The sequence below is a fragment of the Streptomyces flavidovirens DSM 40150 genome (assembly GCF_000429085.1).
GTDB lineage: Bacteria > Actinomycetota > Actinomycetes > Streptomycetales > Streptomycetaceae > Streptomyces > Streptomyces flavidovirens.
Window position 1 is genome coordinate 1 of the sequence record NZ_AUBE01000015.1, and the last position, 57671, is coordinate 57671.

Genomic DNA, 57671 nt, shown 5'->3' on the forward strand with positions numbered 1-57671 from the left:
CGGCCGAAGTCCAGGGCCCGACCGCGGCGTTCGAAGCGCCATGCGGACAGCACCGGCTCGATCAACTCCCAGCGCGCATCGGACAGGTCACTTGGATACGCACGTCGTTCCGTCATGAACTGGGCGTACCGCCAGCTGGGGGCGTGCGCCCAGGCGCGCAACCCGCCGTGTCGAAGCACGGGACAGATCTGGCGTCCTGGAATGAGACAGGCGCAAGCAGGATCTCGCCCCATCTGACACACCACTGGCCTCACCACGCATAACCACAACTACAGCCCCACCAGCAACACCTCATCGAGAAGCGCAAACCGCCCTAAGAGATGACGCTCAAGATGAAAACGACCTCTAAGGGGCGGTCTCGATGTCCCCGAAGTGGTCCCAGCCGCCCTTGCTCGTCCAGGGCGCCCCGTCGACCGTCACCTGCGGCAGCGCGGACGGGTTGAGGACCTCGCCGATGATCTTCCAGCGAGCGGGCAGCTTCGTGTCCGGCGGGAACGTGGCCACGATCGCGTGGTCCTCTCCCCCGGTCAGCACCCACTGCAGCGGGTCCACGCCCACGGCCTGCCCGATGTCGGACATCTGCGTCGGGATGTCGATGAGCCCGGACCGCAGGTCGATACGGACCTTGCTGGCCTCCGCGATGTGGCCGAGGTCCGCCACGAGCCCGTCGCTGACGTCCGTCATGGCGGTGGCGCCGAGCTCGGCGGCCGCGGGGCCCGCGTGGTACGGCGGCTCGGGGCGCCGGTGCGCCTCGACGAAGGCGCGCGGCGAGCGGAACCCCCGCGAGAGGACGGCCAGGCCCGCCGCCGACCAGCCCAGCCAGCCGGTGACGGCGACGACGTCGCCGGGCCTCGCGCCCGACCGGGTCACCGGTTCGTGGTTGCGCAGGTCGCCGAGCGCGGTGATCGCCACGGTGATGGTCTCGCCGCGTACGACGTCACCGCCGACGACGGCGGCGCCCGCGACCGCGCACTCGTCCCTGATGCCGTCCATCAGCTCGGTCGGCCAGCTCACGGGGAGTTCGGCGGGCACGACGAGGCCGAGCAGCAGCGCGGTCGGTACCGCGCCCATGGCGGCGATGTCGGCCAGATTCTGGGCCGCGGCCTTGCGGCCCACGTCGTACGCCGTCGACCAGTCGCGCCGGAAGTGCCGTCCTTCGAGCAGGATGTCCGTACTCGCCACGACCCGCCGGTCGGGTGCGGCCACGACGGCGGCGTCGTCGCCGGGCCCCAGCCGTACCGCCGGGGTGGAGGTGAGCCGGGAGGTGAGCTCTCTGATGAGCCCGAACTCCCCCAGTTCGCCCACAGTGCCCTTCATGGATGTGCCCCTTCTGCCCCAGTGCGCTTGCGGTCGCGAGCCATCACTGCTGTAGGTACCGTCAACACATACGTCAACTTCTGGTCTTCGTACGCCACGCTCCGTACGCCGACGGCCGCGCGGGTCTCCCCGCTGCCCGTGACGACGCGATACGGTGGCGTCTCTTTATCTCCCACATGATCCTCGTGGCCGCCCTGGAGGTTCCGTGGTACAGGCGTACATCCTCATTCAGACCGAGGTGGGCAAGGCGTCGTCCGTCGCCGAGACCATCGGCAAGATTCCGGGAGTGATCCAGGCCGAGGACGTGACCGGACCCTATGACGTGATTGTGCGGGCGCAGGCCGACACGGTCGACGATCTCGGCCGGCTGGTGGTCGCCAGGGTCCAGCAAGTGGACGGGATCACCCGCACTCTGACCTGCCCGGTCGTGCACATCTAGCCCCCGTCTACTCTTGGCCGGTGACTTCCACTTCCCGCCGGCTTCTCTCGTACTGGTCGGTGTCGGCGCTCTCGTGCGCCGCCCTGCTGCTCGCTGCCGCCGGCTGCTCCCTCACGGACGATGCCGTGGCGGTCCCGGTTCCCACGCCGTCCCCGGAAGAGGCCGAGGTGTGCCGGGCACTGCACCGTGAGCTGCCGCAGGCCGTCGACGGGCAGCAGCGGCGCACCTCCGAACCGGAGTCGGACCTCACCGCCGTATGGGGAGATCCGGCGATCGTACTGCGCTGCGGTGTCCCGCGGCCGGAGAAGATGGACGATCCGGCGGCGAAGGCGGTGGAGGCGGACGGCGTCAACTGGATGCTGGAGCGGCAGGGGGACGGCAGTCCGCGCTTCACCACGACCTACCGCGAGGCCTACGTCGAGGTGACCCTGCCCGCGAAGTACGCCCACGACGTCACGCCGTTGGCGGCCTTCGCGGCGCCGGTGAAGAAGACGGTGCCGGACAGCCTCTAGCCGCTGCCCGGCGCACGTCGCGTCGCTCGCTAGCGCAGGCCCGTCGGGCGGCGCAGCGCGGCCTGGATCAGCCGGTCGACGAGCTCCGGGTAGGACACCCCGGTCTCCTGCCACATCCGCGGGTACATGGAGATGGGCGTGAAGCCCGGCATGGTGTTGATCTCGTTGATGACGAACTCGCCGCTGTCGAGCAGGAAGAAGTCGGCGCGCACCAGGCCCTCGCAGGACGCGGCGTCGAACGCCTCGACCGCGAGCCGCCGCACCTCGGCGGTCTGCTCCCCGGTCAGCGGCGCGGGCACCAGGCCGGCTGCCGAGTCGATGTACTTCGCCTCGAAGTCGTAGAAGTCGTGGGACGTCACGGGCGGGATCTCGGCGGGCACACTCGCGCGCGGGCCGTCCTCGAACTCCAGCACACCGCACTCGATCTCGCGGCCGCGCAGCAGTGACTCGACGAGGATCTTGGGGTCGTGGCGCTGCGCCTCCTCGATCGCCGCGTCGAGGCCGGAGAGGTCGCTGACCTTGGTGATGCCCATGGACGATCCGCCGCGGGCGGGCTTGATGAAGAGCGGCCAGCCGTGCTCGCCGGCGAAGTCGACGATCTTCTTACGGGCGGCGGAGGGGTCGTTCTCCCACTCCCGTGGGCGGATGACCTCGTACGGGCCGACCGGCAGGCCGAAGGAGATGAACACCCGCTTCATGTACTCCTTGTCCTGGCCGACGGCCGAGGCGAGCACACCGGAGCCGACGTACGGGACGCCGGAGAGCTCCAGGAGGCCCTGGAGGGTGCCGTCCTCGCCGTACGGGCCGTGCAGCATGGGGAAGACGACGTCGATCTCGCCCAGCGCCTTGGGCACCGAGCCGGGCTCGCTCAGGACGACCTCGCGGTTGCCCGGATCGACCGAGAGGACCACGCCGCCCTCGGTCGATTCGGCGAGGTTCTCGACGCTCGGCAGGGTCCGGTCGGCGATGGCCATCCGGTCGGGCTCGTCGGCGGTCAGCGCCCAGCGGCCGTCCGTCGTGATGCCGATCGGCAGTACGTCGTACTTCTCGCGGTCGATGGCCCGCAGTACGGCGCCGGCCGTGACGACCGAGATGGCGTGCTCGGAGCTGCGGCCGCCGAAAACGACGGCCACGCGCGGCTTGCGGGGCTCCTGCGCGGGGCTCTGGGGGAGGTTCTCGCTGCTCATATCGAGCTGAGACTACCGTGCACATCCGGTGCCGTGGAGTGCGGGCGCGGGCGCGGCGCGCTGCCCGGCTCCCCGGCCGGTGCGCGCAGGCCACCGCGGTACCTCGAAGCCCGTGAGAGGTGCGTGAGAGGTACGTGAAGAAGGGGTCAGCGGCGCTCGGGCTTGGCGCTGCGTGACATCAGCTCCTTCAGCGCGACGATCGGCGGCTTCCCGTTGTGGACGATGTCCACGACCGTGTCCGTGATCGGCATGTCGATGCCGTGCCGACGGGCCAGATCGGCCACCGATTCGCAGGATTTGACGCCTTCGGCGGTCTGCTTGGTGACCGCGATGGTCTCTTCGAGCGTCATGCCCCGGCCCAGGTTGGTGCCGAAGGTGTGGTTGCGCGAGAGCGGCGAGGAGCAGGTCGCCACCAGGTCGCCGAGACCGGCGAGACCGGAGAAGGTGAGCGGGTCGGCTCCCATCGCCAGGCCCAGGCGGGTCGTTTCGGCGAGGCCGCGGGTGATGAGCGAGCCCTTGGCGTTGTCGCCGAGGCCCATGCCGTCCGCGATGCCGACGGCGAGGCCGATGACGTTCTTGACGGCGCCGCCCAGCTCGCAGCCGACGACGTCGGTGTTGGTGTACGGGCGGAAGTACGGGGTGTGGCAGGCCGCCTGGAGCCGGGTGGCCACCGACTCGTCGGTGCACGCGACGACCGCGGCGGCGGGCATCCGGGCGACGATCTCCTTGGCCAGGTTGGGGCCTGTGACCACCGCGACCCGCTCGGCGGGCACCTTGGCGACCTCCTCGATGACCTCACTCATCCGCTTGGCGGTGCCGAGTTCGACTCCCTTCATGAGGGAGACGAGGACGGTGTCGGCGGGCAGCAGCGGCGCCCAGGCGGCGAGGTTGCCGCGCAGCGTCTGCGAGGGGATGGCGAGCACCGTGAAGTCGGCGCCCTCGGCGGCCTCGGCTGCGTCGGTGGTGGCGCGCAGCGAGGCGGGCAGTTCGACGCCCGGGAAATAGTCGGGGTTCGTACGGCCCTTGTTGATGGCGTCGGCGACTTCGGCGCGGCGGCCCCAGAGGGTCACGTCGCAGCCGGCGTCGGCCAGCACCATGCCGAAGGCCGTGCCCCAGGACCCTGTTCCGAATACGGCCGCCTTGACCGGCTGGCGTGTCACTTCGCGTTCTCTCCCTCGGCCTCGCGCCGCTGCTGCGCGCGGGCCCTGCGGTGGTCGTACGGCTGGGTGGGCGCGGGCTCGCCGCGCAGCTCGGCAAGCTGCTCCGTGATGGCGGCCATGATGGCCTCGGTTGCTTCTCGCAGCACTTCGGGCGTCGGTTCCTTGCCGTAGAACCGGTTCAGGTCGACCGGCGGACCCGCCTGCACCTGAAGCGTCTTGCGCGGGAAGAGCTGGAGTTTCTTCTCCTTGGCGTACGGCGGCATCGCCAAGTTGGCGCCCCACTGGGCGACCGGGATGACGGGGGCCTTGGTCATGAGGGCCACACGCGCCGCTCCGGTCTTTCCGGCCATCGGCCACATGTCGGGGTCGCGGGTGAGCGTGCCTTCGGGATAGAAGGCGACGCATTCGCCCCGCTCGATGGCGGCGACGGCCGCGCGGAAGGCGTCGAGTGCGTTGGTGGTCTCGCGGTAGACGGGGATCTGGCCCGTACCGCGCAGCATCATCCCGACAAACGGGGTTTTGAAGAGGCCCGCCTTGGCCAGCAGCCGGGGAACACGTCCCGTGTTGTACTGGAAGTGCCCGTAGGAGAGCGGGTCCAGGTACGAGTTGTGATTGACCGCGGTGATGAATCCGCCCTCGGCCGGAATGTTCTCCATTCCGCGCCAGTCCCGCTTGAACAGAACCACCAGCGGCGGTTTAGCGATGACCGCCGCCAGGCGGTACCAGAAGCCGATTCTGCGGCGGGACACTCGGACACCTTCCTCTAGAACCGGGCTGCTTGTACGTGTGCGCCTGGTCAGCCGCACAAGTGTCGCGCCAGGTCCCCTGTCTGTCGAGAACACCGTACGCCCCGGCCCGGGGCCCCGGATCCCCTTCCGGCCGTACGGGCAGGCCACAATAAGGCCCGACGCTCACTGGACGGAGGGCCCGCCACTGAACACGCTCCGGACCGCTCCCTGGTCCCTGGTAGTGCCCCTGAAGCCCCTGTTGCTGGCCAAGAGCAGGCTCGGCCCGTCGGCGGGTGACGCGTTGCGCCCCAGGCTCGCTCTGGCCTTCGCCGAGGACACCGTGGCGGCCGTGCTGGCCTGCCCCGCCGTACGGGATGTGGTGGTCGTCACGGACGACGGCCCCGCGGGCACCGCACTGGCCGCCCTCGGGGCGCGTATCGCGCCGGACGCCCCGGCCGCGGGTCTCAACGCCGCCCTGGCGCACGGGGCGCGCACGGTGCGCGCGCTGCGGCCCGGTGCGGCCGTCGCGGCGCTGAATGCCGATCTGCCCGCACTGCGGCCGGGCGAATTGCAGCAGGTGCTCGATTACGCCGCCGCATTTCCGCGCGCATTTCTGGCTGATGCGACCGGAATCGGTACGACACTGCTTTCCGCGGCACCGGGGGTGGAATTGGCGCCGTTCTTCGGCGGCCCTTCCCGCGCCCGGCATTCGGCTGCGGGCGCCCGGGAAATACCTCTCGACGGAGTCGATTCCGTACGCCAGGACGTGGACACCGGTGACGATCTCCGGGCGGCGCTGGCGCTCGGCGTGGGTCCGCGCACGGCCCGGCTGAGCGGGGCGGTCACCGGCAGATACGCTGCGGTCATGCAGGCGACCGCGTACACGTACGACTCCGAGACCCGCAGCGGCAGTGTGCTGCTCGACGACGGCACCCCGGTGGACTTCGACGCCACGGCCTTCGACGCGGGCGGCCTGCGGCTGCTGCGCCCAGGGCAGCGGGTGCGCATCGAGGGGGAGGGCGAGGGCGCGGACCTGCGCATCACCCTGGTGACGCTGCAGACGTTCTGAGGGGGCCGCCGGGCGGCTCCCGGACACACCGCGGGCCGGGCTCCCCGGAGGGAGCCCGGCCCGGCGCGTGAGTCGTTGCTGCCCCTGCTTACTTCCCCGCAGCGGTCTTCTTCGCGGTGGTCTTGCGCGCCGTGGCCTTCTTGGCGGGGGCCTTCTTCGCGGTGGCCTTCTTGGCCGGCGCGGTCTTCTTGGCGGTGGCCTTCTTGGCGGCGGGCGTGGCCTTCTTGGCGCCGGCCGTCTTCTTCGCCGTCGCCGTGGTCTTCTTGGCGGCCGCGGTGGTCTTCTTGGCGGCGCCCGTGGCCTTCTTGGCCGGGGCCGTCTTCTTCGCCGCGGCGGTGGTCTTCTTGGCGGGAGCCGCCTTCTTCGCCGGGGTCGTCTTCTTGGCGGCGGCCCTCTTGGTGGCGGCCTTCTTGGCCGCTGCCTTGGCAATGGTGGGGGGCGGACCCGAAAGGCTGCCCTTGGGCGCCTTCTTGACGGCTACCTCGCCACCCTTGGGGAGCTTCTTCGAGCCGCTGACCAGGTCCTTGAAGCCCTGACCGGCGCGGAAGCGCGGAACCGAGGTCTTCTTGACCCGTACCCGCTCGCCCGTCTGCGGGTTGCGCGCGTAACGGGCCGGACGCTCGACCTTCTCGAACGATCCGAAGCCGGTGACCGACACACGGTCGCCGGCGACCGTTGCACGGACGATCGCGTCGAGTACCGCGTCGACCGCGTCCGCGGCCTGCTGACGGCCGCCGACCTTGTCTGCAATCGCTTCTACGAGCTGCGCCTTGTTCACGTCTTCCCCTTCGGAGACATTGCCAGAACGAATGTGTTCAAGCTTTTTCGCACGTTAGGCAGATATATACCGCAAATCAAACACGAAACGGGCTAATCACCCTAGTGCCGCAACGAAGTAGACCGGCGGGAGTTCCACAGGTCTCAGTCACCTTCAGGGAATCGACCCTCATCGAGGTCCTTCATCAACCTGTCCAGGCGCCTTGCCGCATCGGCGAGATCGTGTTTCGCCGCGGCCGTTATGACCAGCAGCTTCCGGGTCAGCGCCATCCGTACGCCCTCCGGGACTTGCAGTGTGCGCACCCTTGTGTGTGCTTCTTTCAACCGGTCCGCGACTGCCTCATAGAGCTTGAGTTGGCTGTCGCGTTCCATGCACCGATTGTGCCATCTGGGGCGAGTTGTCGCCTCCGGCGGGGGCAACTAATGGATTCCCGGTGTCCAAAAGGCCTCCAGGAGACTTGCCTCAGCGCCCTCATCTTGCACGCGTACCACGGGAGTTGAGGCCCAAACATGACGTTGCCCCCCGCCGTGGACGGCAGGGGGCAACGGAGTGATGGAAGGGGGTCAGACCTGCACCGTACTGGGCTTGAACGACGGCCTGGCGGCCTCGTAGGCGGCGATGGACGGCTCGTTCTGGAGGGTGATGCTGATGTCGTCGAGACCGTTCAGCAGTCGCCAGCGGGCGTTCTCGTCAAGCTCAAAATCAGCCGTAATGCTTCCGGCACGGACTTGACGGTCCTCAAGGTCCACGGTGATCTCCGCCGTGGGGTCCGCCTCGACCAGATCCCAGAGCGCGTCCACGGTCTTCTGGTCCAGTACGACGGTCAGCAGCCCGTTCTTGAGCGAGTTGCCGCGGAAGATGTCCGCGAACCGCGAGGAGATCACGGCTTTGAAGCCGTAATTCTGCAGGGCCCACACGGCGTGCTCACGCGAGGAGCCGGTACCGAAGTCGGGGCCCGCCACCAGAACCGTGGCACCTTCCCGCTCGGGGCGGTTGAGCACGAACTGCGGGTCCTTGCGCCAGGCCTCGAACAGCCCGTCCTCGAAACCGTCGCGGGTGACCTTCTTCAGCCAGTGGGCCGGGATGATCTGGTCGGTGTCGACGTTGCTGCGGCGCAGCGGAACGGCCCGGCCGGTGTGTGCGGTGAAAGCTTCCATGGCCATGATGCTCAGGCCTCCACGAGCGTCGGAACGTCGGACAGGTCGGCGGGCGCGGCCAGGTGGCCCAGCACCGCCGTGGCGGCGGCGACCTGCGGCGACACCAGGTGGGTACGGCCGCCCTTGCCCTGCCTGCCCTCGAAGTTGCGGTTGGAGGTGGACGCGGAGCGCTCACCGGGCGCGAGCTGGTCCGGGTTCATGCCCAGACACATCGAGCAGCCCGCGTGCCGCCATTCGGCCCCGGCGGCGGTGAACACCTTGTCCAGGCCCTCCTCGATGGCCTGGAGGGCGACGCGCACCGAGCCGGGAACGATCAGCATCCGTACGCCACTCGCGACTTTTCGGCCGTCCATGAGCGCTGCGGCGGCCCGCAGGTCTTCGATGCGGCCGTTGGTGCACGAACCTACGAAGACGGTGTCCACCTTGATCTCGCGCAGCGGCTGCCCCGCGGCCAAACCCATGTACTCCAGGGCCTTTTCGGCGGCGAAGCGCTCCGAAGCGTCCTCGTACGAAGCAGGGTCGGGGACGTTCGCCGACAGGGGCGCGCCCTGGCCCGGGTTGGTGCCCCAGGTGACGAACGGCGCCAGTTCCGCGGCGTCGATGACGACCTCGGCGTCGAAAACGGCGTCGTCGTCGGTGCGCAGCGTCTGCCAGTAGGCGACGGCCGCGTCCCAGTCCTCGCCCTGCGGCGCGTGTGCCCGCCCCTGGAGATAGTCGAAGGTGGTCTTGTCGGGGGCGATCATGCCCGCCCGAGCGCCGGCCTCGATCGACATGTTGCAGATGGTCATCCGGGCCTCCATCGAGAGCTTCTCGATGGCGGAACCGCGGTATTCGAGTACGTAACCCTGACCGCCGCCGGTGCCGATCTTCGCGATGATCGCCAGGATCAGGTCCTTGGCGGTTACGTCGGCGGGCAGTTCGCCCTCGACCGTGATCGCCATGGTCTTCGGGGGCGCCATCGGCAGGGTCTGGGTGGCCAGGACGTGCTCCACCTGCGACGTACCGATACCGAAGGCCAGCGCGCCGAACGCGCCGTGCGTGGAGGTGTGGCTGTCGCCGCACACCACGGTGGTGCCGGGCTGGGTCAGGCCAAGCTGCGGTCCCACCACGTGGACGACGCCCTGCTCGACGTCGCCGAGCGGGTGCAGGCGCACCCCGAAATCGGCGCAGTTCTTGCGCAGCGTCTCCAGCTGGACACGGGAGACCGGGTCCGCGATCGGCTTGTCGATGTCGAGGGTGGGGGTGTTGTGATCCTCGGTGGCGATGGTGAGGTCGAGCCGCCGCACCTGGCGGCCGCTCTTGCGGAGGCCGTCGAAGGCCTGCGGGCTGGTCACCTCGTGCAGCAGGTGCAGATCGATGAAGAGGAGGTCCGGCTCGCCCTCGGCGCGCCTGACGACATGGTCGTCCCAGACCTTCTCCGCAAGTGTCCTACCCATCGCTTTCCCTTCGGCCGGCGTCTTCGCCGGCCCATCTAGAGATCGGATCGCCCTCGCCTCGACCCCCGTACGGGGCGGTGACTGCGGGCCGTTGTGCGGCCTCCCCTACAGATTCGCAAGTTCCCGGAAAAATTGAACTTGCGTTTCACAGAGTGAGACGCGAGTATCGACGCATGGACAACTCTAGCGGCGTCGGCGTTCTCGACAAGGCAGCTCTGGTACTGAGCGCACTGGAGTCCGGTCCGGCCACCCTCGCCGGGCTGGTCGCGGCGACAGGGCTCGCACGACCCACGGCACATCGCCTTGCCGTGGCACTGGAACACCACCGGATGGTGGCGAGGGACATGCAGGGCCGGTTCATCCTCGGCCCGCGGCTGTCGGAACTTTCCGCGGCGGCGGGCGAGGACCGGCTGCTGGCCACGGCAGGACCCGTCCTCACGCACCTGCGTGACGTCACCGGCGAGAGCGCGCAGCTCTACCGCCGGCAGGGCGACATGCGCATCTGCGTGGCGGCGGCCGAGCGGCTGTCCGGACTGCGGGACACCGTCCCGGTGGGCTCCACGCTCACCATGAAGGCGGGCTCGTCCGCCCAGATCCTGATGGCCTGGGAGGAGCCGGAGCGCCTGCACCGCGGCCTCCAGGGCGCCCGCTTCACGGCGACCGCTCTGTCCGGTGTACGCCGCCGGGGCTGGGCCCAGTCGATCGGCGAGCGCGAGCCGGGCGTGGCGTCGGTGTCGGCGCCGGTGCGCGGGCCGTCGAACCGCGTGGTCGCCGCCGTCTCGGTATCCGGACCGATCGAGCGGCTGACCCGCCACCCGGGCCGGATGCACGCCCAGGCGGTCATCGACTCGGCGGCCCGCCTGTCGGAGGCGCTGCGGCGGTCGGGCGGCTGAGCGGGCGGTGCGTGGGGGGGGTGCGGCGTGCGGCGTGTGGGGTGCGGGTGCGCGTGCGGTACGGGTGCGGTACGGGTGCCTGCGGCGCTGTTCCCCACCCCGCCCCTTCCCGAAACTGGGGGCAAGCCCCCAGACCCCCGGACGCCCTGCGGGCGTGAGGTCGAGGAACTCCAGTCCGGACAGGACGAGTTGGACGTCTCGTAGGTGCGGGCGACGCGTAACTCCGCGGTGTGTACGAGGGGTTCCAATGCAAGAAGGCCCTCCGCGTGATGCGGAAGGCCTTCTTTTCTCCGTACGTACCCCCGACCGGATTCGAACCGGCGCTACCGCCTTGAGAGGGCGGCGTGCTAGGCCGCTACACAACGGGGGCCTTGCAGAGTGCTGCATGTACTTCAACAGCTCCTGCGAGCTGGGCTACCAGGACTCGAACCTAGACTAACGGAACCAGAAACCGTCGTGCTGCCAATTACACCATAGCCCACCAAAACACAACCCCCTGGTGGGGGTTTGTTTGGTTTGCGCTTCCCTGCCGGACCTTTCGGCCCGCTCGGGCGGCGCAGAAAGAACATTACCCGAAGGTGGACGGCGCTCCAAAACGGGTATCGGCCCGCAACAGCCCTGGTAGCTGCTCAAGGCCGGTGATCCGGACGAGCTCCGGACGGCCGCCGAGTCCGCCGCGGTCGAGCCAGATGCCCACCAGCCCGGCCGCCTCGGCGCCCCGGGCGTCGATGTCGGGCTGGTCACCGACGTAGGCGACCTCGTGCGGAGGCAGCGCGAGCGCGTCGCAGGCGGCGTGGAAGGCCTCGGCGGCCGGTTTGCAAAAGCCCAGCTCGGCCGCGCACAGCAGGACCTCGAACCGGTCTCGCACACCCAGCACGCGCAGCTTGCGGTCCTGATTGTGGACGCTGGAATTGGACAGTACGGCGTGGCGGTAGTCGGCCGCCAGGACGTCCAGTGCCGGGACGGTGTCGGGGAACAGCTTCCACGCGGCCTCGTAGTGGGCGACGTACCGCACGAACCAGTCGTCCGCCTCGGCGTCGCTCAGCGGCGTACCGAGAAAGGACCGCACGCGGTCGCGCCGCTGCTCCTCGAAGGTCACTTCCCCGGCGGCGAACCGCGCCCAGTGCAGAGCGGTCGTCTCGCGCCAGCGGTCGAGTGCCTGCGCGACGGACTCGTACCCGCCGAGCAGCCCCTCGGCCGCGAGGTGATCACGCATGCCGGCGGTGTCGGCACTCGCATAGTCGAAGATCGTGTCGTCGATGTCCCAGACCACAGCGCGGATCGGCATGGTCCGACGGTACCCGCGCCGGTGGCGCCCGGCTGGGGGTTCGGGGGTTACCCCCCGGAAAACACAGCGCGAGGGGCCCGGAAGCCGGTGCGGCTTCCGGGCCCCTCGCGGGTACGGGCTACGCGGTGAGCTTGGCCAGGGCCGTGTCGATGCGGGACAGGGTCTTGTCCTTGCCCAGGATCTCCAGGGACTCGAAGAGCGGCAGGCCGACCGTGCGGCCGGTGACGGCTACGCGGACCGGGGCCTGGGCCTTTCCGAGCTTCAGGCCGTGCTCCTCGCCGGCGGCCAGGACGGCCTCCTTGAGGGCCTCGGGGCTGGTCCAGTCGGCCGCTTCGAGCTTGGCGCGGGCCGTGGTGAGGAGGGCGGCGGGGTCGCCCTTCATCGCCTTGGTCCAGGACGCCTCGTCCTCGACCGGCTCGTCGAGGAAGAGGAAGTCGACGTTGGCCGTGATGTCGGACAGGACCGTCACGCGGGTCTGCGCGTGCGGGGCGATCCGCTCGAAGGACGCGCGGTCGAAGGACTCCGGCTTCCAGTTGGCGTACGGCGCCTTCAGCCAGGGCTCGCAGGCCGCGGTGAACTCCTCCACCGAGAGCTTGCGCAGGTGCTCGGCGTTGATGTGCTCGCACTTCTTCAGGTCGAAGCGCGCCGGGTTGGCGTTGACGTCCTTGATGTCGAAGGCGGCGACCATCTCCTCGATGGTGAAGATGTCGCGGTCCTCGGCGATGGACCAGCCGAGGAGGGAGAGGTAGTTGAGCAGTCCCTGCGGGAGGAAGCCGCGCTCGCGGTAGAGGTTGAGGGACGCCTCGGGGTCGCGCTTGGAGAGCTTCTTGTTGCCCTCGCCCATGACGTACGGGAGGTGCCCGAACTGCGGGATCTCCTTGGCGATGCCCAGCTCGATCAGCGCCTTGTAGAGCGCGATCTGGCGCGGGGTGGAGGACAGCAGGTCCTCGCCGCGCAGGACGTGGGTGATCTCCATCAGCGCGTCGTCGACCGGGTTGACGAGCGTGTAGAGCGGGGCGCCGTTGGCGCGGACGATGCCGTAGTCCGGGACGTTGTCCGGGTTGAAGGTCAGCTCGCCGCGGACCAGGTCCGTGAAGGTGATCGGCTCGTCGGGCATCCGGAAGCGCACGATGGCTTCGCGGCCCTCGGCCTTGTAGCGGGCGATACGGTCCTCGCTGAGGTTGCGGCAGGTGCCGTCGTAGCCCGACGGCTTGCCGGCCGCGCGGGCGGCGTCGCGGCGGACCTCCAGCTCAAGGGCGGTGCAGAAGCACTCGTACGCGTAACCGCCGGCCTTCAGCTTCTGGGCGACGTCCTGGTAGATGTCCATCCGCTGCGACTGGCGGTAGGGGGCGTGCGGGCCGCCCACCTCGGGGCCCTCGTCCCAGTCGAGGCCCAGCCAGCGCAGCGAGTCGAGCAGCTGGTTGTACGACTCCTCGGAGTCGCGGGCGGCGTCGGTGTCCTCGATGCGGAAGACCATCGTGCCGCCGTGGTGCCGGGCGAAGGCCCAGTTGAACAGGGCGGTGCGGACCAGGCCCACGTGGGGGTTGCCGGTCGGCGAGGGACAGAAACGTACTCGTACGGGTGCGCTAGCCACGCTTGATCACCTTGTTGGTGAGAGTGCCGATGCCTTCGATGGTGACGGCGACTTCGTCGCCGACGTTCAGGGGTCCGACTCCGGCCGGGGTCCCCGTGAGGATGACGTCGCCCGGAAGCAGCGTCATGGCCTCGGAGATGTGCACGATCAGGTCCTCGACGGAGCGGACCATGTCGCTCGTACGCCCTAGCTGGCGCTGTGCGCCGTTGACCGTGCACTGGATGGCGAGGTCACCGGGGTCGAGGTCGGTCTCCACCCAGGGGCCGAGCGGGCAGGCGGTGTCGAAGCCCTTGGCCCTGGCCCACTGCTTCTCGCGCTGCTGGACGTCACGTGCGGTGACGTCGTTGGCGCAGGTGTAACCGAGGATCACTTCCTTGGCGCGCTCGCGCGGGACCTCACGGCACATGCGGCCGATGACCACGGCGAGTTCGGCCTCGTGGTGCAGCTCGCTGGAGAAGGAGGGGTACGCGATGTCGTCGCCGGGACCGGTCACCGAGGTGGACGGCTTGAAGAAGGTGAGGGGAGCGTCGGGGACCTCGTTGCCCAGTTCCGCCGCGTGCTCCGCGTAGTTGCGGCCCACGGCCACGACCTTGCTGGGGAGCACGGGGGGAAGGAGGCGGACCTTGCTCAGCGGGACCTTGACGCCGGAGAGCTCGAAGTCGGCGTACGGAATGCCCTTGATGATGTCGAGGACGAGGTCGTCGGGCCGCTCACCCTCGACCGAGCCGAAGGCCACATTGCCGTCGATGGAGAACCTGGCGATGCGCACGGGATGCTGCCGCCCCTTACTTGCTGGCTGGCTGGAGACTGACGCCCCAGGCTAACGCGGCCGGGGCGTCCGACCTCCCGTATTACCGCCGTGCCCGGCTACGCGGCGGGGGCTTCCATGAGAATGGTCCGGCGCGGGTTGGCCGTCTCGGAGGGCAGGTCGACGGGGTGCTCGGGCCGCTCGGGCTCGCGCAGGTCCGCGGCGTCCTCCAGATGCACCAGCGTGGTGCGGCGGGGGTTGGCCGTGCTGCGGAACATCGACGTGGTCTTCATCTGTTGTTCGGGCCTGTTCGGTTCGGGCGCCGGCTGGGCGCGGTGTTGTTGGATTCGCCATCCCTGCAAAGCGTCAGGCTAAACACCGGATTCCCCGCCAAAGATGTGAAGCAGGGGAGAACAGTGTGTGAGTTTCCTCACGAGATGGCGGACATATTTGCCATTCCGGGCGGCATCCGTGCGCCGAGGAAACGGACATTGCGTCATTGAAGGCACCATTCCGCTCCTGATCATGAGGACTGGGACACCCCCTACCCCTAAGCGACTCGCTCGCCTTTGCCCCTTTTCATACTGAACACTTTCTACACCTGGTTACGCGGTACTCACTGGGCGTAATCCAGGTCACGGCCCGACACGCGGGCCTTGTTGGAGATCCGGCACTGTGCTGAAATTCCCCGGACCGCCGCGAGATTCCAGCCGGCGCGCAGGGCGCAACGCAGCGCCGAGTGGCGGCGGGAAGGGGAGAAGCGCCGGTCACTCACGACCACCCATGGGGCCGCTCGGTGCCCCACGACTCGACACCGTTCCGCCGTTCGCGCGGAGGAACGCCTGGTCCAGAGGTTGCGACGCTAGTGCAGGGACGTTTCAAGAGGGATGGCAGCGCTGCGGCGGAGCAGGAGCCGCGCGGGACAGACCGCGGATCCTCACCCCAGCACGCCCAAAATCACGCGTCGGCCTCGGCCGGTGGCGGCGATCGTGCCGTGCGTACCGGGGTCAAGGGCGGCGGCGAGCCGGCGGCTTCCGTACGAGCCAAGGAACCCACTTCCACGGGCTCGCGAATAGCCCTGCGCAACTGGCGCATCAGCACCCGTCTGGTCTCCCTGCTGGCGCTGCCCGTGGTCGCGGCGACCACCCTCGGTGGTCTGCGTATCAACGAGTCCATGAACGACATGGAGCAGCTGGAGCACATGCAGCTGCTGACCGACATGACCAAGCAGGCGACCGAGCTCGCCGCCGCGCTCCAGGAGGAGCGCGACCGGTCGGCCGGTCCGCTCGCCAACGGCACCAGCCCGGCCGACTTCAAGGTCAAGGGCCCCCGCGAGAAGACCGACCGGGCCAAGGCCGCGTTCATCGCGGGAACCCAGCAGGTCGACCCGAACGGTGACGAGAGCCTCCAGAGCATCAGGGGCAGCCTCTACCAGATCGGGGTGCGGCTGAACTCGATCCGCCAGATCCGCGAGGGCGCGTACCAGAAGAAGACGACCAACTCGCAGACGGTCAACAACTACAACCAGCTCATCGAGTCGCTGCTGAGCCTCTCCCAGGACATGGCGCAGGCCACCTCCAACCCGGAGATGATCAAGCGGACGCGCGCCCTGTCCGCGTTCTCCTCCGCCAAGGAGTACGCCTCCATCCAGCGCGCGATCATCGCCGCCGCCCTGCCGGCGAACGACCGCGAGGTCGGCAAGCTCACCGAGAACGACCGCCTCTACGCCAAGTCCGCGCAGGACAACGAGGCCGCGGCGCTCAAGCAGTTCGACCAGGTCTACGTCGGCGACAACGAGGACCTGACCGCTTCGCTGGAGAGCGGCAACGACGCCACCATCGAGGCCGCCAACAAGTACGCGGACCGGGTGCTCCAGACGCCGGACAGGCTCAAGAGCGAGCCCGAGCGCTCCTACATGGACTGGACCGACGCTGACTCCACCAAGATCCAGGCGATGAAGCGGATCGAGGCCACGCTGCTCAACGAGATGGAGCAGAAGGCCCGTGAGCTGCGCAACGAGTCGCAGCAGGACGCCATCCTCAACGGTGTACTGATCCTCCTCGTCCTCGGCGTCTCGCTCGTCGGCGCGTTCGTCGTCGCCCGCTCCATGATCCGCTCGCTGCGCCGCCTCCAGGACACCGCGACCCGGGTCGCCCAGGACCGTCTCCCCGAGCTCGTCAAGCAGCTCTCCGAGGCCGACCCGCAGGACGTCGACACGTCCGTGGAGTCCGTCGGTGTGCACTCGCGCGACGAGATCGGCCAGGTGGCCGCGGCCTTCGACGACGTGCACCGCGAGGCGGTCCGGCTGGCCGCCGAGCAGGCGCTGCTGCGAGGCAACGTCAACGCGATGTTCACCAACCTGTCGCGGCGTTCGCAGGGTCTCATCCAGCGTCAGCTCTCACTCATCTCCGAGCTGGAGTCGCGCGAGGCCGACCCGGACCAGCTGTCCTCGCTCTTCAAGCTCGACCACCTCGCGACCCGCATGCGCCGTAACGGTGAGAACCTGCTCGTTCTCGCCGGTGAAGAGCCCGGCCGCCGCTGGACCCGGCCCGTGCCGCTCGTCGACGTGCTGCGTGCCGCCGCGTCCGAGGTGGAGCAGTACGAGCGCATCGAGCTGTCGTCGGTGCCGGGCACCGAGGTCGCCGGCCGCGTCGTCAACGACCTCGTGCACCTGCTCGCCGAGCTGCTGGAGAACGCGACCTCCTTCTCCTCCCCGCAGACCAAGGTCCGCGTCACCGGTCACGCGCTGCCCGACGGGCGGGTGCTCGTCGAGATCCACGACACGGGCATCGGCCTCTCCCCCGAGGACCTCGCGGCGATCAACGAGCGGCTCGCCTCGCCGCCCACCGTGGACGTCTCGGTCTCGCGCCGCATGGGTCTGTTCGTGGTCGGGCGCCTGTCCCTGCGACACGGCATCCGCATCCAGCTACGCCCCTCGGACTCCGGTGGTACGACCGCGCTGGTCATGCTTCCCGTCGATGTCGCCCAGGGCGGCAAGAAGGCTCCGGCGAAGACCGGGGCCGCCGCTCAGGCGCAGGTGCCTTCCGGTCCCGGCGCACGCATGCCGGCCGGTCCCGGCGCGGCCGGCGGCGGTGGCGCGCGCGGCCAGGTCGCGGGCTCCGGTCCGCGTACGGCGCTGCCCGGACGTGACGGCGGCCCCGCGCAGGGGCAGCAGCCGGGCGTCGGCCAGGGCGGCGGGCTCGGCGGTGCCTTCGGCGGCCGGCAGGGCGGGAACCGTGAGCGTTCCGACGTACGCCCCAGTGCTTTCCAGAAGAACGGCCCCGCCCAGGGCGACCAGGGCCGTCCGCAGCAGCCGCAGCCGAACCGGGGCGGCGCTCGTGCCGAGCTGCCGGGCGGCGGCCCCGCCCCGCAGCGTCCCGCGCGTCCGCAGACGACGAGCTGGGGCAGCGACCAGCCGCGCGGTCACGAGGAGGCGGAGACGGCGTCCCGGCAGGGGCCGGGCTCGACCCAGGAGTTCCAGCGGCCGGACTTCGGCACACCGGACGCATCGCCGTCCGCGTCCACCGGCGTGTTCGAGCGTTCCGATGTCCGCGGCCCGGTGGGACCGGCGGCCGCCGGGCAGTACGAGCGCCCCGGACAGCGCGGTCCGCAGGACCCCGCGTCCGCGAACCAGTTCGCCAGGCCCGCGGCCAACTTCCCGCCGAACAACGCCCCGCACGGCAACGTTCCGAACAGCGACTTCCCGCAGGGCAACGTTCCGCAGGGCAACGGCCAGACCGGCCAGTACCAGCGGCCCGAGCTCCCCGGCCCCCTGAACCCCGCGTCCACCGCCCAGCTCCCCCGGCCGGACTTCAGCGCCCCGCAGCAGGCCAACCCGGCCGGCGCGTACGGCGGACAGGTCCAGCACGGCCAGGGTCAGGGCCGGCGTCCGGGCCAGAGCCGTCCCCAGGCCGGCCAGAACCAGGCCGGCCAGAACCAGGGCGGGCCCCAGGCCCTCGGCCCGGCACCGCGCCGGCACGGCCGTGACGCCCAGAACCCCGGCGCCGGCGCGCCGCGTCAGCCCGCCGCGAGCCTGCCTCCGCAGCCGCAGCAGCACGAGTTGCCGCCCGCCCCCGGTGCCGGTGACGGACGTACGCCGCTCTTCGACACGCTTGAGTCGAACTGGTTCCAGCAGCAGGGCGAGCAGCAGGCGCCCGCCGCCCCACAGCAGTCCGGGCGGCCCGCACAGCAGTCACCTGCCGGGCAGGCCGCCACCCCTCCGATGCCGCAGCGCGCTCAGGCGCGTGACACGGGTGCCGCGAGCAGCACCACCAACGGTACGAACGCCACCAACGGCGCCGCCTGGCGCACCTCGCCGAACGACGAACTCGTACGGCAGGCCGAGCGGGTCAAAAAGCCCGCAGCCGGCGGTGTCACGACCTCGGGTCTGCCGCGTCGCGTCCCGCGCGCCAATCTGGTGCCGGGTACCGCGCAGCAGCAGAACCACCAGAGCGGTCCGCAGGTTTCGCGTGCGCCAGACGACGTACGCGGCCGGCTGACGAATCTTCGTCGGGGTATCCAGCAGGGTCGGCAGGCCGGCAGCGGCTCGTCGACCGGGAGTTTCAACATTGACCCCACTCACCAGCAGGAGCGTTAGTTGAGTCCGATGAGCCAGGCGGCGCAGAATCTGAACTGGTTGATCACCAACTTCGTGGACAACACCCCAGGGGTGTCCCACACGGTGGTGGTCTCCGCCGATGGACTCCTTCTGGCGATGTCCGAAGGCTTCCCGCGTGACCGTGCCGACCAGCTGGCGGCCGTGGCCTCCGGCCTGACCTCGCTGACCGCGGGGGCTTCCCGGATTTTCGAGGGCGGGGCTGTGACCCAGACCGTCGTCGAGATGGAGCGCGGTTTCCTCTTCCTCATGTCCGTCTCCGACGGCTCCTCCCTGGCCGTGCTCGCTCACCCCGACTGCGACATCGGCCTCGTCGGTTACGAGATGGCGCTGCTGGTCGACCGGGCCGGCAGCGTCCTCACCCCTGACCTCCGTGCGGAGCTTCAGGGCAGCCTTCTCCACTAGGCAGCGCACCCCAGGTATTGCCGAGAACAGACCGTAAAGGCCGCGCACAGCCCCCCCACCCCGGCCCCGTCAGACGGCAGGCCCATCCCCTGTTGTCATGCCCGGAGGATCGATCCATGACCCCGCCCCCCGCCTCTCATGATCCGTACGGAGTGCGCCTCGACGCGTCGTACGATCACGAAGGCGACCAGCCTCTGGTACGTCCGTACGCGATGACCGGCGGCCGGACCCGGCCGCGCTACCAGCTCGCCATCGAGGCGCTGGTCAGCACCACTGCCGACCCCGCGCACCTCTCCTCGCTGCTGCCCGAGCACCAGCGGATCTGCCACCTGTGCCGTGAGGTCAAGTCGGTGGCCGAGGTTTCGGCGCTGCTGTCGATGCCGCTCGGCGTCGCCCGGATTCTCGTCGCCGACCTGGCGGAGGCCGGCATGGTGGCCATCCACCAGCCGGGCAATGGAGAGGCCGGCGGCACGCCGGATGTAACGCTGCTGGAAAGGGTGCTCAGTGGACTTCGGAAGCTCTAGCGGCGGAACGGCCCGCTCCACCACCTCCGCGAAGATCGTGGTGGCGGGCGGCTTCGGCGTCGGCAAGACGACGTTCGTGGGTGCCGTCTCCGAGATCGACCCGCTGCGCACCGAGGCCGTCATGACCAGCGCGAGCGCCGGTATCGACGACCTCACGCACACCGGTGGCAAGACGACGACGACCGTCGCCATGGACTTCGGCCGCATCACCCTGGACCAGGACCTGATCCTGTACCTCTTCGGTACGCCGGGTCAGGACCGCTTCTGGTTCATGTGGGACGACCTCGTACGGGGCGCGATCGGCGCCATCGTGCTGGTGGACACCCGTCGTCTCGCCGACTGCTTCCCGGCGGTCGACTACTTCGAGAACAGCGGGCTGCCGTTCGTCATCGCCCTCAACGGCTTCGAGGGGCACCAGCCGTACACTCCGGACGAGGTGCGCGAGGCCCTGCAGATCGGCCCCGGCACTCCGATCATCACCACCGACGCCCGCCACCGGGCGGACGCCAAGAGCGGTTTGATCACGCTCGTGGAGCACGCGCTGATGGCACGTCTCAAGTAGTCCCTCGCATACGGCAGTTGTCGTAGCGGATCGGGGGCGGACTGTGTCCTTTGACACTCTCCGCCCCTGTGTTCATAACGTTTCGAAAGAGAATTGCGCCGCGGCCGCCACCGCACGCGTTCGCGCGGTCTCGCTGTGCTCACATCTGCTCCGCCATTTGGCGGGGCTCGCTCTTTTTGACCGTTTTATCTGAGGCTTACAACACTCGGAATGGTCGGTTCCCCCTGTTTGGAACGCAGCCGCTCCCCGTGCTGGAATTCGTCGAACTCCCGAGTAGTACGGCCCTGAACGAGAAAAACGGCACAACGTAGGTGCCGGCGCCGAGAGGTTGTTGGTCGAGTGAGGCGTAGCAGCAAGACGAGCTCCGCACAGCAGCAGGCGCGGGGCAACTTCACCCCGCCGCCGCGCACAGCGACGTCGCCCGCGACCTCGCCCGCTGCCGCCCCCGCGAGCAGCGGTGGCAGCGGCGGCAGCAACAGCAAGTTTTCACCGCGCAACTGGCGCGTGCCCACCAGGCTGAACGCGATCCTGCTCATCCCCGTGCTGGTCGGCCTTGTCATGGGCGGCTTCCAGGTCAAGGGCTCGATCGACACCTGGAAGGAAGCCCAGGACGCCGAGAAGACCGCGGTCCTCGTCCGCGCCGCTTCCGAGTACGGCCAGGCGCTGCTCAACGAGCGTGACCTCACGGCTGCCCCGCTCCTCCAGGGCAAGCGCAAGAGCTCCGAGGTCACCGAGGCGTACGCCGTGACCGACGAGGCCGCGAAGAAGTTCGCCGAGGCCTCGAAGGACATCCCCGAGAAGCAGGGCCTCGAACGCCGTCTCGGCCTCTTCGCGAAGGAGGAGCCGAAGCTCGCCGCGCTCCGCAAGGCCGCGTACAGCGAGGCCCTCGACCCGGTGAAGACCGAAGAGGGTTACGTCCAGATCCAGCACTCCCTGATGGAGCTGGCGAACGAGCTGGGGCTGGGCACCGGCAACATCACCGCCTACGGCCGTACGGTCTACGCCGTCCAGCTCGCCAAGGCCGCCGCGTCGCTCCAGCGCTCCATCGGCATGCACCTCCTGGTGCGCCCGAGCGGTGACCCGGAGAAGCTCGCGAAGCAGACGGTCGCCTTCAACTCGTACAACTACCTGGAGCAGATCGCCCTCGGCGAGTACGTCTCCGGCGGTACGCAGGAGGACACCGACAAGCTCAAGCGCATCATGAAGGGCAAGGCGGAGGACGGCGCCAAGAAGCTCGCCGCCGCCAAGCAGCAGGCCGACCAGGCCGGCGTCCCGTTCGTGGCTCCGCCGAGCAAGGACGGTTCGATCCTCGACGGCATGGCCGAGGAGATCGGCCAGGGCAAGCCGTCCGCGCTGAAGCAGAAGGGCGTCACGCCCCAGGTGTGGATGGCGGCCGCCACCGCCAAGTTCGACGGCTACACCGAGATTGAGAACGACCTTGTCGACAAGGCGGTGGAAGAGGCCGCGACGATCTCCTCCGACGCCAAGACCGACGCCATCGTCAACGGCCTGATCGTCGTCATCGCCCTGCTCGCCTCCGTCATCCTGGCCGGCATGATGGCGCGCCAGATGAGCAACGCGATGCGCCAGCTGCGTACCGCCGCCTTCGGCATCGCCGAGCAGCGTCTGCCGATGCTGGTCGACCAGCTCTCCCGTACGGAGCCGGGCCGCGTCGACACCCGTGTGGAGCCGATCCCGATCACGTCGCACGACGAGATCGGCGAGGTCGCCCGCGCCTTCGACCAGGTGCACCGCGAGGCCGTCCGGCTCGCTGCCGAGCAGGCCATGCTCCGGGGCAACGTCAACGCGATCTTCACCAACCTCTCGCGCCGCAACCAGTCCCTCATCGAGGGCCAGCTCACGCTGATCACCGACCTCGAGAACAACGAGGCGGACCCGGACCAGTTGGAGAACCTGTTCAAGCTGGACCACCTCGCGACCCGTATGCGCCGCAACGGTGAGAACCTCCTGGTCCTCGCCGGCGAGGAGCCGGGCCGCCGCTGGAACCAGCCGGTGCCGCTGGTCGACGTGCTGCGCGCCGCCTCCTCCGAGGTGGAGATGTACGAGCGCATCGAGCTCACCGGCGTACCGGAGTCGGAGATCCACGGCCAGGCCGTGACCGACCTCGTGCACCTGCTGGCCGAGCTCCTGGAGAACGCCACCACGTTCTCCTCGCCGCAGACGAAGGTGCGCGTCACCGCGACGCGGCTGCCCGACGGCCGCGTCATGATCGAGATCCACGACAAGGGCATCGGCCTCACCGCCGAGGACTTCGCGGACATCAACCACAAGCTGGCGAACCCGCCGACCGTGGACGCCGCCGTCTCGCAGCGCATGGGCCTGTTCGTGGTCGGCCGCCTCGCGGACCGGCACAGCATCCGCGTCCAGCTCCGGCCCTCGGGCGAGCAGGCCGGTACGACGTCGCTGGTCATGCTCCCGGACGCCATCACCCACGGTGGCGGTGGCGAGCCGCTGCCGCACGACGACTTCACGGTCTCCTCGATCATTCCCGAGCAGCAGGCGTACGAGAGCGCTCCGATGCGCACCGCGGCCGAGCTGGGCTTCGACGACTCGCGCTACGGCAACGAGGGCGACGACACGCAGCTCGACCCGGTGGGCCGCTCGCTGATGCGCGGGGAGCGGCGTGCGCAGCTCGGGGCGCAGGTCACCGGCGACCGCCCGCTGTTCCTTGACGAGACGCAGCAGCAGGCGTCGTACGACGACCAGCAGCAGGCGTCGTACGACGACCCGCAGCAGGTGTCCTACGACGACGCGCAGCAGCGGTACGAGCAGCCCCAGCAGCCGGCGTACGACCAGGGCGGGTACGACGACTACCCGGCGTACCAGACGTATCCGGACGCCGAGTACCAGGACCCCGCGGCGCCGCAGGCCACGTACGAAGACACGTACGATTCCCCCTCCCACCAGGGAAACTGGCCGGACCAGGGTTCCTACCAGAACGGTTACGAACCGGAGTTCGGGTCGGAACCGGAATCTGCTCCGGGCGCTCCCGCGAACGACCGGGAACGCGTAGGCTTCGACCGTCCGGATTCCGCCCCGGCCCCCGGCCACGCGCTGACCGACGCCGGCCTCCCGCGGCGTGGCGGCCAGCAGCACTGGCAGCCCGGTGGGGAGTCCGCCGGACAGGACGCGGTTCAGCAGCAGCAGCCGGTCGTCGCCCAGCAGCCGCAGCAGAACGCGCCGCGGCAGGACGGGGACGGGAAGAGCGGCGGAACCGATGACTGGCGTTCGTCGAACGACGAGCGCTGGCAGCGGGCGGAGAAGCTCCGTGAGCCCAAGGCAGGCGGAGTCACCTCCTCCGGTCTCCCCCGGCGGGTGCCCAAGGCCAACCTGGTCGAGGGAACCGCGGAGCAGACCCCGCAGGGCGGCCCCCAGGTCTCCCGCGCTCCCGAGGACGTACGGGGCAGGTTGAGCAACCTGCGTCGCGGTGTCCAGCAGGGACGCAACGCGGGAACGGACACGAACACGGCGGCCACCTACGATCAGAACGGTGGCCATGGCAACACCTACAACCAGGAGCGTTAGTGTGAGCCCGATGAGCCAGGCGGCGCAGAATCTGAACTGGTTGATCACCAACTTCGTGGACAACACCCCCGGGGTGTCGCACACGGTGGTGGTCTCCGCCGACGGACTCCTGCTGGCGATGTCCGAAGGCTTCCCGCGGGACCGCGCCGACCAACTGGCAGCGGTGGCCTCCGGACTGACCTCGCTGACGGCGGGTGCGTCCCGGATCTTCGAGGGCGGCGCGGTCAACCAGACCGTGGTGGAGATGGAGCGCGGCTTCCTCTTCCTCATGTCGATCTCGGACGGCTCGTCGCTGGCCGTACTCGCCCACCCGGAGGCCGACATCGGTCTCGTGGGTTACGAGATGGCTCTCCTGGTGGACAGGGCCGGCAGCGTCCTCACCCCGGACCTGCGCGCCGAGCTGCAAGGAAGTCTGCTCAACTAGCAGACAGAGAGTGCGCTTTGGTGTCCGCGGGCTTTAATGTTCGAGAACGCGGCATCAACAGCGGTTTGGCGCCCGGCAGTCGGAGGAGGAAACGTGGCAACACCCCCGGACAGTTCTTCGGCCAACTGGCCTTATGGCCAGGGTCAGAATCAGGGTGATACCTCGCACAACAGGTTCAACTTCCCCTCCGCGCCGAGTCGGCCGCAGCAGTACGAGCAGCCGCCGCAGCAGCGGCAGCCGCAGCAGCAGCGCATCCAGTCGGCGCAGTCGCGGCGGGCTCCCGCGCCCGCCGCCTCGCAGGCGAACCACAACCCGCTGGTCCGGCCGTACGCCATGACCGGCGGTCGCACCAGGCCGCGCTACCAGCTCGCCATCGAGGCACTGGTCAGTACCACGGCGGACCCGTCACGTCTGCAAGGGCAGTTGCCCGAGCACCAGCGGATCTGCCATCTGTGCCGGGAGATCAAGTCGGTCGCCGAGATCTCGGCACTTCTCACCATTCCCCTCGGGGTTGCCCGGATCCTCGTCGCCGACCTGGCAGAGGCCGGACTTGTAGCCATTCACCAGCCCGGCGGCGACGAGTCCGCCGGCGGTCAGCCAGACGTGACACTGCTCGAAAGGGTGCTCAGTGGACTTCGCAAGCTCTAGCAGCGGAGCAGCCCGCTCCACAACCTCCGCGAAGATCGTGGTGGCGGGCGGTTTCGGCGTGGGCAAGACCACGTTCGTCGGAGCCGTCTCGGAGATCAACCCGCTGCGCACCGAGGCCGTCATGACGTCCGCATCGGCGGGCATCGACGACCTCACCCACACCGGGGACAAGACCACCACCACGGTGGCCATGGACTTCGGCCGTATCACCCTGGACCAGGACCTGATCCTGTACCTCTTCGGTACGCCCGGTCAGGACCGCTTCTGGTTCATGTGGGACGACCTCGTGCGCGGCGCCATCGGCGCTGTCGTCCTGGTCGACACGAGGAGGCTCGCCGACTGCTTCCCCGCCGTCGACTACTTCGAGAACAGCGGGCTGCCGTTCGTCATCGCCCTCAACGGCTTCGACGGCCACCAGCCGTACAACCCCGACGAGGTGCGCGAGGCCCTGCAGATCGGCCCCGACACCCCGATCCTCACCACCGACGCCCGCCACCGCGCGGACGCCAAGAGCGCGCTGATCACGCTCGTCGAGCACGCCCTGATGGCGCGGCTGCGGTAGGTACGGACGAGAAAGGCCCCCGCCACTCCGAGGAGTGGACGGGGGCCTTCGCCGTACGCCCGCCGAAAAGCGGTCGCGCTGCAATGCGGTGGGGCTCAGCCCTGCCAGCTGTGCGGGGCGCGGAAGCCGGGCGTGCGCTCCAGGCGGCGCCAGCCGGCCGTGGAGCGGCCGTGCGCCGGGGCGACGGCGCCGGAGCGGTTCGCGGCGCGGGCCATCAGGATCGCGGTGATCGCGGCCAGCTCCTCGGGCTCGGCGTGGCCCTTCTCGACGCGCAGCAAGGATTCGGTCATGGAGTCTCTCCGTCTTCGTCGCAGGATTACTGCGGGGGGTTGCCGTGCTTGCGCGACGGCAGGTCTGCGTGCTTGTTGCGGAGCATCGCGAGCGAGGCGATCAGCACCTCGCGCGTCTCGGCCGGGTCGATCACGTCGTCGACCAGGCCGCGCTCGGCGGCGTAGTAGGGGTGCATCAGCTCGGCCTTGTACTCCTTGACCATGCGGGCACGCATGGCCTCGGGGTCCTCGGCCTCGGCGATCTGCTTGCGGAAGATGACGTTGGCGGCACCTTCGGCGCCCATCACCGCGATCTCGTTGGTGGGCCAGGCGTACGTGAGGTCGGCACCGATGGACTGGGAGTCCATGACGATGTACGCACCTCCGTAGGCCTTCCGCAGGATCAGGGAGATCCGGGGCACGGTGGCGTTGCAGTAGGCGTACAGCAGCTTGGCGCCGTGGCGGATGATCCCACCGTGCTCCTGATCGACGCCCGGCAGGAAGCCGGGGACGTCCAACAGGGTGACGATCGGGATGTTGAAGGCGTCGCACATTTGCACGAAGCGTGCGGACTTCTCGCTCGCCTCGATGTCGAGGACACCGGCCAGGGACTGCGGCTGGTTGGCGACGATGCCGACGACCTGACCGCCGAGGCGGGCCAGCGTGCAGATGATGTTGGTGGCCCAGCGCTCGTGGATCTCCAGGAAGTCGCCGTCGTCGACGAGCTCCTCGATGACCTTGCGCATGTCGTACGGGCGGTTGCCGTCGGCCGGGACCAGGTCCAGGAGCACGTCCGAGCGGCGGTCCGCCGGGTCCTCGGACTCGACCGTCGGCGGGTTCTCGCGGTTGTTGGACGGCAGCATCGAGATCAGGTAGCGGACCTCGGCGATGCAGGTCTCCTCGTCGTCGTACGCGAAGTGCGCGACGCCCGAGGTCTCGGCGTGCACGTCGGCGCCGCCGAGGCCGTTCTGGGTGATCTCCTCACCGGTCACGGCACGGACGACGTCCGGGCCCGTGATGAACATCTGCGAGGTCTCGCGGACCATGAAGACGAAGTCGGTGAGGGCCGGGCTGTACGCCGCGCCGCCCGCGCACGGGCCGAGCATCACGCTGATCTGCGGGATGACACCGGAGGCGCGGGTGTTGCGCTGGAAGATGCCGCCGTAACCGGCGAGGGCGGAGACGCCCTCCTGGATGCGGGCGCCGGCGCCGTCGTTCAGGGAGACCAGCGGGGCACCGGCCGAGATGGCCATGTCCATGATCTTGTGAATCTTGGTGGCGTGGGCCTCGCCCAGCGCACCGCCGAAGATCCGGAAGTCGTGGGCGTAGACGAAGACCGTGCGTCCCTCCACCGTGCCCCAGCCGGTGATGACACCGTCGGTGTACGGCTTCTTGGCCTCCAGGCCGAAGCCGGTCGCCCGGTGCCGGCGAAGCTGCTCGACCTCCTTGAACGTACCCGGGTCCAGCAGCAGCTCGATGCGCTCACGGGCGGTCAGCTTGCCCTTGGCGTGCTGGGCCTCGGTCGCCCGGTCACTGGGGCCGCGGCGGGCCTGCTCGCGCAGCGCCAGCAGCTCGGCCACCCGGCCTCGGGCGTCGGTGGGCTCGCGCGGGGTCTCGTCCAAAACGGTCATGTACCGACCCTACGAAGGAGTACAAGAAAAACAGGCCGTCGACTCTTCACAGTCTCCGGCCCGTTCTCCTGTCACCACTGGACAGAACCATCCGCCCATGCAGCCTAAGTACCAGCTCATGGACGTCGGTGATTGTGGGGGTCCGACAAGGGCCTCCAGGGGCGTCAGCTGAGAGCCACCTCACAGCGGTGGCCGGCTCCGGCCGTCCCCGGTGTGACGCGGAGCTTCAGCGTACGACCGGTGGACAGCACTTCGACGCCGGGGTCCTTCGAGATGACGCGCACGCTGCGGCGCCCCCAGGTGACTTCCAGGGGCCGCCCGGTGCGCGTCGGCTCGCTGACGACGAGGGTCGCGGTGCGCCGCCTGGCGCGTACGAGCACACTCGCCGGGGCGGTCGCCGTGAGCCGCTCCACCGTACCCGGCTGCCAGAAGTTGGCGGACGTGACGCCGAGGGAGCGGATGGCCACGGCCTGGACGGCGCGGTTGTTGGCGAGGATGTCCAGCCAGTCGCGGTCTGCCGAGCGGGCGGCGACGGTACGCCGGGACGCACCCGGCATCAGGAGGTAGGCGTAGCCGGCGTCCACCGGGTCGGTGCCGTGGTCGAGCCAGAGGGTCTGGTAGCGGCGGGTGCGGCGAGCCGTGGTGCTGGTGGTGTTGATGTCGCTCCAGGAGCCGGTGCGGTCCTCGCGCAGGGTCTTCAGGTCCGCGCCGCCGGCTCCGGGGAAGACCCAGCCGCCGTGGCCTTCGAGGTGGGCCCAGCGGGGGCCGGCGTGGTCGTCGTCGACGGTGAGGACGTTCGTACCTCCTTCGCCCAGCATGCGGTTGTCGACGATCGTCTCGGCGGGTACGCCGTCGGTGGAGGTGATGCCGGCGCCGAGGCAGACGACCGTATCGGCCACGCAGAACCACGACTTGCGGGCTTCGAGGGTCGAGCCGAGGCCCTTGAGGTGCTGGCCGACGGCGGCGAACTCGCCGTCGGTGGCGCCGCCGACCCACTGGGTTGCGGGCTTCGGCGCACCCCATTCGCCGCCCGCTTTGTCGGCAAGTCGCTTGGTGGACACGGTGGTTCCGGAGAGGCGGTAGAAGTCGACGGTGGGCCAGAACCAGTCGGTGTATTGATCGTTCGCCTTCTCCCCCGGCCACCAGTAGAGCATTCCGGCGCCGGTGTGCCAGCCGCGCGGATTCTCGCCGTTGCCGCACTCGTAGTACGAGATCCGCTCCGAGGCCATCGAGATGCCGGCCGCCCAGCCGGGCCGCCGGTGCACGGCCCGGTCCATGGAGGCGAAGAGCTTGTGCGCGACGGGCTCGGGGGCGGCGGCGACGGGTGAGGCGGCTACGGCGTGCAGCCGGGAGAGGTCGGCGACGTTGAACTGCGGCGCGGTCAGGATGGGCGTCGTACGGTCGCGCTCGATCCAGCCCTTGACGAGGGCGGTCCAGCGGCGCTGTTCCGCCTGGGACGCGCCGCCCGCGAGCAGCGGGATGGCGGCGATGAGTCCCTGCCCGTGGAAGTGGTCGCTGCGCATGACCTTGCGGTCGTCGTTCTTGAGGTAACCGCGGCTGATGGCACGGCCGTTGACACTGTCCATCATCAGGCCGTTGTAGATGAGCGGCGCGTAGGCGTTCTCGACGGAGTCGAGGATGATCTGGCGGTTCGGGTCGGTGACGGCCCAGGTGGAGCCCGCGAGGAGGGTGAAGAGGCGGCCGAGCCCGTCGAGCATGACCTGTCCGTACGTACCGGAGTAGGCGACCCAGGTGTGCTGGACGAACGAGCCGTCGGCGTACAGGCCGTCGCCCTTGGTGACGTACGGGAAGACGGGCGAGAGGGCGTCGCGGGCGAGGGCGATCTTGGCCGGGCTGCGGCCGAGGACGCCGCGCAGGGCGACGGAGCGGCAGAGGTCGACGTGGTTGGCGCCGGTGCTCGTACCGGAGTACTTGGTGAGCATGGCGTCGGGGATGAAGTGGTCGACGGCGGCGCAGGCGGCTTGGCGCCGGTCGTCGGTGACGTGGTCGTGGAGGGCGGCGACGATGTCCATAAGGAGGCGGGGGCTGCCGATCTGCCACTCCCACCAGTTGCCGTAGCGGGTGGTGGAGGGGTTGTAGATCCTGGCGGAGAGGTGGTCGAGGCCGCGGACGATGTCGGCGAGGAGGCCCGCGTCGGCGGTGAGTCCGGTGCCGGGCTGGAGGTAGGCCTGGGTCATGGTCCACAGGCGGCCGTAGCTCTGGGTGATGCCGGCGGGCGGGTCGAAGGAGTAGCCGGGCCAGAGGGACGTGTCGGCCGGGGCCATGGTCGCGCGGAAGCCTGCGGCGAGGCGGCCGATCTCCTTGAGGCGGGACGCGTACGGCTCGGCGGCCGCGTCGAAGCCGGTGCCGAGCGCGAGCTCGACCCAGCGCCGGCGGAGCGTGTCGAACTCGCCGGCGGGTGCTGCGGCTTGCGCGGGGGCGTGCGGGGTGAGGGCGGCCAGGCCGAGTGCGGTGGCGGAGGTGGTGGCGAGGAAGGTGCGGCGGGACCAGGGCGGGGTGGGCGGCACGTGGGGACCTCCGGGGCGGGGGTGGTTTAGACCTGTGCGGTGGTTTAGACCTGTGCCCCGATGGTGTAGCACGGGTTCGGGGTGCGTTCAATGCTCCGGACGCGGTTATCGGAAAGCGCTTACCGGTGGGGCGCCGGGGGTGCGGTGCGGGTGCGGGTGCCTGCGGCGCTGTTCCCCTACCCGCCCCTTCCCGAAACTGGGGGCAAGCCCCCAGACCCCCGGACGCCCTGCGGGCGTGTCCTCAAACGCCGGACGGGCTGGATATGCCGCGCAGCGGCAATCCCCAGCCCCTCCGGCGCTTGAGGAGCGGGGCCGGGGCGGAACCCCAACAACCCCCGGCCCACTCCAGCCCCTCCGGCGTTTGAGGAGCGGGGTCTGGGGCAGCGCCCCAGTTCGGGAAGGGGCGGGGTGGGGAAAGGCCCCGCGCAGCGGCACCCCGGCACGCTTGCCGCGTCGCACCGCACCGGGCCCCGCCCCCACGGGCCCGTCAGCCTCCGCAGTGGAAGCGCGCGTTTCCCCAGTCCGCGTGGTCGTTGCCGGGGCCGTCCCCGCCGTCCCCCGTCAGCAGGTCGACGTACTTCGCCCCAGTCACATCCGCCGTCAGCGACCACGCACGGTCCGCCGCCCGCAGCACCGGCGACTTCACCCTCTCCACACCGTCCGCGGCGACGCTGAACTGCACGCTGCCCCGCGTCCCCTGGGAGTCGTCCTGCCCCACCTGGGCGGTGAAGGACGCGCACTTCCCGCCCAGGTAGTAGCGGATCTTCCCCGGTGACGCGGTGCCGAGGCCCTTGGCGAACACCGTGCCATTGACGGTCAGCAGCTTGCCGTCACCCGCCGCCGTCCCGCCGTTGGACATGTCGCGCTCGGCCGGACCCCAGCCGTTCTCCATCGACGTCCATTCGAGGTCACTGGCGTACGTGTCGCTGGTGGGCGGGGGCGGCAGGGTGCGGACGGAAGCGGTCGCCCCCAGCTTCCGCGTCTCGCCGCCGACGGTGTACGCCGCCTCCGAACGCAGGCTGTACGCCCCGTACTCCGCGTCCACCGGCGGCGTCACATGCCACGTCGCCACCGCCTTCGCCCCCGCCGCGACCGTCGCGAACTCCACCGCCCCGGCGGGCTCCGCCCGCCAGCCGTCCGGCAGGGACAGGCTCACCGAAACACCCGTGGCCGGCGCCGCCTCGAAGTTGGTGAAGGCAGCCTTGACCTCATTCTTCCGACCGGGCTCCAGGGTCTCCTGCGCGGCCGCCAGCGCGAGCGTGCCGCATGCGGCCTTCTCCGGCGCGGGCCCCAGGTCGGTGACCGTGAAGCCGTCGAGGACGAAGTCCGCGCCGTCCGGCGCGCCGCCCTTCTTCCGCAGGCCGGTCCAGGTGTCGCCGCAGCCCGCCGTGACGGTCTCGGCCAGATGAGTCGTCGCGGCCTTCGCCCCGATGGGTGTACGCCGCGTCTCGACCGAGGCGGGAACACCGTCGGCGCCGATCCGGTCGTACCCCGTCACCCACTCGTACGCGTCGGCGTGACTCGACTGGTAGTCGAACTCCACGCGGTAGCTGCGCCCTTCCTTCATCGGGACGGTGCCCGGCCCGGTCCGGTAGACGAGACCGGTGTTCTCGTCGTGGGACTTCAGGGACTCGGAGCCCCCGAGTACGTCGTCGATACGTTTCCCGTTCCAGCCCGCCTGGGTGTACGGCGCGTGCTTCTGCGCGACGTGGGTGCGGGGATCGGTGGCGCCGCCCGCGTTGCCCTTGAAGAAGGGCCCCCAGCCCTGGTCGACGGCCTCGAAGTCGTCGTACACGACCGTGCCCGGCTTGGTCGCGGGCGCGTTCGCGACGAGTCTTACGTCGTCGATCCGGACCTTCGCCGCATCCCCGTTCGCCGTACTCCTCTTCGCCGCCTCGATCCGGAAGGTCGTGGCCCCGGACGCGGGCGCGGTGAAGTTGACCTTGGCGCGCTGGAAGTACGAACCGTGCCAGTCGTTCGCGGCGGTCTGTTCCCTGGCGGTGGACCGCTCGATCACTCTCTCCTCACCACCCGCCGACAGTGTCGTACGCCGCTCCTTGCCCGGTTCGACCTCCAGCCAGGCGGACGCGGTGTAGCGCGCGCCGGGCTTCAGACCGGAGACCCGCTGCCGCACGGAGGCCGTGCCCGTACCGCTCAGCTCGGCACTGTTGCGCCCCTGACTGTCGGTGTCCCGTTCGACGGCTCCGGTCTTCTTCCAGCCGTCGAGCCCGGCGTCGTTGAAGCCGGGGTCCTTGATCCTGGTGCCCTCGCCCCAGGCGGTGTCGCGCGCCTCCGGGACACGGCCTCGCGGGTAGAGGACGTACGGCTGGCCTGCCGTCGCGTCCAGCGTGACCTTGCCGTCGTTCACCTCGGCCGTCCCGGCGTTCACCCGGCCGTTGTCGGTGAGCCTGTAGACGGTGAAGGCATCGGCCTTGCGGTACTTCTCCGGCAGCTCCCAGGTGCTGGCGCCCCCCTGCTTGTTGTAGTGGTAGAGCTTCTTGCCCTGCCACGGCAGCAGGTACCTGTCACCGTCCAGGACCCTCGCGCCGCCGACCGTGACCGTCCGCCTGCCGTTCTCCACCGTGCCGCGGACGCCGTCGCTGAAGTCGACGGTGTTCCTGGCCTTGTCCCAGCGCTGGATGTCGTAGTGCTGGAGGAACTTGGCGGGCAGGTTCTTCTGCCAGATGTTCGCCGAGAACTTCGTCCAGTCGGTCTCGCCGGTCCAGCCCTCGAAGTCCTCCAGCGCTGTCTGGCCCAGGACCGGATCGGCGTTCCAAACGTCCTTCTCGCCGTTGCGGATGAACCGGATGATCTGCGAGTTGAGGCCCTTGTTGGTCGCCCCGCCGTAGCTCAGGTCGTTGGCCCAGTGCGACCAGAGGGAGGTCCGCTCGAACTTGTCGGCCCACTCGGTGGCGACGTTCCAGCCCTGCGCACCGACCTCGGCCATCGTCTTGTCGGCGATCCAGCCGTGCGTGTAGTAGACGTCGATGTAAAGCAGGCTGAGGTTGGGGTCGGTCTCGTCGCGCAACTGCTGGAACCTGCGTGCCATGTCACCGCTGTTGAGGTCGCGGCGCTGGTCGATGTAGTAGCTCTGGTTGAGCCAGTTCCAGCCGGGGGCGTTCTTGTTGACGAGGGTCTCGCTGAAGGCGTTCGCCTCCGGGTACGCCTCGGTCTGGTTGACGTGGACCCCGAAGGTGGCGCCCCACTTCTTTCCGCTCCTGAGCAGCTTGTTGAGGTCGGTGAGACCGCCGGCGCGCTTGTTGTAGTTGCCGCCGTAGTCGGGGTGCGCCGAGTCGTGTCCCTCGGACCCGTACCCCTTCAGCAGGGCGAGCTGCCCGAGCCCGTCCGTCGCCAGCGACACCCGCTTGACGTCGTCGAGGGTACGGAGGAAGGGGTGTGTGGCCTGGCTCGCGAAGTTGAAGGGGATGTGGGTGATGACGCGGTCCGGGGTCTCGTCGCTGCCCGGTGCTTTCACGCCGATCTCGCGGAAGGCGACGGCGCCGTCCTGCCAGTCGACGGTCTTGTCTCCGTTGGCGTCGGGTGTGACGACGACCTTGGCCCACGGCAGGTCGTCGCCGGAGGCGGGGGCGGGTGCGCCGGCGCCCCGGTAGGTCCACTGGCCGGACCTGACACCGACGCGCACGCTGCCGTCGGCGGCCTGGTGGGCCTGGTGCCAGAAGCGGGCGTCGTCGCCGTTGGTCGGGCCGCTCGGTCTGTCGTACGAGGAGTTCGACTCGACGGCGGCGGCGAGTCGGTCCGTGTTGACGATGGCGTACGAGGCCCCGACGGGCGCGGCTTCGGCCGCCGTCCCGTCCGTGACCTCGGCGAAGACGTCGGCGGTCTTCGTCGAGTCGGGGTCGAGCCGGGTGAACGCCGTTTCGGCGCCGCCGTCCCGGCTGCCGACGGAGACGAGGTCGTGGGCGGGTATGTCGAGGGTCCCGACCCGGAACGCCTCCGTGTCCCGTACCGCGGTGACCTGGAAGGTCGTCGCCCGGCCGGCGACGGACAGCTTCGCGTCGATCTCCACGCCCGCGAGGGCCGGGAAGACGAGGGTGTACGCCGCGCTGTCGGCCCCGACGACCGGTTCGCCGCCTTGTACCTCGACGACGTACGCCTTGCCGTTGAGGGTGATCTTGGTGACGGGTCTCGTACTGCCGAGGAGCCGGGCGCCGCCCGCCCGGTCGGTGTAGGAGACGACCCGTGGGAAGTCCTTGGCCACGGTGACCGAGAGCTGCGCGGAGCCGATGACGAGGCCGGCGGCCGGGGCGGCGACGGGAGGCTCGGCCCCGGCCGGGAGGGCGGGTCCGGCCAGGGCGAATACGGCGGACGATGCGGCTGCGACAGCGCACGCCGCTCGGAATCTTCGTGACATGAGGACTGAGTAGTCCTCCGCTCTCACCACCGTCAACGAAGTCGTGCGCCACGGCGGCCAGTAGTCCAACAACCATCGCGCGTTAGTCCAAGTCCGGCCGGGCGACGAGCCGAAGCGCGATCAGGTTGTCTCGCCCGGTCGGCCCGGTTCAGCAGCCGCCGCAGTTGTAGTACGTCACGTCCCAGTGGTTGCCCTCGTCCGCGTAGATGTTCCCGGACCCGGACTTCCACTGCGGCGCCCCGTCGGGGCGCACACCGATGTAGGTGAACGTGTTCTTGATGTAGTTCCCGACGCAGGTGTACTTGGCGTAGTCGAGCTTGTAGCCGTTCCAGTGGGAGTACGTGCCGCCGGCGTGCCCGGTCTCGGTGCCGCCGGTGATGTTGAGCGCGCAGCCGCTGGCGCTCTTGAGCGTTTGTGCGCCTTTCGCGGTGGCGAGGTTGAGCTGCTCGAACGACGTACAGGTGGGGTTGTTGCGGTCCGAGCAGCCGCCCGACGACGACCAGGTGATCCCGGACGAGCGGAACATCGACGTCGCGGTGGCGTGGCTGATCTTGGTGACGGCGTGTGCGTCGGTCGCGCCGCTGACGACGCCGAAGCCGGGCGCGAAGAGCGCGCCGAGCACGAGGGCGAGTGCGGTGAGGACGGAGCGGGTTCTCACGAGGTTTTCCTCCTGCTGATGGCCGTGCTGGGCCTTGGGGCCGTACGGGACAGCTGTGCAGGTGGAGCAAGGAGATGGTGCCCGAGTGCTACGCGCGTCCGCCAGAGGGCGTCGCGGCAGCCCCCGGCACCCGGCCGGCTCCGTCGCCGCGATCGACGTCAGGATGGCCGGCATCGACACCGGCATCGGCGACCACGACGGCCATCAGAAAAATTCCGGCAACCTCTTGACTCGTGCCAAATCGGGAGGAAAATCCTAAATACACCAGAAAACCGGAGCGAGCCGCACGGTCGGCGAAGACGTTCGTCGACTTGCGTGTCGACCCACTCGCAGGCTCTGGCCAGGCCCCCGGCAGATCCCCTCGGCCTCAGAGCTTTCAGCGACGGCTGGAACTCATGAGACCGGGACGGACTACCGGGGACTGCATGTGTTCGGGCCCTTTATGCGTTCAGGCCGTCCATCCGTCAGGCCCTCTCAGCGGACCGCTAGAAGCCTCCGCCGCCGAAGTCGCCGCCGCCGAACCCACCGCCGAAGTCGCCTCCGCCGCCGAAGTCCCCGGAGTTGAAGTCGCTGCCGGAGAAGTCCCCTCCCTCGTAGCCGCCGGCGCCCGGGTCGGCGTAAGCAGGCGTGGAGAGCATCGACCCGAGCATCGTCCCCACCAGCAGGCCCGGCAGCAGGCCGGCGCCGTAGTAGCCGCCGATCCATGGGGCGTACGCCGGACCCGCCTCCCAGTACGGGCGGCGGCCGTCCGCCGTCTCGACCGTCCGGGACATCGGGTCCTGGCCGTCGGCCAGCCGGGTGGCATCCGCCGCGCAGACCGGCACGCGGCGCGTGTAACCGCCGGCCGGGGCCCAGTCGACGTCCGCCGTGGAGGGGCCGTGGCGCGGATCGAAGAAGCAGGGCGGGCGCCGCTCGGGCAACGGAGCGCCTTCGCGGCGCGCGGCGAGCACGGCGAGCGAGAAGCGGCCGTCCTCCAGCGCCTCGGTGACCTCCCGGACATCCTCCGCCCTCTTCGCCCTGGCCATGGCCGACTTGGCCTTCTCGTACGCGTCCAGGGCGCGCTCGTAGTCGGCGCGCATCGCGTCGTCGGCGCCGGGCTCGGCGGGATGGAAGTCGAGGCGGTCGAGGGTCTCCCCGAACGCGGTGATGTCCTCGTCGACCACCACCCGCACCTTCTCCAGCGCGGCCCGCTCCTGTGCCGCCCGTCGCGTGCGGCTGCGCTTCGCCACCAGGAAGACACCGGCGCAACCGGCGACGAGCACCAGTGCGAAGGTGACCAGGCCGACGACGGACGACGGCCCGCTCTGGGCGCCTTCCCAGCTACTGGGGGCGCTGCCCCGCGCCTGCTCGAGTGCGTCGTCGACGAAGGTGTTCAGCTGGCTGACGGCATCGATGCCGCCCGCCGGCTCGATGGAGGCGGTGAGATTGGCGACCGCCTGCCGCGACATCACCGTGGAGTCGGCGCCCGCGTCGAACGCGTCGCCGAGTCTGACGGCGTACACACCGGTGATCCCGGTCTTGGTGCGCAGGTCGGCGAGCAGTCCGTCTTCGGGGAACTCCGCGTTCTGCGGGAGTACGGCGACGAAAACCGGCTTCCCGGCGTCGAGGATCTTCTCCTCCAGCGCGTCCGCCGCACGGGGCGGCAGCTGGTCACTGGCGCGCTGATCGACGTACACAGGCCCCTGGCGCAGCGACTGGGCCGCGGCATCGAGCCCCGTGGCTGCCTGCGCGCCCGGCGCCACGGCGAGTGCGGTGGCCGCCAGCGAGAGCAGCAGCCCTGACAGGGTGGAGAACAGTCGTGTCCTCATACTTAAAAGCTACCCGAATGGGTGCATTTTAAGACAGATGTGTTTGAGCTTCAGTCCTGCGTACGGACGACGGTTCCGCCCGCACCCAGGACTGACCTCGGCGTGCCACGTCCAGCTACTCCGCGGGCTCGACGCCTGCCCTCAGCAGGCCGTACGTGTACGCGTCCTCCAGGGCCTGCCAGGACGCCGCGATCACGTTCTCGCCGACGCCGACCGTGGACCAGTCGCCCTCGCCGTCCCCCGTGGTGATCAGCACGCGGGTCGTGGACTCCGTACCGTGCTTGCCCTCCAGGATGCGGACCTTGTAGTCGACCAGTTCCAGCTTGGCGAGCTGCGGGTAGATCCGCTCCAGGCCGACGCGCAGGGCGCGGTCGAGGGCGTTGACCGGGCCGTTGCCCTCCGCCGTGGCGACGATGCGCTCGCCCTTGGCCCAGAGCTTCACCGTGGCCTCGTTGGCGTGGGTGCCGTCGGGGCGGTCCTCGACGATGGCCCGCCAGGACTCCGTACGGAAGTAGCTGAGCGCGCGGCCCTCGGCCTCCTCGCGCAGGAGCAGCTCGAAGGAGGCGTCGGCCGCTTCGTACGTGTAGCCCCTGAGCTCGCGCTCCTTGACGCGGGCGACGACGCGGCCGACCAGCTCGCGGTCGTTGCCCAGGTCGACGCCGAGCTCCTTGCCCTTGAGCTCGATGGAGGCGCGGCCCGCCATGTCGGAGACGAGCATCCGGATGTGGTTGCCGACCAGGCCGGGATCGATGTGCTGGTACAGGTCGGGGTCGACCTTGATCGCGGAGGCGTGCAGGCCGGCCTTGTGCGCGAAGGCGGAGACGCCGACGTACGGCTGGTGGGTGGAGGGCGTGAGGTTGACGACCTCGGCGATGGCGTGCGAGATGCGGGTCATCTCGGCGAGCGCGCCCGGCGGGAGCACCTGCTTGCCGTACTTCAGTTCCAGCGCCGCGACGACGGGGAAGAGGTTGGCGTTTCCGACGCGCTCGCCGTAGCCGTTGGCGGTGCACTGGACGTGGGTGGCGCCCGCGTCGACGGCGGCGAGGGTGTTGGCGACCGCGCACCCCGTGTCGTCCTGGGCGTGGATGCCCAGGCGCGCGCCGGTGTCGGCGAGGACGGTGGCGACGACGGCCTGGACCTGCGCGGGGAGCATGCCGCCGTTGGTGTCGCAGAGGATGACGACGTCGGCGCCGGCCTCCGAGGCCGCGCGTACGACCGACTTGGCGTACTCGGGGTTGGCGCGGTAGCCGTCGAAGAAGTGCTCGCAGTCGACGAAGACGCGGCGGCCCCGGGCGCGGAGGTAGGAGACCGTGTCGCGGACCATCGCGATGTTCTCGTCGAGCGTCGTACGCAGGGCGAGTTCGACGTGGCGGTCGTGGGACTTGGCGACCAGGGTGACGACGGGAGCGCCGGAGTCCAGGAGGGCCGCGACCTGCGGGTCGTCCTCCGCCTTGGCGCCGGGGCGGCGGGTGGCGCCGAAGGCCACGAGCTGCGCGTTCTTGAAGTTGATCTCGTTCTTCGCGCGGGCGAAGAACTCGGTGTCGCGCGGGTTGGCGCCGGGCCAGCCGCCCTCGATGAAGCCCACGCCGAAGTCGTCCAGGTGCCGGGCAATGGTCAGCTTGTCGGCAACCGTCAGATTGATGCCTTCGCGCTGGGCGCCGTCGCGCAGCGTGGTGTCGAAGACGTGAAAGCTGTCGTTGGGAAAGCTGTCGTCGGGGCCTGAAGTGGTCATGGCTTTCTGGACTCCTGTCGAGTGGAAGGACTGGCTCCACTTGCCCCCATCATCGCGCGCACCTCGCCCCGGCCGTGATGGGGCCGGGAAACGAAAAAACCTCTCGCGGGTGCGAGAGGTCTGCGCGCGGGTCTGGGGCACGGTGGCCGCGCCGTACGTGGTGATACGGAAGCGGTCACTGGGGACCGGCGCGCCTGCTGCCCATAATCACGGCGAACGAGAACACAAGGGCAGTTTGGCACGTCTTGCCTGGCGTGGTACCCCCGTCTCACGATGTGGGCGGGCGTGATCGAGGATCATCACTCACCCGCCCGCACCGTGTCACGGGCCCGCGGCGCCTGCCGCGGATCAGCGCAGGCGGCGTACGAAGATGTCGGCCTCGCCGTTGGTGTCACCGGGTACGAACTTCGCATCGTCGTAGCCGCCGAAGACGACCGTCGACGCGTCGGCGCTGAGCGTCGCGGGGGCGGCGCCGCGCGGTGTGCCGTCCAGGCCGGGCGTCGCCAGTACGTCCTTGCCCGAGCGCAGATCACGCAGATAGTGCGCGGAGACCGAGCCCGACGAGGAGTACAGCAGCTTCCTGCCGTCCGCGGAGATGCCGTCCGCCCCCGAGATGTCGGTCGGCGCAATGCCGTCGATCCGCTTGAGCGTGCCGGTCCGCAGATCGCGGACGAAGGGATTCCATCCCCGGTTGGGGTCGGTGCCCGGCACGAGGTTCGTGGCGTACGAGCTGAAGGCGACCGTCGAGCCGTCGGCGCTGAGGAGCGGTGTGGTGGAGGCCTTGTCGGCCTTGGCACCATCGTGCGTGGCGTCGGCGTGCACCTCCTTCTTCGTGGTGCGGTCGTAGACGAAGATGTCGCCCCAGTCGTCGCCGCGCGGCCCGTTGGTGTACGAGTCCTGGTACGCGACCTTCCTCCCGTCCGCGCTGATGGACCCCACCGTGCAGCCGCGCGCCCCCGTCGCGTCGTCCGGGGAGTGGCTGATCCGCTCGGCCTTGCGCGTCCTGCGGTCCAGGACGTAGACGCGGGAGCCGTCGTCGGCGGAGCCGGGGGTGGCGTCCGTGGGGCGGGCGTCGAAGGCGACGTAGCGGCCGTCGGCGCTGATGGCGGCCGCGCCGTACGAAACGGCGTACCCGTCGTCGAGTGCGGGCGCCACGCGCTCCGTCTTCCCCGTCTTCACATCCCTGACGTGGACGGAGTATCCGCCCAACGTGCCGTCGTCCGCGTTGAACGTCAGGTAGCGCCCGTTCGCACTGAGTGCGGGACTGGACGTCTCGGACGACTCGGCGCCGTCGAGAGTGACGCGCCGGAGCTTGCCGTCGCGGGCGTCGCGCACGAAGACGTCGCTGGTACGGGCGGTGCCCCCCGGCGCCAGATTGGAGGCGTACGAGGAGAAGGCGACGACGCGGCCGTCGGCGCTCACGGCCGGGCTGGTCGAGGAGTCGTCCGCCTGGGCGCCGTCCGGCGCGACGCTGATGCGCCGGGTCTGCGGAGCGGAGGATTCCGCCGCGGCGGGCAGGGCGGTCGCGGTGACGGCGACGACGAGCGCGGCCCCCAGGGCGACGCGTGAGATCTGTGAGACTCGCGAGACGCGTGAGATCTGTAAGGTCCGTGCGGCGATGGACATGGTGTTTCCCCCCGTGTGTGCTGATGAGCTCAAGGGGATACAAGCGCACCGTCGGACACGGGTCAATCCGTCCGATTGCGTACAACCCGAACGGGTCGGGAAGCGTCCACGCCCGGAATCAATGGAGCGTCTCGTCGAGGAACTCGCCGATCTGAGCGAGGACCTGCGACCGCTCCGAGCCCGGCAGGCCCATCGCCACATGCGTACTGAAGCCGTCGAGCAGCGCCCGTATCCGGGTCGCGAAGCGGTCCGCGTCGACCACCGTGCGCAGTTCGGCGCGCGAGGCGCCCTCGACGAGGAGGGCCACCAGGTCGCGGTGCCAGGACAGCTCGATGTCGAGGAGTCGGGCCCTGGCCTCCTCGTCGACGGCGTGCGAACGGTTCCAGAGTTCGAGCCACAACGCCCAGTGCGGATCGCGGGGCCCCGACGGCACGTACAGGTCGACGTACGCGTCGAGGCGCTCGCGGACCGGGACCTGGCGGGCAAGCGCGGCCCTGCGGTCCATGCCGAGCTGCTCCTCGCTCCATTCGAGCGTCTGGAGGAGCAGCTCGTCCTTGCTGCGGAAGTAGTAGAGCAGGTGTCCACTGCTCATTCCGACCTCACGACCGAGCCCGGCCATGGTCAGCCGCTCCAGCCCGTGCTCGGCGATGCTCGCCATGGCGGCGGCGAGCACCGTCTCGCGCGGCGGGGCGGAGTTGCGGCGCCGGGACGGCCGCTTGGCGGAGCCGGATCGGGACTCGGAGCCGGACGCGGGCCCGGGGCCGGGGCCGGACGCGGACCCGGTCATGAGGCGTTCTCGTTCACTCGTATGTTTTACCCGATCAGCTGTGCGTCGCGGGCTGCTGCTGGGTGATGCAGTGGATGCCGCCCCCGCCCGCGAAGATCTCGCGGGCGTCGACGAGCGTGACCGTACGGTCGGGGAAGAGGCCGCGGAAGATCTCGGCCGCCTCCTCGTCGCGCGGGTCGTCGAAGGCGCACAGGACCACGCCGCCGTTGCAGAGGTAGTGGTTGATGTACGAGTAGTCGACCCACTCGCCGTCGACCTTGACCTTGGTCGGGGCGGGCACCTCGATGACCTTGAGCGGGCGGCCCTTGGCGTCCGTCTGGGAGCGCAGCAGCTCGACGTTGGCCTTGCACGGCTCGTGGTCGGGGTGCGACGGGTCCGGCTGGGTGTGCGCGAGGACGACACCGGGGGCGGCGAACGCGGCGACGATGTCGATGTGGCCGAGGGTGCCGAAGCCGTGCGGCGGGTAGTCGGTGGTCAGGCCGCGCGGCAGCCAGATCGCCTTGGTGGTGCCGAGCTTGGCGTGGATCTCCGCCTCGACCTGCTCGCGCGTCCACTGGGGGTTGCGCTCGGGGCCGAGCTGGACGGTCTCGGTGAGCAGGACCGTACCCTCGCCGTCGACGTGGATGCCGCCGCCCTCGTTGACGAGCGGGGAGGAGAGCGTGGGTACGCCGGTGAGATCGGCGACCATGCCGGCGATCTTCGAATCGTGCTCCCAGGTCGCCCAGTCCTGCGCGCCCCAGCCGTTGAACACCCAGTCCACGGCGGCCAGTTCGCCGGTCTCGTCGTCCTTGACGAAGGTCGGGCCGATGTCCCGCATCCACGCGTCGTCCAGCTCGCGCTCGACCAGCTCGATGTCCGGACCGAGCAGCTCGCGGGCGCCGTCCGACTGACCGGGGCCGCAGACCACGGTGACCGGCTCGTAGGCGCGCACGGCGCGGGCGACGCTCGACCACGCCTCACGGGCGGCAGCGAGCTCCTCGGCGTCGGAGAAGGTGACGTTGGGGCCGGGCCACGCCATCCAGGTGCGCTCGTGCGGGGCCCACTCGGCGGGCATACGGAAAGCCATGGGGGGTCCTTACTGGAATCAGGGAATCAGAGGAAATAGAGGCGGTTCAGGGAGACGGAGTCGGCGGGTTCGGAGTGGAGCGGGTCACCGTCGAGCGTGACGAGTCCGCTGTGTCCGTCCACCCCCACCTGCCCGATACGGGAGTTCAGGCGCAGGTCGGCGGGACCGATGCCGCGCGTGCCGCGCACGGCGACGCGGCGCCGGCGCGTCGGCATGAGGTCGTTGCCCTGGTCGAGGGCGGCCTGCGCGACGAAGGCCACCGAGATGTCGGCGGGCGTAGCGCCGTGCGCACCGAAGAGCGGCCCCAGGACCAGCGGCTCGCAGGTGTCGGTCGCCGCGTTGGGGTCGCCGGTGACGCCGTACGCCGGGAAGCCCGACTTCAGGACCATCTGCGGTTTCGCGCCGAAGTACTGCGGCCGCCACAGCACGATGTCGGCCATCTTGCCGACCTCGATCGAGCCGATCTCGTGGGCGAGGCCGTGGGCGATGGCGGGGTTGATGGTGAGCTTGGCCATGTAGCGCAGGACGCGGGCGTTGTCGTCGTCCGGGCCGTCGCCCTCCATCGGGCCGAGCTCGGCCTTCATCTTCCCGGCCATCTGGAACGTACGGCGCACGGTCTCGCCCGCGCGCCCCATCCCCTGCGCGTCGGACGAGGTGATGCCGATCGCGCCCAGGTCGTGCAGCACGTCCTCGGCGCCCATCGTCCCGGCGCGGATCCGGTCGCGCGCCATGGCGGCGTCGCCGGGCAGGTCGGTCTTCAGGTCGTGTACGGAGACGATCATCCCGTAGTGCTCGGCGACCGCGTCCCGCCCGAAGGGGAGGGTGGGGTTGGTGGAGGAGCCGATGACGTTGCGTACGCCCGCCATCTTCAGCACGTTCGGGACGTGCCCGCCGCCGCAGCCCTCGATGTGGAAGGCGTGGATCGTACGGCCTTCGAGGACGGAGAGGGTGTCCTCGACCGACAGGCACTCGTTCAGGCCGTCGCTGTGCAGGGCGACCTGTACGTCGTGCTCCTCGGCGACGCGCAGCGCGGTGTCCAGGGCGCGGGTGTGCGCGCCCATGTCCTCGTGCACCTTGAAGCCGGACGCGCCGCCCTCGGCGAGCGCCTCGACCAGCGGGGCGGCGTCGGAGGACGAGCCGCGCCCGAGGAAGCCGATGTTGACGGGCCAGGCGTCGAAGGCACTGAAGGCGTGGCGCAGGGCCCACGGCGAGTTCACGCCGACGCCCCAGACCGGGCCGAACTCCTGGCCGATGATCGTCGTCACACCGGAGGCGAGCGAGGCTTCCATGATGCGCGGCGACAGCAGGTGTACGTGCGTGTCGACGGAGCCCGCCGTCGCGATCAGGCCCTCGCCGGAGACGATGGACGTACCGGTGCCTACGACGACGTCCACGCCGTCGAGGGTGTCCGGGTTGCCGGCCCGCCCGATGGCGTGGATCCGGCCTTCCCTGATGCCGATCGACACCTTGCGGATGCCCTGCGCCACGTCGATGACCAGCACGTTGCTGATCACGACGTCGCAGGTCTCGCGGACTGCGGCCGCCTTGAGGTGCAGTCCGTCGCGGGCGGTCTTGCCGAAGCCGGCGAGGAACTCCTCGCCCGGCTTCTGGGCGTCGGACTCGACGCGCACGGTCAGCCCGGAGTCGCCGAGCCTGACCCGGTCCCCGGCGCGGGGGCCGTGCACGGCGGCGTACTCGTGCGGATCGATGCTCATACCTCAGCTCCTTCTACTCCTGCTGCTCCCAGATAGCCGCAGGCGGCTGCCCTGCGCAGGGCCTCTTCCTTCGCGCCGGGCGCGTCCAGCGGCCCGTCGACGAGCCCCGCGAAGCCGATGGCGATCCGCTCGCCGCCGATCGGGACGAGCCCGACCTCGGCCGCGCCGCCCGCGTCGAAGCGGACCGAAGAACCCGCCGGGACGCACAGCCGCATGCCGTACGCCGCCGAGCGGTCGAAGTCGAGGCGCGGGTTCGCCTCGAAGAAGTGGAAGTGGGAGGTGACGCTGACGGGGACGGTAGCGGTGTTGCGTACGGTCAGCCGCACGGCCGGCTCCGGCTCCGCGTCGGCGGGGCCGGGCAGGACCGCGCCCGGCGCGTCGTCCCCCAGCGAGGCACCGCCGCCGAACGGAGACGAGACGACCGCGAGCCGCGAGCCGTCGTCGAAAACGGCCTCCACATGCACCTCGGTCACCACATCGGCCACACCCGGCAGCACGTCGTCGGGGCTGAGCACGGAGCGTGCCGCCTCGATCGCCTCCGCGAGCCGCCGCCCGTCGCGGGCCGCCTCGCAGACCGTGTCCGCGATGAGCGCGGTCGCTTCCGGCACATTGAGCCGCAGCCCGCGGGCACGGCGCGCACGCGCCAGCTCGGCGGCTCCGAACAGCAGCAGCCGGTCGCGTTCCGTCGGGGTCAGTCGCACGCCGCCACACCTCCCATAAGTTTAGAGCTTCACTCTAACCACGAGATTCGCACGCCGGAAACATTGACGCGCCACCTTGAGGCAAGTCACATTGAACAGCACTCAAAACCTTGTTGTCCGGCGGACCGGGAGGACCCAGCCATGCCGATAGAACAGCGCGGAGTCGACACCATCCCCGACGAGGAGCGCACCAGCGGGCCGCGCGACCTCGTCTCCATCCTGCTCGGCTCCAACCTCTGCCTTGGCGTCATCGTCTTCGGCTGGCTGCCGCCGTCCTTCGGTCTCGGCCTGTGGCCGTCGGTGACCTCGATCCTCGTCGGCACCCTGGCCGGCATCGCGGTCACCGCGCCGCTCGCGCTCATCTCCCTGCGCACGGCCACCAACCTCTCCACCTCCAGCGGCGCCCAGTTCGGCGTACGGGGCAGGCTCGTCGGCTCGGTCGTGGGCCTGCTCCTGTCCCTCGGCTATACGGCGCTCACGCTGTGGATCGGCGGCGACGTGATGGTCGGGACGCTCTCCCGGCTGACGGGCCTGCCCGACGGCGGGTCCTCCCGCGCCCTGATGTACACCGTGCTGGCGGCCGCCACGGTCGTCGCCGCTGTCTACGGCTACAAGCTGCTGCTGAGCCTCAGCAAGGTCCTGTCCATCGGCATGATCGTCCTGCTCCTTGCCGGCGTCTACGCCTACTCGGGCGACTTCACCACGGCCGCGCCCCCGGACACCCCGTACCTCCTCGGCTCGTTCCGGCCCACCTGGCTGCTCGCGGCCGTCGCCGCGGGCCTCAGCGGCCCGGTCGCCTTCATCACCCTGCTCGGTGACTACACGCGTTACGTCTCGCCGCGCCGCCACACCTCGCGCAAGGTCTTCTGGGCAACCTGTCTCGGCCTGCTCCTCGGCCTGCTGGTCCCGCAGCTCTTCGGTACGTACACCGCACTGGCCGCCCGCGCCGGCCTCGACTACGCCGGACCGCTCGTCGAGGCCGCACCCGTCTGGTACCTGGTGCCGCTGCTCCTGGCGGCCTCGGCCGGGTCCGTCGGCAACGCCGGCCTCATGCTGTACTCGATGGGACTCGACCTGGACGCGATCGTGCCGAGGGCGACCCGCACGCGGGCGACCGTGATCGCGGCGGCCATCGCGACCGCGTTCGTGTTCGTGGGCTCCTTCGCCTGGTCCGTGCAGTCCGCGATGACGTCGTTCGTCCTGCTCCTGACGGCCATCGGCACGCCGTGGGCGGTCATCTCCCTCATCGGGTACGTGCGCTGCGGCGGCCAGTACGACGCGGAAGCCCTCCAGGTCTTCAACCGCCGCGCCCAGGGCGGCATCTACTGGTACCGGTCCGGCTGGAACGTCCAGGCCACGGTGTCCTGGGCGCTGGGCGCCGCGGTCGGCCTCGCGGCGGTGTCAACAACGGTGTACGAAGGCCCACTTCTGGCCCTCACCGGCGGCGTGGACTGCAGCTTCATCCTCTCGGGCCTGGTGGGCGGCGTCGCGTACGCGGCCCTGACGGCGAAGGGGCGCCCGGCGGTGCTTCCTGCGGAGGCGAAGCCGGAGCCGACACCGGCGAGCGAGACCCCCACCCCCGCGTAAACGCCACCGTCGCCTGTCCTGCGGAGCCTTTTCCCCACCCCGCCCCTTCCCGAACTGGGGCAAGCCCCAGACCCCGGACGCCCTGCGGGCGTGTCCTCAAACGCCGGACGGGCTGGATGTCCCAGCTCACCGGCACCATCCAGCCCCTCCGGCGTTTGAGGAGCGGGGTCTGGGGCAGCGCCCCAGTTCGGGAAGGGGCGGGTCGGGGAAAGCGCCGCAGGCAACCCGCACCACGCGCCACCCGCGCCACAACGCAAGGCCGCGCCCAGCAAAATGGCCGGGCGCGGCCTCACGTACGTACAACTACCGGCCAGGGTCAGGCCAGTTCGTGGATCCAGCCGTGGGTGTCTTCCGCCGTGCCCGTCTGGATCGCGAGCAGCGCCTTGCGGAGCTCCATCGTGACCTTGCCCGGCTGCCCGTCGCCCTGCACCCACTCCGCGCCCAGCGACTTCACGGACCCGACCGGCGTGATCGCCGCCGCCGTGCCGCACGCGAAGACCTCGGTCAGGGTGCCGTTCTCGGTGTCGCGCTTCCAGTCCTCCGTGGAGATCCGGCCCTCCGCCGACTCGTAACCGAGGTCACGCGCGAGCTGGAGCAGCGAGTCGCGCGTGATGCCGGCCAGAAGGGAACCCGTGAGCTCGGGGGTGACGATGCGGTCGCCGTACACGAAGTACAGGTTCATGCCGCCCATCTCCTCGACCCACTTGTGCTCCAGCGCGTCCAGCCAGACCACCTGGTCGCAGCCCTTCTCCGCCGCCTCGGCGAAGGCGAGCAGCGAGGCGGCGTAGTTGCCTCCCGTCTTGGCGAAGCCCATGCCACCGGGGACGGCGCGCACGTAGTTCTCCGACAGCCAGACCGAGACCGGCTTGACCCCGCCCGGGAAGTACGCGCCCGCGGGCGACGCGATGACGATGAAGAGGTACTCGTTGGCCGGCTTCACACCGAGCCCGACCTCGTTGGCGATCATGAAGGGGCGCAGGTAGAGGGAGTCCTCGCCGCCGTGCGCCGGGACCCATGCCTTGTCCTGCTGGACCAGCGCGTCGCACGCCGCGATGAACGTCTCCACCGGAAGCTCCGGCATCGCGAGCCGGCGCGCGGAGACCTGGAAGCGCTTGGCGTTCGCGTCGGGGCGGAAAGTGGTGACCGAGCCGTCGGGCCGGCGGAAGGCCTTCAGGCCCTCGAAGATCTCCTGCGCGTAGTGCAGGGTCATGTTGGCCGGGTCGATCGACAGCGGCGCGTACGGCACGAGCTGCGCGTCGTGCCAGCCACGGCCTTCGGTCCACCGGATGGTCACCATGTGGTCGGTGAAGTGGCGGCCGAATCCGGGGTTGGCCAGGATCGCCTCGCGCTCCGCGTCGGACAGCGGGTGCGAGGAGGGCTTGAGCTCGATCGTGGGCGTCGTCATGAGTGCGTGTCCTTCACCGTTTGTGTGTGGTGGACCGCGCTCACGCCTAGTAGGACGTCCGAGCTTCCCCTCATACCGCGGCCCCACGTTCGATTATCGCCCGTGGGAGTGCGTGCATGAAACGGCGTGTAGTGCGGCCCGGGATTGATGGTCCCACCCGGCCGCGGCAAAGCACAGCCGCCGGGTGTCTGTGACCCGGCGGCTGTGGGAGGAGTCCGTCGGGTCAGCCCGCTACGCGTACCGCGAGCGCGTCGCCGATCTCGTCCGTCGTACGGACCGTGCTGCCGTCGCGCTCCGCGAGGTCGGCGGAGACGGCCGCCTCGATACGGCCGGCCTCGGCCTCGTAGCCGAGGTGCCGCAGGAGGAGGGCGACGGAGAGGATCGTGGCCGTCGGGTCGGCCTTGCCCTGGCCCGCGATGTCGGGCGCGGAGCCGTGGACGGGCTCGAACATGGACGGGAAGGCGCCCGTCGGGTTGATGTTGCCGGAGGCGGCCAGGCCGATACCGCCGGTCACGGCGGCGGCGAGGTCGGTGAGGATGTCACCGAAGAGGTTGTCGGTGACGATGACGTCGAAGCGCTCCGGCTGTGTGACGAAGAAGATCGTCGCGGCGTCGACGTGCAGGTAGTCGGTGGTGACCTCGGGGTACTCCTGGCCGACCCTGTCGAAGATGTTCTTCCACATGTGGCCGGCGTAGACGAGGACGTTGTTCTTGTGGACCAGCGTCAGCTTTTTGCGCGGGCGGGCGTTGGCCCGCTCGTACGCGTCACGGACGACACGCTCGACGCCGTACGCCGTGTTCAGGCTGACCTCGGTCGCGACCTCGTGCTCCGTACCGGTGCGGATCGAGCCGCCATTGCCGGTGTACGGGCCTTCGGTGCCCTCGCGCACGACGACGAAGTCGATCTCGGGGCGGCCGGCCAGCGGTGTCGCGGTGTTGGGGAACAGCTTCGACGGCCGCAGGTTGATGAAGTGATCGAAGGCGAAGCGGAGCTTGAGGAGCAGGCCCCGCTCCAGGACGCCGGACGGCACGGACGGGTCCCCGATCGCGCCGAGCAGGATGGCGTCGTGCTGCTTGAGGGAGTCGAGCTCCGCGTCCGGGAGGGTCTCTCCGGTGCGGTGCCAGCGCTGGGCGCCGAGGTCGTACTCCTTGGTCTGCAGCTTCACGTCCTGCGGGAGGACGGCGTTGAGGACCTTGAGCCCTTGGGCCACGACCTCCTGGCCGATACCGTCACCAGGGATCACTGCGAGATTGAGGCTGCGAGACATGTCGGCACCCTACTCCCGCGTCCCATCCTCTGACACCGACCGTCCGCCATTCGGACTCAAAATCTCGACACATTCTGTTCACCCTTAGTACTGGCCATAGTTGGTTGTTACTGGGAAGTTTTTTCCCATGGCCGACACCCCCCGCACCGGTATCCCCGAGCAGATCGCGCGCCGCATGACCATGGCGGAGCAGCACGAGTATCTGCGTACGAAACTCTCCCGCAGGCGCGTGATCGCGTCGTCCGCCGCCACCGTGGGCGGCGCGGCCCTGCTCGGCGGCGCGAGTCCGGCGTACGCCGGCTTCCCCACCCTGCTGCCCTCCTCGGTCACCGCACGGGTGGACGGCTCGCTGGTGGCCCCCTTCGGCCGCCATCTCGCCTTCGGCGCCGACCCGAAGACGCAGATGCGGATCTCGTGGCAGGTGCCTTTCGCCGTCAAGGGGCCGTACGTACGGGTGGGGCTGAAGCCCTGGGAGCTGAGCCGGAAGATCGAGGCGGAGGTACGGGCTCTGCACACGCCGTCACTGTCGCGGAAGCTGCCCGCGGTCGACCAGTTCTACCTGCACGTGGGGCTCGACGGACTGAAGCCCGCAACGACGTACTACTACGGCGTCGGACACGACGGATTCGACCCGGCCGACGCCTCGCGCCTGTCGACCATCGGCTCGTTCCGTACGGCGCCCGAGCGGCCGGAGACCTTCGTCTTCACGGCCTTCGGCGACCAGGGGGTCAGCTACGACGCCCTCGCCAACGACCAGTTGATCCTCGGTCAGAACCCGTCCTTCCACCTGCACGCGGGCGACATCTGCTACGCGGACAGCAGCGGACAGGGCAAGGAGTCGGACACGTACGACGCGCGCGTGTGGGACCAGTTCCTGGCGCAGACCGAGAGCGTGGCGTCGCGGGTGCCGTGGATGGTGACGACCGGCAACCACGACATGGAGGCCTGGTACTCCCCCAACGGCTACGGCGGCCAGTCCGCCCGCTGGTCGCTGCCCGAGAACGGCCCCGACGCGAAGAACGCCCCCGGCATCTACTCCTTCACGTACGGCAATGTCGGCGTCGTGGCGCTGGACGCGAACGACGTGTCGTACGAGATACCCGCCAACAAGGGCTACACGGACGGCGCGCAGAGCGCCTGGCTCGACAAGCGGCTGGGCGAGCTGCGGCGCCAGGCCGGCATCGACTTCATCGTGGTCTTCTTCCACCACTGCGTGTACTCGACGTCCACGCACGCCTCGGACGGCGGCGTGCGCGACGCGTGGCTCGCGCTCTTCACCAGGCACCAGGTCGACCTGGTGATCAACGGGCACAACCACGTGTACGAGCGCACGGATGCCATCAAGGGCGGCGAGGTCGGCAAGCCGGTGCCCGTCGGGGCCTCGACCGATCCGACGCGGGACGGGATCGTGTACGTCACGGCGGGCGGCGCGGGCAAGGACCTGTACGGGTTCGGACCCGGCGTGAAGGACAGCTACGAGGGCAACGTCCACGACCACGACCACATCGTCAGCTTCCACTGGACGAAGTCGCGGCTCCCCGACCCCGACACCGTTGAGTGGTCACGGGTGCGGTACACCGGCTTCTCGTTCCTCGCGGTGGAGGCCGAGGCCGGTACGTCGCCGAGCCTGAAGGTCTCCGCGCTCGCCGAATCGGGCGAGCGCGTCGACTACTTCGAGATCCGGCGCAGCCGTTAGGGACAGGCGAAGGGGCGCGGCCGGCGGATCAGTGGCCGGTCGCGCCGCCGTTGTCACGGCGGTCGAGCGCACGCTGGAGGGCGGCGGCAGCCTGCTTGCGGTCGGTGTCGTTCGAACGGGGGGTGTGGCGGACGCGGCGGACGGCGGTCTCGGCCATGGTGATCGACTCCTTGAGATCAGAATGATTTCAGGGCGCCGGAATGGGCGGGGAGCAGGTGCCGCAGGGGTTACCTGCATAGGGCACGGGCTCACGACCGCCGTTCGCTGATGGAGCGAGACGTTCGGCTCCTACCAAGCTAAGCGAGGCCGGACTGTCTGTCTCCACAATTACTCGGACTTCCTACTATCTGAGACGCGATCATGACCACGCCTCCGCGAGCGCGTGGCCATGCGCCGTCACCACCGCCGCAGGGGGGTGCGGCCCGCTAGAGCACGTCGCCGCCGCGCCAGTCGAAGAACAGGGTGCCGGACGCGTCGGGGAGCCCGTCCACGGGTCGCAGATACGTCGTCCCCTCCTCGTCGGGCAGGCGGACGGTGCCGGAGGGGCCGAGCGCGGCGATCCGTCCGGGCCACACCAGCCACCCACGCCCCGCGTAAAGCGCCGCTCCGTCGTCGGACGCCGAGAGCGCCCCGAGGACGTACGCCCGGTCGATCACCCGCTCCAGCGCCGCCATCACCAGGCCGCCGAGCCCCTCCCTGCGGCGGTCCTCCCTTACGGCCACCCCTTCGACGTAACCGGTGCGCAGCGACCTGCCCCGGTGTAAGACCCGGCGCTGGATGACGCTGCCGTGGGCGGCGAGGCGGCCGTGCTCGTCGTGGACGAGGGCGTGTATGCCGCCGAGGGTGTGGTCCCAGTCGTCAGCACCGAAGTCGCCGTCGAAGGCGGCGTCCAGGAGGGCGCGGATCTCGCGGAGCGCGGCGGGGTCGAGGTCGGCGGTGTGTGCGGTACGGATCCGATTCATGCACCGCACTCTGTCAGGGCCGCCACCCCCGGCGGAGGGGTGACGGCCCGGCGCGCTGAGTACACGAGCGCTCAGTACACGTTCACGCCGTACGCCGACAGGGCTTCCTTGACCGGCTGGTGGATGGCGGAGCCATTGGTTCCCGTACAGCCGGAGCTGCCCGAGTGGATGCCGAGCGCGACGCTGCCGGCGAAGTGCGCGCCGCCGCTGTCGCCGCCGGCCGAGCAGGCGGTGGTGGGGACCATGCCGTAGACCGGGCCGTCGCCGTAGTTGACGGTGACGTTCACGGCGGTGACGGTGCCGCTGGTCACCTTGGTCGTGGAGCCGCTCTTCCTGATGGCCTGGCCCACGATGGCGTTCGCGGCGGACGCGATGTCCTGGTAACTGCCGTTGTAGAGGTTGACATGGCCCGCGGGCGCCGAGCCGTCCGTGTAACGGACGATGCCGTAGTCGTTGGTGGGGAAGCTGGTTCTTTCACGGACGCCGATCACCGGACCGCCGGACGTGGCCGACCAGTTGGCGACGTCGTTCGTGCAGTGGCCCGCCGTCACGAAGTAACGCGTCGTGCCCTTGGAGACGTTGAACGCGGCCGAGCAGCGGTACCCGCCGCCGTAGATCGCGTCGCCGCCCGCCACCTCGCGCTTGAAGGTCCCCGGTACGCGCGAGATGCGCACCGCCCCGTCCTGCGCGTCCGCGACCTTCCTCAGCCGGGCCAGCTCCCGTGCGGACACCGACTGGTCGGCCTCGACGCTGACCTGGTTCGTCCTCGGGTCGATGCCCCACGACGTACCGGTGATCTTCGCTCCGGACTCCAGCGCCGCCATGGCCGCCTCCAGCCGCGCGGCACCGCGCTCCACACGCTTCGCGACGGCGCCCGCCGCGCGGACCTGCTCTGCGGCGCGGTCGCTGGTGACGGTGACGGTGAGGGCGCCGGTGCGGCGGTCGATGTAGCTGCCGGCGGTGTCGTCGCCGAGGCGCTGGGAGAGCTTGGAGTCGAGGCGGTACGTCGCCGGGCCCGCGGCGGCGGCTTCGGCGGTGGTCCCGGCGCCGGCGGGTGTCGCGCCGGCGCCCAGCGCGCCGGCGGCTATGAGGGCGGTCAGGGCTGTGCGCGCTCGGAGCATGCGTCTCATGGGGGGGCTCCTCAGTCAGGTCTCCGTGGGGAAACAGAGACATTGCCGAGGAATTTGACATGCTCATTGCCAATTCACAAGAGCGCATTGACGCCATGTCACATGCCCGCACTGGTTCCGGCGCCCGCTTCGGGGCACACGGTCTCAGACGAAGGAGGCGAGAACATGGGCACAGCGGCACTCGGCAGAAGAGGCAAGCTCAGGGCACGGCAGGCTTCGAACAGCTCGGCCATGGAGGCCGCCGCGCGCTGGGGATTCGTGGCACGCGGGGTGCTCTACCTGCTGGTCGGCGTCCTGGCGCTGCGCATCGCGTTCGGCGACGGCGGCCAGGAGGCGGACCGCGGCGGCGCGCTCACGGAGGTGGCCGCGCGGCCGCTCGGCGCGTTCCTGCTCTGGGCCCTGGGCATCGCCCTGGTGGGCATGGCGCTGTGGCGGCTCTCCGAAGCCTGTTTCGGCGCGGCCGGACCCGACGGCAACAAGCCCCGCAAGCGCCTGTTCTCTCTGGCGCGTTTTCTCTTCTACGGCTTCGTGGCGTACAGCGTGCTGTCGTTCGCGGCGGGCACGGGCGGCAGCGGCAGCGGATCGAGCGACAAGCAGTCGGAGGACGTGACGGCCAGGGCCATGGAACTCCCCGGCGGCCAGTGGCTCGTAGGCATCGGCGGCCTGGCCATCGCGGTCACCGGCCTGTGGATCGCGGGCCGCGCCGTCCTGCGCAAGTACCACAAACACCTCAAGATGGGCGAGCTGCGCGGCCGTACGCGCCAGGCCGTCGACGTCACCGGCGTGGCGGGCGGTGTCGCGCGCGGCGCCGTCTTCGCCGTCCTCGGCGGTTTCGCGGTCAAGGCCGCGGTCGACTACGAACCGGACAAGGCGAAGGGCATCGACGACACCCTCCGCTCGTTCTCCGACACACCGGCGGGTCCGTGGCTGCTGGTTCTGATAGCCGTCGGCCTGGCCATGTTCGGCCTCTTCTCGTTCGCGATGGCCCGCTGGCGCAAGATCTGACACCCGGCCGCGCACGGCACGTGGCGGCGCACGAAACCGCCCCCGTCCGGCGTGGGGGCCGGGACGGGGGCGGTGTCTCGCGGGGCGCGCGGCCGGGGGCCATGCGCCGCGGGGCGGTCAGCCCTGGTGCGGGTAGGTGTAGTCGGTCGGCGGGACCAGGGTCTCCTTGATGGCCCGGGTCAGGGTCCAGCGCTGGAGGTTCTGGGGGGCGCCGGCCTTGTCGTTCGTGCCGGACGAGCGGCCGCCGCCGAAGGGCTGCTGGCCGACGACGGCGCCGGTCGACTTGTCGTTGATGTAGAAGTTGCCCGCGGCGTAGCGCAGCTTGTCCATCGTGTACGCCGCCGCCGCGCGGTCACGCGAGATGACGGCGCCGGTCAGCGCGTAGTCGGACGCCGACTCCATCTGCTCCAGCATGGCGTCGTACTTCTCGTCCTCGTAGACGTGGACGGCGAGGATCGGGCCGAAGTACTCGGTCGTGAAGACCTCGTTCTCCGGGTCCGAGCACGCGATGACCGTCGGGCGGACGAAGTAGCCGACCGAGTCGTCGTACGTACCGCCCGCGACGATCGTGCACGTCGGGTCGGCGGCGGCGCGGTCGATCGCGGCCTTGTTCTTGGCGAAGGAACGCTCGTCGATGACGGCGCCGATGAAGTTCGACAGGTCGGTGACGTCGCCCATGGTGATGGCGTCGACCTCGGCCGCGAACTCCTCCTTGAAGCCGTCGTTCCAGATCGAGGCCGGGACGTACGCACGCGAGGACGCCGAGCACTTCTGGCCCTGGAACTCGAACGAGCCACGGGTCAGCGCGGTCTTCAGCACGGCGCGGTCGGCGCTCGGGTGCGCGACGACGAAGTCCTTGCCGCCCGTCTCGCCGACGAGGCGCGGGTACGTGCGGTACTTCTCGATGTTGTTGCCGACCGTCTTCCACAGGTACTGGAAGGTCTTGGTCGAGCCGGTGAAGTGGATTCCGGCCAGGTCGCGGTGGTTGAGGGCGACCTCGGAGACCTCGATGCCGTCGCCGGTCACCAGGTTGATGACGCCCTTGGGCAGCCCGGCCTCCTCCAGCAGCCGCATCAGCAGCACGGCGGCGTGCGTCTGCGTAGGGGACGGCTTCCAGACCACGACGTTGCCCATCAGGGCGGGAGCGGTCGGCAGGTTGCCCGCGATGGCGGTGAAGTTGAAGGGCGTGATCGCGTAGACGAAACCCTCCAGCGGACGGTGGTCCAGCCGGTTCCACACGCCCGGCGAGTTCGCCGGCGGCTGCTCGGCGAGCAGGTCACGGGCGTACTTGACGTTGAAGCGCCAGAAGTCGACGAGCTCGCACGGGGTGTCGATCTCGGCCTGCTGGACGGTCTTCGACTGACCGAGCATGGTCGAGGCGGCGAGCGTCTCGCGCCACGGGCCCGACAGCAGCTCGGCGGCGCGCAGGATGATGGCGGCGCGGTCGTCGAAGGACATGGCGCGCCACGCCGGAGCGGCGGCCAGCGCGGCGTCGATGGCGTCCCGCGCGTCCGCCTGCGTGGCGTGGGCGGCTGTGCCGAGGACGGCCTTGTGGTTGTGCGGCTGTACGACGTCGAAACGCTCGCCGCCGCCCATCCGCTTCTCACCGTTGATCGTCATCGGGAGGTCGATGGGGTTCTCGGCCAGCTCCTTGAGCTTGACTTCGAGACGCGCGCGCTCCGGCGAACCGGGCGCGTAGGTGTGCACCGGCTCGTTGACCGGCGCGGGGACCTGGGTCACAGCGTCCATGAGTTCTTGACTCCTTCGTCTTCGTGAGGGTTGAGTCAGTTCTTGGTGATCATCGAGCGGACGAAGAACAGCAGGTTGGCCGGCTTCTCCGCGAGGCGCCGCATGAAGTAGCCGTACCAGTCGGTGCCGTACGCGGTGTACACACGCATCCGGTGGCCCTCTGCCGCGAGCCGCACGTGCTCTTCGCTGCGGATCCCGTACAGCATCTGGAACTCGTACTCATCCAGTTTGCGCCCTGCGCGCCGGGCGAGCTCCTGGCTGATGGCAATCAGTCGCGGGTCGTGGGACCCGATCATCGGGTAGCCGTCACCCGCCATCAGGATCTTGAGGATCCGGACGTACGCCTTGTCGATCTCGGCCCGGTCCTGGAACGCGACGCCGGCGGGCTCCTTGTAGGCGCCCTTGACGATACGGACGCGGCTGCCGGCCCCGGACAGACGGCGCGCGTCGTCCTCGGTGCGGAACAGGTACGCCTGGATCACACAGCCGGTCTGCGGAAAGTCCTTCCGCAGCTCCTCGTGGATGGCGAACATCGAGTCGAGCGTGGTGTGGTCCTCGGCGTCGAGCGTGACCGTGGTGCCGATCGCGGCGGCGGCCTCGACGACCGGCCGGACGTTGGCGAGCGCCAGCTCGTGGCCGCCCTCCAGTGCCTGGCCGAACATCGACAGCTTCACCGACATCTCGGCCCGCTCGCCGAGGCCCAGGCCCTTGAGGTGCTCGACCAGGTCCAGATACGCGTCACGGGCGGCGAAGGCCTGCTCGCGAGTGGTGATGTCCTCGCCCACGACGTCCAGGGTCACTTCCAGCCCCTTGTCGGCGGCGTCCTGGACGATCGGGATGACCTGCTCGACCGTCTCACCGGCGATGAACCGGCCGACGACCTGCTTGGTGCCCGGCGCAGCCGACACGAAGCGGCGCATTCTGTCGCTGCGCGAAGCGGCGAGGATCACGGGACCCAGCACGGGGCACCTCCACGGAAAAGGCTTGAAGGGGGCCGCGACCAGGGAAAATCGTCACGGCACGGATAACCACCGTGAAATCTAAGGATCGCTCGCCCGGCCAGCCATCGACACGTGTCACGCATCCGTGTCCCGTATCTCATACAGGTGTCTGAAGGGATGCGAGAATGGGGAACGTGAAAGGCGATTACCAGGACCTGGTCGACGAGATCTCGGCGTTGCTCGGCGCCCCCGCGACGCTGGAGGACCGTGATTTCCGCCTGATCGCATTCGGCGCGCACGACAGCGGCAGCGGTTTCGACGAAACCACCCTGGACCCCGTCCGTACGCGCTCCATCCTCACCCGCCGCTCGACGGCCGAGGTGCGCGCCTGGTTCGAGAAGTTCGGCATCGCGACCGCGGAAGCGCCGGTGTACATCCCCGCCGACCCCGCCGCGGGCGTGCTGCGCGGCCGGCTCTGCCTTCCCGTACGGCATCGGGACATCGTCCACGGGTACGTGTGGCTGCTCGCCGGGGAGGGCGGTCCGCCCGGGCCCGTCCCCGCCTCGGCGATGGCGGTCTGCGCCAGGATCGGCGAGCTGCTCGCCGACGAGGCCCGCGCCCGCGCCGACCTCGGCCCCCACCTGCTGACCCTGCTCACCTCGGACTCCCCCGACAGCCGCTCCGCCGCGCTGGCCTCGCTGGGTGCGGCGCTGGGCGACTCGGGACCGTACGCCCTGCTGTGCGTCGCCCCCTGGACGGATCCCGCGCCGGGTGTACGTACGGTGCCGGGGGCGGCCGCGGTGTGCCTCCTGCCGGTGCCGGGCCCGGCCGGGCCGCGCCTCGCCGCCCTGATCAGGATCCGTACGCGGGACGACCTCTCCCCCGCTCACCAGGCAGCCGCCAACCTGCTCACGTCAGCCGGCCCGGTCGTCGGCATCGGCAACCCCGTACCGGCACTGGACGACCTGCCGGGCGCATGGCGCGAGGCTTCCGCCGCCGCGCGGGCGGCCCTGGCCCGCCCCCACCTGGGCCCGGTCGCCCAGTGGTCGGGCATCGGTCCGTACCGCCTGCTGGCCGCGCTCCCCGACAGCGGGCCCGGCCACCCGGTGGACCCCGCCGTACGCCCCCTGCTCGAACCCGCGCACGCCGAACTGGCCCGCACGGCGGAGGCTTTCCTGGACTGCGCCGGCCAGGCGGGCCGCACCGCGAGCGCCCTGAACATCCACCGCCAGACGCTCTACTACCGCCTGTCCCGTGTGGAACAGCTCACCGGTCTCGACCTCCACGACGGCGAGGACCGGCTGCTGCTCCACATGTCCCTCAAGGCCGCCCGTCTGTGACGTCCGGCGCCGCCCGATGCGCGTGTCAATCATGACTTGACTCATTACGGGCGCTGTGGGCATCAAGCAGCGCCGGCGGGCGGCTCCGGAGGAACCGGCTCCGC

At 69.9% G+C, this 57671-nt stretch carries 47 protein-coding genes, 2 tRNA genes and 2 pseudogenes; 16 read left to right on the forward strand and 35 right to left on the reverse strand.

Annotated features, from left to right (window positions below; genetic code table 11):
• Positions 1–116 (reverse strand): annotated as a pseudogene (locus G412_RS35390) (IS5 family transposase); the annotation flags it as partial.
• 229 nt (positions 117–345) lie between these two features.
• Entirely contained in the window at positions 346–1317 is a 972-nt protein-coding gene (locus G412_RS0120650) for a thiamine-phosphate kinase (RefSeq protein ID WP_028813734.1), read from the reverse strand.
• A 205-nt stretch (positions 1318–1522) separates the two neighbouring features.
• Between G412_RS0120650 and G412_RS0120655 the strand changes: the two genes are divergently transcribed.
• Entirely contained in the window at positions 1523–1756 is a 234-nt protein-coding gene (locus tag G412_RS0120655) for an Lrp/AsnC family transcriptional regulator (RefSeq protein WP_028813735.1), read from the forward strand.
• Positions 1757–1776: 20 nt separating this feature from the next.
• Positions 1777–2268 (forward strand): DUF3515 domain-containing protein, encoded by a 492-nt coding sequence (locus G412_RS0120660; protein WP_028813736.1) that lies wholly within the window; start codon positions 1777–1779, stop codon positions 2266–2268.
• 29 nt (positions 2269–2297) lie between these two features.
• On the opposite strand, the gene G412_RS0120665 is transcribed toward G412_RS0120660, so the two are convergent.
• The 3 genes from G412_RS0120665 to G412_RS0120675 all read right to left on the reverse strand — a co-directional run bounded on the left by G412_RS0120665 (position 2298) and on the right by G412_RS0120675 (position 5364).
• Positions 2298–3455: a D-alanine--D-alanine ligase family protein gene (locus tag G412_RS0120665; protein WP_028813737.1), complete on the reverse strand. Its 1158-nt coding sequence runs from the start codon at positions 3453–3455 to the stop codon at positions 2298–2300.
• A gap of 146 nt (positions 3456–3601) precedes the next feature.
• Entirely contained in the window at positions 3602–4615 is a 1014-nt protein-coding gene (locus G412_RS0120670) for an NAD(P)H-dependent glycerol-3-phosphate dehydrogenase (RefSeq protein ID WP_028813738.1), read from the reverse strand.
• Positions 4612–5364 carry a lysophospholipid acyltransferase family protein gene (locus G412_RS0120675; RefSeq protein ID WP_028813739.1) on the reverse strand — a complete coding sequence of 251 codons (753 nt, stop codon included), beginning with the start codon at positions 5362–5364 and terminating at the stop codon, positions 4612–4614. The genes G412_RS0120670 and G412_RS0120675 overlap by 4 nt, the downstream gene beginning before the upstream one ends.
• A gap of 184 nt (positions 5365–5548) precedes the next feature.
• Here G412_RS0120675 and cofC point away from each other — a divergent pair.
• Positions 5549–6184 (forward strand): annotated as a pseudogene (cofC, locus tag G412_RS35395) (2-phospho-L-lactate guanylyltransferase); the annotation flags it as partial.
• A 316-nt stretch (positions 6185–6500) separates the two neighbouring features.
• On the opposite strand, the gene G412_RS0120685 reads toward cofC, so the two are convergent.
• The 4 genes from G412_RS0120685 to leuC form a co-directional block, all read right to left on the reverse strand.
• Positions 6501–7190: an HU family DNA-binding protein gene (locus G412_RS0120685; RefSeq protein WP_028813740.1), complete on the reverse strand. Its 690-nt coding sequence runs from the start codon at positions 7188–7190 to the stop codon at positions 6501–6503.
• A 143-nt stretch (positions 7191–7333) separates the two neighbouring features.
• A complete protein-coding gene (locus G412_RS0120690) occupies positions 7334–7561 on the reverse strand; it encodes an SCO5555 family protein (RefSeq protein ID WP_028813741.1) in 228 nt (75 codons plus the stop codon).
• Positions 7562–7753: 192 nt separating this feature from the next.
• A complete protein-coding gene (gene leuD, locus G412_RS0120695; protein ID WP_028813742.1) occupies positions 7754–8347 on the reverse strand; it encodes a 3-isopropylmalate dehydratase small subunit in 594 nt (197 codons plus the stop codon).
• Positions 8348–8358: 11 nt separating this feature from the next.
• Entirely contained in the window at positions 8359–9783 is a 1425-nt protein-coding gene (leuC, locus tag G412_RS0120700; RefSeq protein ID WP_028813743.1) for a 3-isopropylmalate dehydratase large subunit, read from the reverse strand.
• A 173-nt stretch (positions 9784–9956) separates the two neighbouring features.
• On the opposite strand from leuC, the gene ndgR reads away from it, so the two are divergent.
• A complete protein-coding gene (gene ndgR, locus G412_RS0120705; RefSeq protein ID WP_028813744.1) occupies positions 9957–10676 on the forward strand; it encodes an IclR family transcriptional regulator NdgR in 720 nt (239 codons plus the stop codon).
• A gap of 297 nt (positions 10677–10973) precedes the next feature.
• Here ndgR and G412_RS0120710 read toward each other — a convergent pair.
• The 7 genes from G412_RS0120710 to G412_RS39765 all read right to left on the reverse strand — a co-directional run bounded on the left by G412_RS0120710 (position 10974) and on the right by G412_RS39765 (position 15081).
• Positions 10974–11046, reverse strand: a tRNA-Glu gene (locus G412_RS0120710).
• A 39-nt stretch (positions 11047–11085) separates the two neighbouring features.
• Positions 11086–11157: transfer RNA gene (locus G412_RS0120715), tRNA-Gln, on the reverse strand.
• 87 nt (positions 11158–11244) lie between these two features.
• Positions 11245–11964 carry an HAD family hydrolase gene (locus G412_RS0120720; RefSeq protein WP_028813745.1) on the reverse strand — a complete coding sequence of 240 codons (720 nt, stop codon included), beginning with the start codon at positions 11962–11964 and terminating at the stop codon, positions 11245–11247.
• Positions 11965–12082: 118 nt separating this feature from the next.
• A complete protein-coding gene (gltX, locus tag G412_RS0120725; RefSeq protein WP_051338513.1) occupies positions 12083–13558 on the reverse strand; it encodes a glutamate--tRNA ligase in 1476 nt (491 codons plus the stop codon).
• Positions 13551–14327: a fumarylacetoacetate hydrolase family protein gene (locus G412_RS0120730; RefSeq protein ID WP_028813747.1), complete on the reverse strand. Its 777-nt coding sequence runs from the start codon at positions 14325–14327 to the stop codon at positions 13551–13553. Before G412_RS0120730 ends, gltX begins: the two co-directional genes overlap by 8 nt.
• A gap of 98 nt (positions 14328–14425) precedes the next feature.
• A complete protein-coding gene (locus G412_RS40260) occupies positions 14426–14584 on the reverse strand; it encodes a hypothetical protein (protein WP_167546481.1) in 159 nt (52 codons plus the stop codon).
• A gap of 338 nt (positions 14585–14922) precedes the next feature.
• Entirely contained in the window at positions 14923–15081 is a 159-nt protein-coding gene (locus tag G412_RS39765; protein ID WP_157839146.1) for a hypothetical protein, read from the reverse strand.
• A 90-nt stretch (positions 15082–15171) separates the two neighbouring features.
• Between G412_RS39765 and G412_RS0120740 the strand changes: the two genes are divergently transcribed.
• From G412_RS0120740 to G412_RS0120775, 8 genes are all read left to right on the forward strand, one after another.
• On the forward strand, positions 15172–18903 hold the full coding sequence (locus G412_RS0120740; protein ID WP_028813748.1) for a sensor histidine kinase: 3732 nt from the start codon (positions 15172–15174) through the stop codon (positions 18901–18903).
• 9 nt (positions 18904–18912) lie between these two features.
• Positions 18913–19326 (forward strand): roadblock/LC7 domain-containing protein, encoded by a 414-nt coding sequence (locus G412_RS0120745; protein ID WP_037649408.1) that lies wholly within the window; start codon positions 18913–18915, stop codon positions 19324–19326.
• A 116-nt stretch (positions 19327–19442) separates the two neighbouring features.
• Positions 19443–19850: a DUF742 domain-containing protein gene (locus G412_RS0120750; RefSeq protein WP_028813750.1), complete on the forward strand. Its 408-nt coding sequence runs from the start codon at positions 19443–19445 to the stop codon at positions 19848–19850.
• The gene (locus G412_RS0120755; RefSeq protein WP_028813751.1) at positions 19831–20412 is read left to right on the forward strand and encodes a GTP-binding protein; all 582 of its coding nucleotides are present in this window, start codon (positions 19831–19833) and stop codon (positions 20410–20412) included. The genes G412_RS0120750 and G412_RS0120755 overlap by 20 nt, the downstream gene beginning before the upstream one ends.
• 339 nt (positions 20413–20751) lie before the next feature.
• Complete coding sequence (locus tag G412_RS35400) at positions 20752–23958, forward strand: sensor histidine kinase (RefSeq protein ID WP_037649410.1); 3207 nt, start codon at positions 20752–20754, stop codon at positions 23956–23958.
• Between the two features lie 10 nt (positions 23959–23968).
• Complete coding sequence (locus G412_RS0120765) at positions 23969–24382, forward strand: roadblock/LC7 domain-containing protein (RefSeq protein ID WP_037649449.1); 414 nt, start codon at positions 23969–23971, stop codon at positions 24380–24382.
• A 93-nt stretch (positions 24383–24475) separates the two neighbouring features.
• Positions 24476–25030: a DUF742 domain-containing protein gene (locus tag G412_RS0120770; protein ID WP_028813753.1), complete on the forward strand. Its 555-nt coding sequence runs from the start codon at positions 24476–24478 to the stop codon at positions 25028–25030.
• A complete protein-coding gene (locus G412_RS0120775) occupies positions 25011–25592 on the forward strand; it encodes a GTP-binding protein (RefSeq protein ID WP_028813754.1) in 582 nt (193 codons plus the stop codon). Before G412_RS0120770 ends, G412_RS0120775 begins: the two co-directional genes overlap by 20 nt.
• 95 nt (positions 25593–25687) lie before the next feature.
• On the opposite strand, the gene G412_RS0120780 is transcribed toward G412_RS0120775, so the two are convergent.
• The 12 genes from G412_RS0120780 to ureA all read right to left on the reverse strand — a co-directional run bounded on the left by G412_RS0120780 (position 25688) and on the right by ureA (position 44485).
• Complete coding sequence (locus tag G412_RS0120780; protein ID WP_028813755.1) at positions 25688–25882, reverse strand: acyl-CoA carboxylase subunit epsilon; 195 nt, start codon at positions 25880–25882, stop codon at positions 25688–25690.
• Between the two features lie 26 nt (positions 25883–25908).
• A complete protein-coding gene (locus G412_RS0120785; protein WP_028813756.1) occupies positions 25909–27492 on the reverse strand; it encodes an acyl-CoA carboxylase subunit beta in 1584 nt (527 codons plus the stop codon).
• A 164-nt stretch (positions 27493–27656) separates the two neighbouring features.
• Positions 27657–30020 carry a polysaccharide lyase 8 family protein gene (locus G412_RS0120790; RefSeq protein WP_028813757.1) on the reverse strand — a complete coding sequence of 788 codons (2364 nt, stop codon included), beginning with the start codon at positions 30018–30020 and terminating at the stop codon, positions 27657–27659.
• A 487-nt stretch (positions 30021–30507) separates the two neighbouring features.
• Positions 30508–34392: an endo-alpha-N-acetylgalactosaminidase family protein gene (locus G412_RS0120795; protein ID WP_028813758.1), complete on the reverse strand. Its 3885-nt coding sequence runs from the start codon at positions 34390–34392 to the stop codon at positions 30508–30510.
• A gap of 148 nt (positions 34393–34540) precedes the next feature.
• Positions 34541–35050, reverse strand: coding sequence for a hypothetical protein (locus tag G412_RS0120800; RefSeq protein WP_028813759.1), 510 nt, complete (start codon positions 35048–35050; stop codon positions 34541–34543).
• Positions 35051–35535: 485 nt separating this feature from the next.
• Positions 35536–36858, reverse strand: a complete 1323-nt coding sequence (locus tag G412_RS0120805) for a hypothetical protein (RefSeq protein WP_028813760.1) — start codon at positions 36856–36858, stop codon at positions 35536–35538.
• Positions 36859–36973: 115 nt separating this feature from the next.
• Positions 36974–38590: a citramalate synthase gene (gene cimA / locus G412_RS0120810; protein WP_028813761.1), complete on the reverse strand. Its 1617-nt coding sequence runs from the start codon at positions 38588–38590 to the stop codon at positions 36974–36976.
• 348 nt (positions 38591–38938) lie between these two features.
• Positions 38939–40216: a TolB family protein gene (locus G412_RS0120815; RefSeq protein ID WP_051338514.1), complete on the reverse strand. Its 1278-nt coding sequence runs from the start codon at positions 40214–40216 to the stop codon at positions 38939–38941.
• Between the two features lie 118 nt (positions 40217–40334).
• Positions 40335–41003 carry a TetR/AcrR family transcriptional regulator gene (locus G412_RS35405; protein WP_078607215.1) on the reverse strand — a complete coding sequence of 223 codons (669 nt, stop codon included), beginning with the start codon at positions 41001–41003 and terminating at the stop codon, positions 40335–40337.
• Between the two features lie 34 nt (positions 41004–41037).
• Positions 41038–42069 (reverse strand): agmatine deiminase family protein, encoded by a 1032-nt coding sequence (locus tag G412_RS0120825; protein ID WP_037649415.1) that lies wholly within the window; start codon positions 42067–42069, stop codon positions 41038–41040.
• A gap of 26 nt (positions 42070–42095) precedes the next feature.
• Positions 42096–43784, reverse strand: coding sequence for an urease subunit alpha (locus G412_RS0120830; RefSeq protein WP_028813764.1), 1689 nt, complete (start codon positions 43782–43784; stop codon positions 42096–42098).
• The gene (gene ureA / locus G412_RS0120835; RefSeq protein WP_028813765.1) at positions 43781–44485 is read right to left on the reverse strand and encodes an urease subunit gamma; all 705 of its coding nucleotides are present in this window, start codon (positions 44483–44485) and stop codon (positions 43781–43783) included. The genes G412_RS0120830 and ureA overlap by 4 nt, the downstream gene beginning before the upstream one ends.
• 141 nt (positions 44486–44626) lie before the next feature.
• On the opposite strand from ureA, the gene G412_RS35410 reads away from it, so the two are divergent.
• Complete coding sequence (locus G412_RS35410) at positions 44627–46072, forward strand: cytosine permease (RefSeq protein WP_037649418.1); 1446 nt, start codon at positions 44627–44629, stop codon at positions 46070–46072.
• 316 nt (positions 46073–46388) lie between these two features.
• Here G412_RS35410 and G412_RS0120845 read toward each other — a convergent pair whose 3' ends face one another.
• Both G412_RS0120845 and G412_RS0120850 read right to left on the reverse strand, forming a co-directional pair.
• Complete coding sequence (locus G412_RS0120845) at positions 46389–47477, reverse strand: branched-chain amino acid aminotransferase (protein WP_028813766.1); 1089 nt, start codon at positions 47475–47477, stop codon at positions 46389–46391.
• 223 nt (positions 47478–47700) lie between these two features.
• Positions 47701–48744, reverse strand: coding sequence for a 3-isopropylmalate dehydrogenase (locus tag G412_RS0120850; RefSeq protein ID WP_028813767.1), 1044 nt, complete (start codon positions 48742–48744; stop codon positions 47701–47703).
• Positions 48745–48871: 127 nt separating this feature from the next.
• Between G412_RS0120850 and G412_RS0120855 the strand changes: the two genes are divergently transcribed.
• On the forward strand, positions 48872–50440 hold the full coding sequence (locus G412_RS0120855) for a purple acid phosphatase family protein (protein ID WP_028813768.1): 1569 nt from the start codon (positions 48872–48874) through the stop codon (positions 50438–50440).
• A 28-nt stretch (positions 50441–50468) separates the two neighbouring features.
• On the opposite strand, the gene G412_RS41455 is transcribed toward G412_RS0120855, so the two are convergent.
• The 3 genes from G412_RS41455 to G412_RS0120870 all read right to left on the reverse strand — a co-directional run bounded on the left by G412_RS41455 (position 50469) and on the right by G412_RS0120870 (position 52532).
• Positions 50469–50597 (reverse strand): hypothetical protein, encoded by a 129-nt coding sequence (locus G412_RS41455; RefSeq protein WP_106964136.1) that lies wholly within the window; start codon positions 50595–50597, stop codon positions 50469–50471.
• Positions 50598–50865: 268 nt separating this feature from the next.
• Positions 50866–51402 carry a GNAT family N-acetyltransferase gene (locus G412_RS0120865; RefSeq protein WP_028813769.1) on the reverse strand — a complete coding sequence of 179 codons (537 nt, stop codon included), beginning with the start codon at positions 51400–51402 and terminating at the stop codon, positions 50866–50868.
• Positions 51403–51473: 71 nt separating this feature from the next.
• Positions 51474–52532, reverse strand: coding sequence for a S1 family peptidase (locus G412_RS0120870; protein ID WP_028813770.1), 1059 nt, complete (start codon positions 52530–52532; stop codon positions 51474–51476).
• A 165-nt stretch (positions 52533–52697) separates the two neighbouring features.
• Between G412_RS0120870 and G412_RS0120875 the strand changes: the two genes are divergently transcribed.
• Positions 52698–53537: a DUF1206 domain-containing protein gene (locus G412_RS0120875; RefSeq protein ID WP_028813771.1), complete on the forward strand. Its 840-nt coding sequence runs from the start codon at positions 52698–52700 to the stop codon at positions 53535–53537.
• Positions 53538–53654: 117 nt separating this feature from the next.
• On the opposite strand, the gene pruA is transcribed toward G412_RS0120875, so the two are convergent.
• Both pruA and G412_RS0120885 read right to left on the reverse strand, forming a co-directional pair.
• The gene (pruA, locus tag G412_RS0120880; RefSeq protein WP_028813772.1) at positions 53655–55286 is read right to left on the reverse strand and encodes an L-glutamate gamma-semialdehyde dehydrogenase; all 1632 of its coding nucleotides are present in this window, start codon (positions 55284–55286) and stop codon (positions 53655–53657) included.
• A 35-nt stretch (positions 55287–55321) separates the two neighbouring features.
• Positions 55322–56248, reverse strand: a complete 927-nt coding sequence (locus G412_RS0120885; RefSeq protein ID WP_028813773.1) for a proline dehydrogenase family protein — start codon at positions 56246–56248, stop codon at positions 55322–55324.
• Between the two features lie 164 nt (positions 56249–56412).
• Here G412_RS0120885 and G412_RS0120890 point away from each other — a divergent pair, with 164 nt between their 5' ends.
• Entirely contained in the window at positions 56413–57567 is a 1155-nt protein-coding gene (locus G412_RS0120890; RefSeq protein WP_037649421.1) for a PucR family transcriptional regulator, read from the forward strand.
• Positions 57568–57671: the final 104 nt, after the last annotated feature.

Bases quoted from the DNA above. Each gene is read 5' to 3' on its own strand.
- G412_RS0120650 (WP_028813734.1), bottom strand. From the start codon at position 1,317: ATGAAGGGCACTGTGGGCGAACTGGGGGAGTTCGGGCTCATCAGAGAG.
- G412_RS0120665 (WP_028813737.1), bottom strand. From the start codon at position 3,455: ATGAGCAGCGAGAACCTCCCCCAGAGCCCCGCGCAGGAGCCCCGCAAG.
- G412_RS0120690 (WP_028813741.1), bottom strand. From the start codon at position 7,561: ATGGAACGCGACAGCCAACTCAAGCTCTATGAGGCAGTCGCGGACCGG.
- leuD (WP_028813742.1), bottom strand. From the start codon at position 8,347: ATGGAAGCTTTCACCGCACACACCGGCCGGGCCGTTCCGCTGCGCCGC.
- leuC (WP_028813743.1), bottom strand. From the start codon at position 9,783: ATGGGTAGGACACTTGCGGAGAAGGTCTGGGACGACCATGTCGTCAGG.
- ndgR (WP_028813744.1), top strand. From the start codon at position 9,957: ATGGACAACTCTAGCGGCGTCGGCGTTCTCGACAAGGCAGCTCTGGTA.
- G412_RS0120720 (WP_028813745.1), bottom strand. From the start codon at position 11,964: ATGCCGATCCGCGCTGTGGTCTGGGACATCGACGACACGATCTTCGAC.
- G412_RS40260 (WP_167546481.1), bottom strand. From the start codon at position 14,584: ATGTTCCGCAGCACGGCCAACCCCCGCCGCACCACGCTGGTGCATCTG.
- G412_RS0120745 (WP_037649408.1), top strand. From the start codon at position 18,913: ATGAGCCAGGCGGCGCAGAATCTGAACTGGTTGATCACCAACTTCGTG.
- G412_RS0120750 (WP_028813750.1), top strand. From the start codon at position 19,443: ATGACCCCGCCCCCCGCCTCTCATGATCCGTACGGAGTGCGCCTCGAC.
- G412_RS0120765 (WP_037649449.1), top strand. From the start codon at position 23,969: ATGAGCCAGGCGGCGCAGAATCTGAACTGGTTGATCACCAACTTCGTG.
- G412_RS0120780 (WP_028813755.1), bottom strand. From the start codon at position 25,882: ATGACCGAATCCTTGCTGCGCGTCGAGAAGGGCCACGCCGAGCCCGAG.
- G412_RS0120785 (WP_028813756.1), bottom strand. From the start codon at position 27,492: ATGACCGTTTTGGACGAGACCCCGCGCGAGCCCACCGACGCCCGAGGC.
- G412_RS0120795 (WP_028813758.1), bottom strand. From the start codon at position 34,392: ATGTCACGAAGATTCCGAGCGGCGTGCGCTGTCGCAGCCGCATCGTCC.
- G412_RS0120805 (WP_028813760.1), bottom strand. From the start codon at position 36,858: ATGAGGACACGACTGTTCTCCACCCTGTCAGGGCTGCTGCTCTCGCTG.
- cimA (WP_028813761.1), bottom strand. From the start codon at position 38,590: ATGACCACTTCAGGCCCCGACGACAGCTTTCCCAACGACAGCTTTCAC.
- G412_RS0120815 (WP_051338514.1), bottom strand. From the start codon at position 40,216: ATGTCCATCGCCGCACGGACCTTACAGATCTCACGCGTCTCGCGAGTC.
- G412_RS35405 (WP_078607215.1), bottom strand. From the start codon at position 41,003: ATGACCGGGTCCGCGTCCGGCCCCGGCCCCGGGCCCGCGTCCGGCTCC.
- G412_RS0120825 (WP_037649415.1), bottom strand. From the start codon at position 42,069: ATGGCTTTCCGTATGCCCGCCGAGTGGGCCCCGCACGAGCGCACCTGG.
- G412_RS0120830 (WP_028813764.1), bottom strand. From the start codon at position 43,784: ATGAGCATCGATCCGCACGAGTACGCCGCCGTGCACGGCCCCCGCGCC.
- G412_RS35410 (WP_037649418.1), top strand. From the start codon at position 44,627: ATGCCGATAGAACAGCGCGGAGTCGACACCATCCCCGACGAGGAGCGC.
- G412_RS0120845 (WP_028813766.1), bottom strand. From the start codon at position 47,477: ATGACGACGCCCACGATCGAGCTCAAGCCCTCCTCGCACCCGCTGTCC.
- G412_RS0120850 (WP_028813767.1), bottom strand. From the start codon at position 48,744: ATGTCTCGCAGCCTCAATCTCGCAGTGATCCCTGGTGACGGTATCGGC.
- G412_RS0120855 (WP_028813768.1), top strand. From the start codon at position 48,872: ATGGCCGACACCCCCCGCACCGGTATCCCCGAGCAGATCGCGCGCCGC.
- G412_RS41455 (WP_106964136.1), bottom strand. From the start codon at position 50,597: ATGGCCGAGACCGCCGTCCGCCGCGTCCGCCACACCCCCCGTTCGAAC.
- G412_RS0120865 (WP_028813769.1), bottom strand. From the start codon at position 51,402: ATGAATCGGATCCGTACCGCACACACCGCCGACCTCGACCCCGCCGCG.
- G412_RS0120870 (WP_028813770.1), bottom strand. From the start codon at position 52,532: ATGAGACGCATGCTCCGAGCGCGCACAGCCCTGACCGCCCTCATAGCC.
- G412_RS0120875 (WP_028813771.1), top strand. From the start codon at position 52,698: ATGGGCACAGCGGCACTCGGCAGAAGAGGCAAGCTCAGGGCACGGCAG.
- pruA (WP_028813772.1), bottom strand. From the start codon at position 55,286: ATGGACGCTGTGACCCAGGTCCCCGCGCCGGTCAACGAGCCGGTGCAC.
- G412_RS0120890 (WP_037649421.1), top strand. From the start codon at position 56,413: ATGGGGAACGTGAAAGGCGATTACCAGGACCTGGTCGACGAGATCTCG.